We start from the raw sequence: 49,569 nt of genomic DNA, 5'->3' as shown, positions 1-49,569 counted from the left end.
GTGGCATCTCGCGGAGTGTTCCCAGGACGTTTCGAGCGGATGAACTCGGGCGCGTCGAGGGGCACGGGGCGGGCGGATCGTACAAGACTCAGAGTCTCAACTGCGGCGACTCGGGATGCTCCGCCGGTGCGCGGTCCACTCCGCAGGCGCGAGGCTGGCCGCACGGACACCGATCCGGACGAGCACCGCCGAGTGACCGGCCACGGCCGCACGGAACGGACAGGAGCGGACATGTCGATCATCCTCGGGGACCACCAGTACGGAAAGGCCGAGAACCGTGTCGTGCGCATTTACCGCGAGACGCCGCGGCACGAGATCCACGACGTCAACGTCTCAACCGCCCTCCGCGGCGACTTCGAGGCCGCACACCGCGAGGGCGACCAGTCGGCCGTCCTGCCCACCGACACCCAGAAGCAGACCGCCTACTCCTTCGCCAAAGAGAAGGGCCTGCGCTCGATCGAGCCCTACGGCCTCGAGCTGGCCCGCCACTTCGTCGACGGCTACGAGCCGGTCCGCGGCGCCCGCATCGAGATCGAGGAGTTCGCCTGGGAGCGTGTGCTCGTGGACGGGCGGGAGCACGATCACACCTGGGTCCGGACAGGCCAGGAGACGCGGATCGCCTCGGTCACGGTCGAGGGCTCGGCCGATAAGCGACGGATCTGGATTACCGGCGGATTCAAGGACCTCACCATCCTCAAATCCACCGGGAGCGAGTTCCACGGCTTCCTCACCGATCCGTACACCGTCCTCCAGCCCACGAACGACCGGGTCATGGCGACCTCGCTGGTCGCCCGGTGGCGCTTCGCCCTCACGGAGGCGGAGATCGCCGACATGGACTGGGAGGCGGTCTACGCGGGCGTCAAGGCGCTGATGACGAGCCGCTTCGCGACCGTGCACTCCCTCGCCCTCCAGCAGACGCTCTTCGAGATGGGCAAGGCGGTGCTGGAGGAGTACCCGCAGATCGTCGAGATCCGACTCTCGGCTCCGAATAAGCACCACTTCGTCTACGACCTCGCTCCCTTCGGCGTCGAGAACGACAACGAGGTGTTCCACGCCGACGACCGCCCCTACGGGCTGATCCAGGCGAGCGTCACCCGCGATGACGCGCCGCCCGCGGGTCCCGCCTGGACCGCGTACACGGGCCTGGTATGACCGAGGTCCGGGGCGTCCACCGCGGGCACATCCTGCACATCGCCGGGCGCGCAAGACTCGAGACCGCGCGCGAGGCGCTGGTGTCCATCCCGGACGGCGCCCTCGCGGTGGCCGAGGACGGCACCATCGCCTGGGTCGGCCAGCACGGCGAGCTTCCGGAGCGATTCGCCGACTGGCCGGTCTCGGGCGACGCCGCGTCGATCCTGCTGCCCGGGTTCGTCGACACGCACATGCACTTCCCTCAGACGTTCTCGACCGACGGCTTCGGCGGCGGCCAGCTGCTCGAGTGGCTCGACCGGACGGTATTCCCGGCGGAGGCGCGACTCGCCGATCCGGAGTTCGCCGACGTGGTCGCGCGCGCCTTCACCCGGCGGCGGATCGCCGCGGGGACGACCGCAGCGATGGTCATCGGCTCCGCGTTCCCGGCCGCGCAGGACGCCCTCTTCGAGCGCACCCGCGAGGTCGGCTTGCGGGTTGTGTCGGGGCGCGGCATCCAGACCGTGGGCCCCGTATCGGCGGCGCCGCTGATCACCTCGGAGGCGGAGGCGCTGGCGCTCACCGCGGACGAGATCGCCCGCTGGCACGGGAGGGACCCTCTCCTGCAGGTCGCCATCGTCCCGCGGTTCTCGCTCTCCGTCACTCCGCGGACCCTCGGCGCCCTCGGCGACCTGTACGACGACGTGCGCGGGCGCGGCGTCTACGTGCACAGCCACCTCAACGAGAACGATCGGCCCGGCGACGGCGAGATCGCCGCGGTCCTCGGCTCGTACCGCACCCGCAGCTACCTGGACACCTACGACGGGCTCTTCCTGCCCGGCTCCGCACGCGGCGGCTCCTCCCTGCTCGGACCGCGCACGATCCTCGCGCACGCCGTCCACTGCCAGGACAACGAGCTGCACCGGATGGCCGAGACCGGCACCTCGATCGCGCACTGCCCGACCTCGCAGCAGTTCCTCGGCTCCGGTACGATGCCCTGGCGCCGAACCGTCGCCTCGGGTGTCACCGTCGCGTTGGGAAGCGATGTGGGCGCGGGCGACGAGTGGCTGCTCCCGCGCGTGGCGAACGACGCGTTCAAGGTGCACGTGTCGGAGCCGGGCGACGCGGCGGTCGCGCTGCACCCGGCCGAGCTCCTGTTCACGGCGACGCTGGCCGGGGCGCGGGCCCTCGACCAGGAGGACCGCTTCGGCAACTTCGACCTCGGCAAGGACGCGGACCTGGTGCGCATCGAGCCCGACCGCTGGGAGCCGCTCGCCGACGTGCTCGCCCACGGGATCCGAGCCGATGACGCGGCCGAGGCGACCGAGCAGCTGCTCTTCGCGCTGCTGATGACGCTGCGGGAGCCGGCGATCGCGGCGGTGCACGTGCGGGGGCGGCGCGCTGCTCCGTAGTGACGGGGCCGGGCGGGGCGCGGACGTTCGATTTGCAGGGGATCCCGCGCCGAGAGCGCTCTCCTCCGCCTCCGCCGACCTGCGCGAGACGTATCCCCTGCACATCGCACACGGTCCTGCGAATCGGACGGCGGCCCTGCGAATCGCACACGGCCCTGCACATCGGACGGCGGCCCTGCACATCCCACACGGCCCTGCACATCGCGCAGCCCGGCAGCGCACCGCTCGGCTCAGCGCAGTCGCAGCGCCAGGAACAGGTCGGCGCGATCCGCCGTGTCCGACAGGTCGCGCTGCGTGAGCTCCTCCGCCCGCGCGATGCGATACCGGACCGTGTTCAGGTGCAGGTGTGTCTGCTCCGCCGTGCGCACCCACGAGCCGCCGCAGTCGAGGAACGCCGCGAGCGTGGCGACCAGCTGCGAGCTGTAACGCGCGTCGTGCTGAACCAGCTTTCCGAGCACCAGCTCGACGAACACGGAGCGCAGGTGGTCCGGCACCGCGCTCAGCAGCTGCACCGCCGAGGTCACCTCCCCGGAGTCGCTGATCCGCACCGGCGAGTCGTCGCCCGGCACGCCCGGCAGCATCATGCCGTAGCGCGCCGAGCGCAGGGCGCCGCCGAGTGCGGGCAGCGCCGTCGCAGCACTCGTCCCCACCCGCAGCACAGCACCCGGCCACGCGGCCCCCGCGCGCCGCAGCGCCGAGGTGACCACGGCGAGCGGATCCGCACCCGTCGGGATCGCGTCGGTCGCCTCCGCGGGCAGCACCGCGACCGCGCAGCCCTTCGCGTTCCGGCCGACCACGGCCCGGCCCAGATGCGCCGCGGCATCGAGCAGCATGCGGCGCGCCAGATCCGGCGGCGCATCCCCCTCGAACTCTGCCGAGGCCACAATGCAGCGCCCGACTCCGCCGAGTCCGAGCTGGCGGAGGTACACCGCAGCCTCCGGCTGCTCGCTGTCCTCCTCGACCAGCTCGAGCAGGCGGTCGGCGAGAGCGGAATCCGCCAGCAGGGCCGCCTCGTGCTGCAGCCGGTAGACCCCCACCACTCCGACCAGCTCGGTGACGGCGTCGAGCACGGACGCGGGCCAATCGTTCCAGTCGCCGCCGACCACGACCAGCCAGGAGGTGGCACGGTGCTCGCCCGCGCCGGCGACCGCGAGCACGGAGAGAGCGCCGCCGCGCACATCCGGCACCACGACGGGGCCGCGCCGGGCCGTGAGCGCGGCGTGCACGATCCGCTCGATCTCGCCGAGTCCCAGTGGAGCGGCGGAGGCGGCCGTGCGGCCGGTCGCGGTCAGCACGGTCACCGGAAGCCCGAGTTCGCGGGAGGTCCGCGCGATGAGTTCGTCGAGCTGCTGCCCCCGGTAGACCTCGGTCAGTAGCTCCCGCTGACGGGCGAGGGCCGCGGTCAGCCGCGCCACTCGATCCCCCGCGAGAGCGTTCGAGAGGTGCGCCGTGATCGCACCGAACGAGACGTCGGCCGGCACCGCGATCAGCGGGACGTCGTGCTCGCGGCAGGCGACGACGAGGTCGTCCGGCACGAAGCCGAGCAGGCCCTCGCCTGCGAGCAGGGCGCTGGCTCCGGAGTCGGCGACCGCGGCGACGAAGGCCGCGCTGTCCTGCGGTCCCCGGTGCCAGACCAGGCCCGTCAGAACGAGCTGACCACGCGCCAGGTAGCGGCGGGGGTCGAGCAGGTCGGTCGTGAAGATGCCGTCGACCGGCCGCGCGAGCGCCCCGTCGCCGGCGACGAGCACGCGCAGGCGCAGCTGCGGCGCGTCGAGGACGTCCTGCAGCTGCATTAGCTGCCCCGGTAGGTCGAGTAGGCGAACGGACTGAGCAGGAGTGGAATGTGGAGGTGCGCGTCCTCGTCGTCGAGCCGGAATGCGACGACGACCTCCGGGTAGAACGACTCCGTTCCCGAGGCCGCGAACCAGGAGCCGGTGTCGAAGACGACGCGGTAGACCCCGGCGGGCAGCCGTTGCGGCCCGAAGGCTCCGACGCGTCCGTCGTCGTCGGTGCGGGCCTGGGCGAGGCGGTGCCAGCCGGAGCCGCTCCGCGCCTCCAGGGCGACGGGCACATCGCGCGCGGGTCGGCCGCGGACGGCGTCGAGCACGTGCGTCGTGACGTGGCTGGCGTGCCCGCTCATCGCGACGCCTCCTCAGCCACGAGGAGCCCGTGCTCGAGCCCGCGCACGCGCAGCACCGTGATCTCGCGCAGCTGCTCGGTGACGATCCGGGCCTCCGTCTCCGGGTCGAGCCCGAGACGACGCTCCAGCTCAGCGACGACCGCGGCCCGATCGCTTCCCGCCGCGCGGATCAGGAAGACGCGCCCGAACCGCTCCTCATAGGCGCGGTTGCCGACCAGCAGCCGCTCGGTCAGCGCCTCGTCGGCGGTGCGGCTCGCCGCCTGCTCCGCGGCGGAGAAGGCGGAGGAACGCCCAGCGCCCGCGCGCCGCTCGCCGATCCGCGGGTGGTCGGCCAGCGCCGCGTCCACCTCCTCGGCGGTGAGGGTGCGCGCCACACGCTCGGCCGCCTCGGCCAGCGCATCGACGTCGGAGTAGGGGGCGCCGGCGGCGACCTCGTCGGCCCAGCGCGGGACGGCGAGGCAGGCGAGGAGCACGTCGCGCGCGGTCTCGGATCGGGTGTCGGTCATGCGGTCTCCTTCGTCCGGCGAAGCGGCAGGCTCCGCCTGGGGCACGATGGTCGGGTGGATGCGGTCGGGAGTCGTGAGCTCGTCGGGCTGGTGCTCGCCGCGGGCGCAGGGCGCCGCGCGGGCGGCCCGAAGGCGCTGCGGCGAGACGCGGAGGGTGTGCCGTGGGTGGAGCGCGCCGTGCGGCGGCTCGACGCGGCCGGCTGCGGGCGGGTGCTTGTCGTGCTGGGTGCGGGGGCGGAGCGGGCGCGCGACCTGGTGCCGGCGACGGCGACGGTGCTCATCGCGGCCGCATGGCAGGCGGGTCTCTCGGCGTCGCTCCGGGCCGGCCTGGTCGCGGCCGAGGGGGTCGCGTCCCTGATCACCCTGGTCGACCTGCCCGACGAGCCGCCGAGTGTGGGAGCCCGGCTGCTCGCGCAGGCCCCACCGGAGCCCGGAGTGCTCGCGCGCGCTGTCTTCGACGGCCGTCCCGGTCATCCGGTGCTGGTGGGCAGCGACTACTGGCCGACGCTCCGCGAGAGCGTCCACGGCGACTCCGGCGCCCGCCACCTGCTGCTCGCGGAGGGAGTGCGCGGGATCGAGTGCGGCGACCTGTGGTCGGGGGTGGACCGCGACGGGCCGCGCTGATCCGCTCACGCACATCCCGCATCATCCAGGGCAGCGGCCAGAGCGCGCCAGGCGAGCGTGGCGCAGACCGAGCGGACCGGGTTGCCCGCCACCGCGAGCAGCGCCGCCTCCTCGCCGGCGAGCGGACCCTCCCGACGCGCCATCGCCGTAAGGAACGCGTCGATCCGAGCGCGCACCTCGGCCGCCGGTCGTGCGTCGAGGCCGTCGACCAGGAGCGACGCGGAGCCCCGCGAGATCTCGCAGCCCCGCCCGCTCCAGGCGACCCGAATCTGCTCCGCGCTCCCGTCGACGCGCAGCTCGATCCGGTCGCCGCAGGTCGGCGTGATCAGCTCGGCGCGGCCGAGGGACGGAGCGGGGTCCGAGCGCCCCACCGGGTCCTTCGCATGCGCGCGGATCAGCTCCGCCGCCTCGCTCACGTCCGGTCCTCCAGCTCGGCGAGCTCCGCGTACGCCGTGCTGATCCCCGCGATCCGCTCGCGGGACTCCCGTGGGGCCGCGCCGAGCACTCCGGAGGCCAGCAACGCCACCGCGCTCATCGCCGCCGCGTAGCTGTCGAACGCCGTGCCGCTGTCGACAGGGCACTCCAACCAGACCCTCGCCTGCTCCGCGTAGCGCCGAGCGGGCGGATCCGCGAGCAGCACCACCGGCACGGCGCGCGCGGCCAGCGTCTCGACCAGCCCCGCGAACGAGGCCGGACGGCGCCGGAAACCCACCAGTACCACGACGTCCTCGGCTCCCAAGCCGGCCAGTTCCTCGCCGAGCGATTGACCGGGCTGCGGTGCGATCCGCACCCGCCCGCGTGCCTGGGCGAGCTGCTGGCGCAGGTGCAGCGCCACCGGGTAGCTGTTGCGCAGGCCGATCACGACCACCTCGCGCGCGCCGGCGACCAGCCGCACCGCTTCCTCCAGCCGCCCGTCACCGACCGCGCCGGCCAGGCGCGCCAGGTTCGCCCGCTCGCTCTCGAGGTGCGCGATGAGCGGATCGCCGTGCCGCTGCGCGGGCCCGACCGGCACCCCGGAGGAGCGCAGCGCGCGGGCGTGCTCACGCACCTCTTGCGAGTTCGAGAACCCCAGCCGGCGGAACAGCCGCGAGACCGTGGCCTTCGAGACTCCGCTGTGCTGGGCGAGCTCGGTCGCCGTGTAGACGGCCAGGTCGCCGAGGTGGTCGAGGATGAAGTCGGCCGCCCGCTGCTCCTGCCGAGAGAGTGCGGCGTAGGCGGCATCGATGCGGTGGCCGATGCTCGTCGAGGCTGAGGCGATTGCGGAGGCGGAGGTCACGCGGCCGGCGCCCCTTCGGCGAGCGCCAGGACCGCCGCCTCGAACGCGTCCAGGGCTGTTGCGACGTCGGCCTCGGTCACGCTCTCGTCCGGGTGGTGGCTGACGCCGCCCTTGCAGCGGAGGAAGAGCATCGCGTAGTCGGTGAGATCGGCGACCGCCATCGCGTCGTGCCCGGCCTTGGAGAACAGCACCATTGGCTCCGCGTCCCCGGTCGCTCGGATGCCCGCGCGCACGACGTCCTGGAGCCGCGGGGAAGCAACGACCGCGGGGGCCGAGTGGGTCTGCTCCACCGTGAGCGCGAGGCGGCGGCGCGAGGCCGACTCCGACATCGCGTGCTCGATTGCGTCCCACGCCGCGTCGCGCTGTGCGTCGGTCTCGGCGCGCAGGTCGAGGGTGAAGTCGACTCGGCCGGGGATGACGTTGACCGCGCCGGGGAAGGTCTCGAGCCGGCCGACCGTCGCGATCACGCCCTGCTCGCGCGCGATCCGTTCCACCGCGAGCACCGCCTCCGCCGCTCCGGTCAGCGCGTCACGGCGGCGGTCGAGCGGGACTCCGCCCGCGTGCCCGGCCGTGCCGGTGAGAGTGAGCGAGAAGCGACGCGCCCCCGCAATGGAGGAGACGACGGCCAGAGCGCGGTCTGCTTCCTCGAGGTATGGTCCCTGCTCGATGTGGGCCTCGAGGTAGGCGAGCACGTCCTGCGCGTCGCGCGCGGCGGTGTGGATGCGGGAGGGGTCGAGCCCGAAGTCGCGGAACGCCTCGACGAGCGTGGTCCCGTCGGCGTCCTCGAGCTCCCACCAGCGCTCGTCCCAGGTGCCGGCGAGTGCGCGGGAGCCCAGGAGCGCCGTGCCGAAGCGGGTGCCCTCCTCGTCGCCGAACGCGACGACCTCGACCGCGAACGGCAGCCGCCGACCCGCCGAGTGCAGGCGCGAGACCACCGCGATCGCGAGCGTCACACCGAGGATCCCGTCGTACCGGCCGGCGTCGGGCACGGTGTCGAGGTGCGAGCCGAGCAGCAGCGCTGGGAGTCCCGGGGTCGCTCCCTCGTAGCGGCCGCACTGGTTGCCGGCCGCGTCCTGCCACGTGCGCATTCCGGCCTCGGTCATCCAGCGCGCGGCCATCGCGTTCACGCGGACGTGCTCGGGCGAGAGGTAGACCCGCTCGATCCCGTCGCGGCTGGAGGAGACTGCGGCGAGCTCGTCGCAGCGGGCCATGATGGCGATGGCATCGATGGCTGTGGCGTCGCTCATGCTCGTGCCGCCCCGTACACCTCGTACGCTCCCGCAATTCCGCCGCCCACCGGCACAGCGGCGCCCGCGCGGCGCAGCACCGCCTCCAGCGCCGCCAGGGTGGTCAGTACGGCGTCGGTGCGAGCGTTGTAGCCCATCGTGCCGATGCGCCAGACCTTCCCGTGCAGTGGGCCGAAGGAGGTGCCGATCTCGATGCCGAAGTCGGTGAGCATCTCCCCCCGCACCGCGTCCCCGTTCACGCCCTGCGGGATGTGCACCGCGACCACATTGCTCATCTTGTGGGCGACGTCGCCGAACACCTCGAGGCCGAGCCCGCGCACGCCTGCGAGCATCGCCGCGCCGTGCAGCTCGTGGCGCGCGACGGCCGCGTCGATCCCCTCCTCGACGAGGAGGCGAGCGCACTCGCGGGCGCCGTAGAGCATCGTGGTCGCCTCGGTGTGGTGGTTGAGCCGACGCGGTCCCCAGTAGTCGAAGACCATTCCGAGGTCGAAGTAGTTGGAGCGGACCCGGCGCGCGCTGACCGCGTCGCCCTCGTCGCGGATCCCCGCCTCGATGCTCTTGCGCGACTCGATCACCGCGACGGCCTTCTCGGAGAAGGTGACCGGCGCCGATCCGGACGGGCCGCCCAGGCACTTCTGCAGCCCGGCCGACACCGCGTCGAGCCCCAGCTCGTCGGCCGCAAAAGCGTTGCCCGCGAGGGAGGCGGTGACGTCGGTGTAGAAGAGGGCGCCGTGCTTCTCGCAGAGCGCGCCGAGATCCTCCAGCGGCTGCGCCATCGTGGTCGAGGTGTCGCCGTGGACCACGGCGAGAACCTTCGGCTTCACGCGCGCCAGAGCCTCGGCGATCGCGGACACGGGGAAGACCTGCCCCCACTCCGCCTCGATCACGTGCACCTCGGCTCCGCACCGCTCCGCGATCTCGCGCAGGAGGTGCCCGAACCGCCCGAAGATCGGCACCAGCACGCGGTCCCCCGGCTCCAGCATCGAGACCAGCGCCGCCTCGATGCCCGCGCGGCTCGTGCCGTCGATCAGCATCGTCTTGTCGTTGCGGGTGCGGAAGACCTGCCGGTACAGCTCCTGCGTCTCGGTCATCGTCGCCGTCATGAACGGGTCGTACTGCCCGACCAGTTGAGCCGACATCGCACGCAGCACGCGCGGATCGGCGTTGATCGGGCCCGGACCCATCAGCAGACGCGGCGGCGGATCGACGGGGAGGAACGGCGCGGGCGCGGTCATGGTGCCACCTCTTCACGTGCGGGTGCGCGGGGATGCGAGCGTGCGTAGGAGAAACAGGTGTTTCAGCGTCAGAGCCTATGCGACGGACGTTTCGCCCATGTTTCCGAACCCGAGGGCGTCGGCCGCCCCTGCTCCGGCGCGATGCCTCCTCCACAGGCAGTGTCGGGGCGCGAGTTGTCCGGATCGGATGGCTTCGGGGCCCGGATGTCGGTGATCCCTGATTCAATACGAGTATGACGGATGACAGGCAGCAGGGACTCGAGGAGGTCCGCGCCCTCGGCGACCATGCGGCGCGGCTCGCCCGCTCCGCGGCTCCGCTGCACCTCGCCTCCGCCGAGGCTCTGCACGCGGCCTACACGGCAGCGCTGCGCTGCCCGGAGTCGTTCGCCCGTGGCGGCTCGCCCCGGGAATCGCGCGACCTCGTCGAACGGTCGGTCCGGGCCGAGCTCGCCGTGGCGCTGAACGTGTCCGAGCGCGTGGCCACCCGAGAGCTCGAGCACGCCCGGTTGCTGGTCGAGCACCTGCCGTGTACTCGCGCCGCCCTGGCGCAGGCACGCCTGCGGTGGGAGGCGGGTCAGCTCATCTGCGGAGTCGCTGCGACCCTGCCCGCCGCCTCTCTCGCCGCGTTCGATGAGCGCGCCGCGGGACTGGCCGCCGAGATGACCCCGACCCAGCTGCGCCGACGCCTCGCCCGGCTCCGCGATGAGCTGCACGACGTCCCCCTCGCGGATCGGCATGCCCGCGCTCGCGAGGACCGCGCCGTCTGGGTCTCGCCCGAGCACGACGGCATGGCGACACTCTGCGCGACCCTCCCCGCTCCGATCGCCCTCGGCGCGCTCGCACGGCTCGATCGAATCGCGCGGACGCTCCGCGACGGCACCGGCAGCACCGGGAGCACCGGGAGCACCGGCAGCGACCCGGGCGCCCCTGCGGAGGAGCGCACGCTCTCGCAACTGCGGGCCGACGCCCTCGCCGACCTGCTCTGCGACGGCGATGTGTCCGGCACCGCACCGGGCGAGGAGCGTCCGCGCACGTTCGCCACCGGCATCCGCGCCGAGGTGCGCCTGACCCTCGCCGCGAGCACCGCGGCCGGTCGCGATGAGGGTCCGGTCGAGCTGGACGGCTACGGATTCGTCCCCGCCGGCATCGCCCGCGACCTTCTCGGAGCAGACGCCGTGATCACGCCCGTCCTCACTCAGCCCGGCACCGGTGCGATCGTGTCCGTGGGACGCACGTACCGCCTCCCGCCCCCGCGGATGCGCCTCGCCCTACAGCTGCGGGACCGGACCTGCCGCTTTCCCGGCTGCACCCGGCCCGCCGCGAGCGCCGAGGCCGACCACACCCTCGAGTGGCGCCACGGAGGAGCCACCGCCCTGCACAACCTGGCATCGCTCTGCGTCGCGCACCATCACGTCCGTCACGGCGATCGCTGGACCTACACCCTCCATCCCGACGGTGCGGCCGACTGGACCACTCCCACGGGCCGCCGCGTGGTCACCCGGCCGCCCGATCCGCCGGATCCGCCGACGTCCACGCGTAGGCCGAGCTTCGCCGACGCCCCACCGCCGTTCTGAGTCCTCGGCCCTCAGTCCTCAACCCTCAGTCCTCGGCCCTCGCCAACCCCGCGGCCAGCTCCAGCAGCGCGAGATCCGCTCCCCGCGGACCCACGAGGCAGAGCCCCACCGGAGCGCCGTCGACACTCAGTCGCGGCACCGAGAGCGCCGGATATCCGCCGATCCCGGCCACGCAGGTCAGGCCGAGCGTCGCCGTGCGCGCCGCGTCGAGCGCCTCCGCCGAGGCATCAAGGGCCGGCGCGACCGACGACGTCGAGGGCAGGAGCAGCACCCGCCCGTCCAGCGCCGCGTCGAGCGCCTCGCGGAAGCCCGCCACCCGCGCTCGCGCACTCGCCTCTGCCTCCGCGGCCACCTGAGAGGCCGCGTCGAACCGCGCCTGCACGTCGTCGGCCACAACCCCCGGGTGCGCCGCGACCCAGGTACCGCTGGACTGCCACGCCTCCGCCGCCTGCACCACCCGGAACGCCTCGAACATCTCCGCGACTGGCGGCAGCGCCACCTGATCGGCGCCCAGACCCTCGACCGCTGCTTGGAATGCAACGGCCACCACCGCATTCACCCCGCCGAGCAGCGCAGGTGCCACCACGAACCCGCGGGTCGACGGCCCCCGGGGCAGGCAGACCTCCGCCACCCGCTGTAGCGTCCCGAGGTCCCGCGTCAGCCAGCCCACCGTGTCGAAGCTCGGCGCCAGTGGCAGCAGCCCCTCGACGGACACCACACCGTGCGTGGTCCGCAGCCCCCACAGCCCCTGATACGACGCCGGCACCCGAATCGAGCCCGCCGTGTCGGTCGCGAGCCCGATCGCCGCCTGCCCGAGCGACACCGCGGTCGCCGGTCCGCTGGACGAGCCACCCGGGATCGCCCCCAGCACGGCCGGATTCGGCGGCGTCCCGTAGCCGGAGTTTCGGCCGGCGATGCTGTACGCGAACTCGTCGGTCTGCGCGATCCCGCGCACCGTCGCGCCCGCGTGAAGCAGGCGCGCGACGGCCGGAGCGGTCGCCGACTCGATCGGCGCCGCGGCCAGGTAGGCGGGCACTCCCGCACCGATCCGCTGTCCCTCGATCGCGAACAGGTCCTTCACCGCCACGTCGAGTCCGTTCAACGCCCCGGCGCCGGAGGCCGGCACGAGCGGCGCTCCCACCGCCCGCCAGACACGAGCGTCGAGAGCCTGCTCCTGCACCTGCGCCGCGCGCACTCGCCACCTCCCGGCCTCACGAATCCACAGCTGCGCATCCGCGAGGGCCGCGACGTCATCCGCCGCCAGCGCCGCCGCGTACGCCTCGACCGCGTCGACCAGGCCCGTCGGCAGCACGCCCTCCAGCGTCGTCACCCGCAGATCAGGCATCGACGTCCGCCGTCCAGACGCGAGTACGCGGAGGCGGGCACGACGAACTCCTCCGTCTCCCCCATCGGCCGACCGGATCCCGGCCCTGATCCTCTAGCACGCCGCCCTCGCCTGGCTGAACCGTCCACTCCGCCTGCCGCATGGGAGTCCGCCTCTCCGCGGCCCGTCCGCGTCGTCCGACCATAACGACGTCGTGTTTCACGCAGTAGCACCCGTGTGTCACGATTCTCCAGACCCACCCCGACGACAGGACTCCCGTGTTCCGACGCCTGCGCACCCGCACCGAGGGCGCGACCCTCGGCCTGATGCTGGCCCTCACCTTCTCCACCGGCATCATCGACGCCGTCGGCTACCTCGGGCTCGACCGCGTCTTCGCCGGCAACATGACCGGCAACGTCGTCATCCTCGGCATGGCCCTCGCGGGCGCCGCCAATCTGCCCGTGGTCGGACCCCTGATCGCGCTCGGCGCCTTCATGATCGGCGCCGTGATCGGTGGCCGGGTGCTCCGCCCGGTGAAGAAGGGGTGGACCTCCCGCTCGACCTGGCTGTTCGCGGTGGTCGGGATCCTGCTGGGCGCCCTGGCGATCCTGCTCGCCGTGGTGCCCGAGCCCCCGGAACCGCTCGCCCTCACCGTCACCGGGGTTCTCGGCGCAGCGATGGGTCTCCAGGCCGCGACCGCGCGCCACCTCGCGGTGAAGGACGTCACCACCGTCGTCGTCACCTCGACGATCACCGGGCTCGCCGCCGACTCGCGCCTCGCCGGCGGCTCCGGCCAGCCCTGGTTCCGTCGCGCCGCCGCCATCGCCCTCATCGCCTCAGGCGCCGGAGTCGGAGCGCTCGCCCTACTCGTCGGACTCTGGCTCGGCCTCGCCGTCGCCGCCGTGATCACCCTCGTCGCGACACTGCTCGGCGAGCTCGTCGTTCACTCCCGCTACGTCGGCCCCACTCCCACCGACCTGACGGCGTAACGCAACGCGTCAGCGCGGCAGCTGTTGGCAGTGCGGGCAGAGGTGCGAGGAGCGATTCATGAACGGCACCCGTACTATCGCCTCACCACAGCGGGCGCACGGCTTCCCCGTCTGCCCGTACGCGTGCAGGCTGTGCGAGAAGTAGCCGGAGGCGCCGTTCACGTTGACGTATTGCGCGTCGAAGCTGGTGCCGCCCTCGGCCAGGGCACGCTCCAGCACCGAGCGCACCTCGGCGAAGAGGCGGCGGATCCGCGCCTCGCCCAGCGACGAGCCGGGTCGCTCCGGGTGCAGCTCTGCCGCCCAGAGCGACTCGTCCGCGTAGATGTTGCCGATGCCGCTCACCAGCGTCTGATCGAGCAGCGCTCGCTTGATCCCGCTGTTCCGCCGTGCCAGCGAGGCGACGACAGCCCCGAGGTCGAAGGAGGGGTCGAGCGGATCGCGCGCGATGTGCGCGACCTGCGAGGGTACGGCGCGCAGCCAGTCCCCGGCGCGCGCGTCCTCACCCGCGAAACCGCCGGGCGCGCCGTCCGGGGTCGGCACCAGCGCGTCGACCGCCATCGACCCGAAGATCCGCTGATCGACGAAGTGCAGGGCGAGTTCGCCGTGCTCGGGGTGCTCGATCCCGATCCGGATGCGCGCGAGCCGGGGCAGTGCCGCGTCCGCCGTGCGCAGCAGCACCTGGCCGCTCATCCCGAGGTGCACCAGCAGCGCCTCGTCACAGCCCGCGGGCAGCCAGAGGAACTTGCCGCGCCGCACCGCCCCCTCGAGCCGACGCCCGACCAGCAGGCGCTCGAACGTGCCGTGCGGATGCACGTGGCGCTTCAGCGACCGCTCGTCGACGATGTCGACGCCGGTGACCAGTGCTCCGGTGACGGCGGGGGCCAGTCCCGCGCGCACCACCTCGACCTCGGGCAGCTCGGGCACGGTCAATCTCCGGCAGCAGGAGGGACGGCAGCAGGAGGGACGGGCGCAGCGGAACCCGCCAGGCGAGTCCACGCGTCCAGCGCCGCGGCCATCTCCGCCGCCTTCTTACTGGTGCCCTCACCGCGGGCCGTGACGAATCCGCCGACGATCACGGTGGCGACGAACACCTTGTTGTGGTCGGGTCCGGTGGCCACGATCTCATAGCGCGGGGCCGGCGCACCGCGCTCGGCCGCCGCCTCCTGGAGGCTCGTCTTCGGGTCCATCGACACACCAAAACGCAGCGGGTCGGCCCGCAGCGGTGCGATCAGGCGCAACACCAGGTCGCGCGCAGCGTCCGGCCCGATGCCCAGGTACACGGCGCCGATGATCGCCTCGACCGTGTCCGCGAGGATCGACGCCTTATCGCGGCCACCGGTCAGCTCCTCACCACGGCCGAGCCGGAGGAACTCACCGAGACCGATGCCGCGGGCGATCTCGGCGAGCGCCACGGTCGAGACCAGGCTCGCCCGGCGCTTGGCCAGGTCGCCCTCGCTGAGAGCGGGGTACTCGGTGTAGAGCATGACGGTCACCGCCTGCCCGAGGATCGAATCGCCGAGGAACTCGAGGCGTTCGTTGTGCGGAATGCCGCCGTGCTCGAACGCGAACGACCGGTGCGTCAGGGCGAGCTCGAAAAGCTCACCGTCGAGGCTCACGCCGAGCGTGGCCTCCAGACGCGACCGGTCGTCGCTGGAGGGTCGTGCCGAGGTCTGGTTCACCATGACCGCGTGAAAGCGCGGGTGCGGATCAGACGTCGGCGACCTTGCGGCCCTTGTACTCGAGGTACAGCGCGGTGCCCGCGGAGTCCTCGACGACCTTGGCGCGGTGGGGAAGGCTGTAGACGACCTTGCCGTTCTCGACGGTCTTGACCAGGGGCGGAACCTCCGCCTTCCACTGCGAACGACGAGCGTGGGTGTTCGCGCGGGACTTCTTCCTCTTGGGAACAGCCATGATTCTCTCTTCTCTACCTCTAGTCGGATTCGGTGCGGGCGGTCGCGCCCTCACCGCTGTCTGCGGAAGCCGTGGTTTCTGCGGAGGCCGTGGTTTCTGCGGAAGCCGTGGCGTCTGCGGAGGCCCTGGCAGCCAGCACATCCCACCGCGAGTCCCGCGGCGCCTCGGGTTCGGGCGCCGAGGAATCGGCCAGCCGCTCCCCCGTGACGGGATCGAGGCCCGGACAGTCCGGCCGGCAGACCGGCTGGAACGGCAGCGACAGAACCACCGCATCCCTGACCAGAGGTTCAAGATCCACGTGGTCGTCGTGAACCTCATAGTCGAAAGCTTCGTCAGAAGAGTACGCGAAAAGTTCCTGGAACTCGACATCGACAGGCAGGGAGATGTCCCTCAGGCACCGGCTGCACTCGCCGTCGGCCTCGGCCGACACCTCGACACTGGCCAGGATGCCCTCGTGCACGGACTCGAGCCGGACGTCCAGGTCGACGGCCGATCCCTGGCGGACTGCGACGATCCCCTCGCCGAACTGCTCCGGCGCCTCGAGCTCGAGGCGGTGCTCGCGCATCTCGCCCGGTCGCCTCACGAGGTCGCGCACGTTCACGGTGAACGGCGTCTTCTTGAAAGTAGTCACGAGGATCCAGTCTACTCAGGGCTCGTCGGCTCAGGGCTCACCTCACGCGCGGGCCACGATGTGTTCGCGAAGCTCGGGGATGATCCGCTCGCCGTACACGCGCAGGGTCTCCTCCTTGTTGTCGTGCTGAAGGTAGCCCGCGAACTGCGTGACGCCGATATCGGCGAGCGCCCGGAGCTTCTCGATGTGCTCCTCCGCGGTCCCGAGCACGCAGAAGCGCTCGACGATCTCGTCCGGCACGAAGGACGCGTGGCTGTTCCCGGCACGCCCGTGCTCGTTGTAGTCGTAGCCCTCACGCCCGGCGATGTAGTCGGTCAGCGCCTGCGGCACCGCTCCGGAGGCGCCGTAGCGGCCCACGATGTCGGCGACGTGGTTACCGACCATCCCGCCGAACCAGCGGCACTGATCGCGCATGTGCTCGCGATCGGTGCCGATGTACATCGGCGCTGCGACGCAGAACTGCAGCGTCTCGGGATCCCGGCCGGCGTTCGCCGCCGATTCCTTCACCGCGCCGATCATCCAGCGCGCGATGTCCACGTCGGCCAGCTGCAGGATGAATCCGTCGCCGACCTCGCCCGCCAGCTTCAGCGCGAGCGGGCCGTACGCGGCGACCCACACCTCGAGCGACGAGCCCCGACTCCACGGGAACTGCAAGGTCTGCCCGTGGTGCTCGACCGGGCGAGAGTTGGCCAGCTCGCGGATCACGTGGATCGACTCCCGCAGCGTCTTCAGCGTCGTCGGGGCGCCTCCGGTCACCCTCACCGCGGAGTCGCCGCGGCCGATCCCGCAGACGGTGCGGTTGCCGTACATCTCGTTCAGCGTCGCGTGCAGCGAGGCGATCACGGTCCAGTCGCGCGTAGCGGGGTTGGTCACCATCGGGCCGACCGTGATCCGGTGCGTCCGCTCGAGGATCTGCGAGTAGATCACGTAGGGCTCCTGCCAGAGCAGGTGCGAGTCGAAGGTCCACGCGTAGTCGAAGCCGTGCGTCTCGGCGAGCACGGCGAGCGCGACAGTGCGCGAGGCGGGCGGGTTGGTCTGGAGGACGACTCCGAAATCCATGAGGTTCCTTCTCAGATCAGGTACTGGTTCAGATCAGGTACTGGTTCAGATCAGGTACTGCGAGAGGCCGCGGGGGATGTAGCGCCCATCGCCCTTCGCGCCGACGTAGGAGCCGCCGTCGACGACGACCGTGCCCCGGGAGATCACCGTGTCGACGTGCCCGTCAATCTCGAAGCCCTCCCACGCCGAGTAGTCCATGTTCATATGGTGACTGCGTCCCTCGCCGATTCCGATCGAGGTGTGCCCGTGCGGGTCGTAGACGACGACATCGCCGTCGGCGCCGGGCTGGAGGACGCCCTTCTTCCCGTACATGCCGAACATTCGCGCGGGAGTGGTCGAGGTGAGCTCGACCCAGCGCGGCAGGCTGATCTGCCCGGACACCACGCCCTGATACATCAGGTCCATCCGGTGCTCGACCGAGCCGATGCCGTTGGGGATCCTCGAGAAGTCGCCGAGCCCCAGATCCTTCTGGCCCTTCATGCAGAAGGGGCAGTGGTCGGTCGAGACCATCTGGATGTCGTTGGTGCGCAGCGACTGCCACATGTGGTGCTGGTGCCCCTCGGCCCTCGAGCGCAGCGGAGTGGAACATACCCACTTCGCGCCCTCGAAGCTCCCCCACTCCGGAGAGGAAGCGCCGAGCTGCTCCTCGAGCGAGAGGTAGAGATACTGCGGGCAGGTCTCGCCGAAGACATTCATCCCGCGGTCGCGGGCCTGCGCGATCTGCTCCACCGCCTGCTTCGCGGAGACGTGCACCACGTACAGCGGCGCGCCGGTGAGGTCGGCGATCATGATCGCCCGGTGTGTCGCCTCCTCCTCCGCCTGCCACGGCCGCGACGTGCCGTGGAAGTACGGCGAGATGGTCCCCGCGGCGAGGGTCTGCTTCACCAGCTCGTCAATGAGCGCGCCGTTCTCGGCATGCATCATCATCATCGCGCCGATGTCGGCGCCCTTCTGGAAAGCCCGAAGGATCTGCCCATCGTCCGAGAGGAACACGCCCTTGTAGGCCATGAACAGCTTGAAGCTGGTCACTCCCTCGCGCATCAGCTCGTCCATCGCGACGAGCGAGGAGTCCTGCACGTCGGAGAGGATCTGGTGGAAGCCGTAGTCAATCGCGCAATTGCCCGCCGCCTTCTCCTGCCAGGCCTGGAAGCGGTCCACGACACTCTCGCCCGGGTACTGCACCACGAAGTCGACGATCGACGTCGTGCCGCCCCAGGCCGCCGCCCGCGTGCCGGTCTCGAAGGTGTCCGAGGCGAAGGTGCCGCCGAACGGCATCTCCATGTGGGTATGCGCGTCGATTCCGCCCGGAATCACATACTTGCCGCTCGCGTCGATCACCCGATCCACGTTCGCGGCAAGGTCGAAGCCCAGCAGAGTGGAGCCGGGAGCGAGCACCGCGGCGATCGTCTCCCCGTCGATCAGAACATCGGCGGCTCCGGCGCCGGTCGCGTTGACGACGGTCCCGCCCGTGATGAGGGTCTTCATCGGTTTTCCCCGTCTCGAACTGCGGTCACGGCTTCGGGATGCTGGTGTACGACTCCGGCCGGCGGTCCCGGTAGAACTGCCAGTCGTCGCGCATCTGCTGCACCATGTCCATCTCCAGGTCGCGGATCAGGATCTCCTCCGCGTCGCCCGAGCCCCGCTCGCCGACGAAGTTCCCGCGCGGATCGATGACCTGACTGGTGCCGTAGAAGTCGACCGCCAGCTCGCCGTACTCGTTGTCCTCGCGGCCGACCCGGTTGGGCTGAAGCACGAAGTAGCCGTTCGCCACCGCAGCCGCCGGGCCCTCAACCTCCCACAGCCGGTTCGACAGGCCGGGCTTGGTCGCGTTGGGGTTGAAGACCAGGTGCGCGCCGTTCAGCCCCAGCTCGCGCCAGCCTTCCGGGAAGTGACGGTCGTAGCAAATGTGCACGCCGACCTTGCCGACCGCCGTGTCGAAGACCGGGAAGCCGAGATTTCCGGGGCGAAAGTAGAACTTCTCCCAGAACCGGTCGAGGTGAGGAATGTGGTGCTTGCGGTATTTCCCGAGGATCGTGCCGTCCGCGTCCACCACGACCGCGGTGTTGTAGTAGACGCCGGTCTGCTCCTCCTCGTAGATCGGGAGGATCATCACCACTCCGAGCTCCTTCGCCAGGGCCGCGAACCGCTGCACGATCATTCCGTCGGCCGGCTCCGCATAGCGGTAGTACTTCTTGTCCTGCGTGATCCCGAAATAGGGGCCGTAGAACAGCTCTTGGAAGCAGACGATCTGCGCGCCGTCGGCCGCGGCGTCCCGGGCCATCTGCTCGTGCTTGTCGAGCATCGACTCCTTATCGCCGGTCCAGGTCGTCTGGGTGATCGCTGCGCGGACGATGGTCATCAGTACCTCCAGGGGCAGGCCTTCCTTGGCCTGGCCTTCATCTAACAGGTCTTCATCTAACAGGTCTTCATCGTCCACGTCCGAGGTTTCTCCGGTGTTTCCGGCGCGGATCCGCAGCATCACAGCTCAGGCGGAGCGGAATCCATCGGTGCCGCTAGCGTAAGCGGATGCGCATCACGATCCTGGCCGGAGGCGTCGGCGGCGCCCGCTTCACGTCCGCCGTCCGCGAGCACCTCCGCGATCTCGAGGCCGCCGGCGGCGAGGCGAGCGAGATCACCGTTGTTGTCAACACCGGCGACGACCTGTGGCTCACCGGCCTGAAGGTGTGCCCCGACCTCGACTCGCTCACGTACGCGCTCGGCGGCGTCAACGACACCGAGCGCGGCTGGGGCCGGGCCGGCGAGAGCGAGCGCGTCTCGGCCGAGCTCACCGCCTTCGGCGTCGGCTGGCCGTGGTTCACCCTCGGCGACCTCGATCTCGGCACCCACATCGCCCGCAGCGCGATGCTGCGCGACGGGCTGACCCTCTCGGAGGCAACCGCCCGCATCACCGCGCGCTGGCCGCTCGGTGTCCGCCTCCTGCCGATGTCCGATCAGGACGTCGAGACCCACGTCGAGGTCGAGCTGCCCGGCGAGGGCGTGCGCCTGCTGCACTTCGAGGAGTGGTGGGTGCGCCTTCGCGCCGGCGCTCCCGCCCGCCGTTTCGTGCAGCAGGGCGTCGAGAGCGCCCGTCCCGCCCCGGGCGTGCTGGCGGCGATCGCCGACACCGACGCCGTGCTGGTCGCCCCCTCCAACCCCGTCGTCTCGATCGGCACGATCCTCGGTGTCCCCGGGATCGCCGACGCCCTCCGGCGGACGGCCGCCCCGGTTGTGGGCGTCTCCCCCGTCATCGGCGGTGCGGTGGTGCGCGGCATGGCCGACGCGTGCCTTGCCGCGATCGGCGTCGAGACCACGGCCGAGGCGATCGGCCGGCACTACGGCGCGCGGAGCGGAGGCGGGTTGCTCGACGCCTGGCTCGTCGGCGAGGAAGACGCAGGGGCCGTGCCCGCGCTCGAGTTGACCGGACTCCGCGTCCGCTCGGTGCCGCTCTGGCTGAACGAACGCGAAGCCTCCGTCCGTCTCGCCGCCGACGCGCTCGCAGCCGCGAAGAGCTGAGTGGATGTACGGTCGATCCCGCCCGACCATGAACGAAAGGACCTCCTCCATGCCTGGTGCACTCGTCCTCGCCGGCGGCGGCCTCGCCGGAATCGCGTGGGAGCTCGGTGTTCTCCGCGGACTCGCCGACGCCTCCCCCGAGGCGGCACGCCTCCTGCTCGATCCGTCGACCACCTTCATCGGTACCTCCGCCGGCTCGGCCGTCGCCGCACAGCTGAGCACCGGCACCGGGCTCGAGGAGTCCTACGAGGCGCAGCTGCAGGAGGAGTCGGCCGAGATCGGCGCGGACATCGATGGCGAACGTCTCAAGGCCCTCTTCGCCGCCGCCGTCGAGGGTGCCACCTCGCCCCAGGACGCGCGCCGCCGCATCGGCACCCTCGCGCTGGAGGCCGAGACCCTCCCCGAGGACACCCGCCGCGCCGTCATCTCCGCTCGTGTGGGCGATGCCGACTGGCCCGAGCAGCGCCTCCTGATCACCGCCGTCGACACGGCCACGGGCGAGTTGCGTGTGTTCGACCGCGAGAGCGGGGTCGCCCTGGTCGACGCGATCTCCGCGAGCTGCGCGGTCCCCGGAGTCTGGCCGCCGGTCAGCATCGACGGCGCGCGCTACATGGACGGCGGAGTGCGCTCCGGCAGCAACGCCGACCTCGCCGCGGGAGCCGACTGGGTCCTGATCGTCACCCCGCTCCCCGGAGTCGGCACTCCGGGCGCCGGCCTGATCCCCTCCGCCGAGCTCGACGCCCTCGCCGCGTCGCGCGTCGAGGTGCTCTACGCCGACGAGGAGTCGGTGCGCGCCTTCGGACCGAACTCGCTCGACCCGACCGTCCGCGCCGCCTCCGCTCGGGCCGGACGCGCGCAGGGCGCCCGCCTCGCCGATCGCATCACTGCGCTGGTCGGCGCGGAGGAGCCGGGCGGGGTCAGCGCCGCACGCTGTAGCGCGTGAAGACGGTCCCGTCCGTGAAGCAGTGCTCCTCGCGCAGGTCGAGCCGGGCGTGGAACCCGGGTGGGAGGAAGTGAGTGCCACCGCCTACCGCGACCGGAACGGTGTACAGCTGCACCTCGTCGACGATCCCGGCGAGCAGCGCGTGGCGCGCGAGGGTCGGCCCGCCGATCGACACGTCGTGCTTGGCAGCCCGGACCGCCGCGGCGACCACCACCGGATCGAACTCGGCGTGAAGGCGGGTGCGCCGCGTGTCGGTCGACGTCAACGTGGTCGAGTAGACCACCTTGTCCGCCGCGCGCCACATCTCTTGGAAGTCGCGGATGAACGCGAACTCGTCGGCGAGTTCCCACGTCTGCTCCCACGCGCGCATCGTCTCGTACATGCGACGCCCGTAGAGGTAGGTGCCCACCCGCGCCTCCCGCTCTGTGATGAAGCGATGCACCGCGGGCCGCGGCTCCGCCCACGCGAACCCGCCGTCCGCGTCGTTCACATAGCCGTCTAGCGACGCAATGGAGCTGTACATGAGCACGCCCACGTCGGCCTCTCTCCGCAGACGGCTTCGGGACCGCCCACCGGCGTGAGGGTAGGCCCCTCGACCCTGCCCGGCAACGGTCGCACCCCGGCCTGGCGCGAAATGCCTGACCGCTCTCTCAGAGGACGTCGAGCGCGCTGCTCTGGGCCAGCGACCGCCGATGCGCCACGCTCGATCGGGGTACCTGCCCTGACCTTCCCGAGGAGGAACACAAATGGTCGTCTCGAAGCCCGCCAAGCGGACGCTTCGGCTGTCCGTGGACTGGGGGCAGAAGTGGCCACTGAACGACTACATCGGGCCGGGGCCGATCGTCGACTGGGATTCGCGAATCACGCCGGAGCTCAAGAAGCGCCTGCGCGACTGGGCGACATTCTTCCGGGAGAACGCCGACCTCGACACCAGCCTCTTCGGCTCGGAGGAGAAACGGCGCTGGTTCCAGGTCGAGGGCTTCCGCCTCCTCAAAGAGCTGCAGGAGCAGGCCGGCGACGAGTTCGACTTCACTATCGACCTCTGGTTCTGACGAGGGCGGAGGGAGGGCGCGGTCTCTCCCTCCGCCCGGACCGCGTACCGTGGACGTGCCGCAGCGAGCGGCCGTGAAGGGTTCGGGATGAAGATCAGCCAGCTGCGTCACTTCGTGGCGGTCGCCGAGGACCTGCACTTCGTGCGCGCCGCTGAGCGCCTCGGGATCTCGCGGCAGAAACTCGACTCTTCCGTCGCTGCCGTGGAACTCGACCTCGGTAAGCCGCTCTTCGAGCCCGGAGCCGCCGCGACGACGCTCACTGCCGCGGGCCGCCGACGCCTCGTTTCCGCCCGGGAAGAACTCGCGTCGCTCGGCGACGAGCCGGAAGCCGCCCCGAAATCCGGCGGCAAGGCCAAGGCCTCCAAAGGCACCGGCCGAGCCCCCATCGTCAAGGGCCAGCCCAAGCCCTACAAGCGCCGCCAGTCCCGCTGACGCGGACCGTTCCCGTGGGCCCTACCGGGCTCGAACCGATGACATCCACGGTGTAAACGTGGCGCTCTACCAACTGAGCTAAAGGCCCCCGCCGCGGTACACCCGCGGACGATCGCCTCGATCCTACGGCAGTCGGCGTCCCGAGCCGACCGCAGCGCGACTCACACGTGCGCCGGAGCGAGCGCGTCGATCGCGGCGCGGTAGGCCCCGATCGAGCGGGCCTCGCCCGGCGCGGTCATGAAGGTGTCGCGGATGACGCCGGCCTTGTCGATCAGAAAGGTCGCGCGGGTCGCGTAACCCCTCGCCTCCATGAAGACGCCGTACTGCTTGGCGACGTCACCGTGCGGCCAGAAGTCGGAGAGGAGGGTGAAGCCGTACCCCTGCTGCTCCCCCCACGCGCGCAGCGTGTGCTTCGAGTCGACCGACACACCGATCAGCTCCACCTCGGCGTGCTCGAAGAGCGCCAGGTTTTCGCGCAGTGCGCAGAACTCGCCGGTGCAGGTGCCGGAGAAGGCGAGGGGGAAGAACACCAGGGCAACGTTGCGTCGCCCGTGGAAGTCGCCCAACTGGATGCGCTCGCCGTACTGGTTCGCGAGTTCGAAGTCGGGAGCCAGGGTCAGCTTCTCGAGAGCCATCGGTCCGATAGTCCTTCCGTGCGCACGAGAGTCGCGCGAGCACGAGGGGCAATGCTAGACCTGCTGCGCGCAGACTCCAAGGAACCGCCGGTATCCGAGCTAGGCTGACGGAGGTGCCTGCGCGCGGCTCGTCATCCGAGCCTCGGATCCGCGGATCCGCACCGCTTCATGAGAGTGATGTCTCGGGCACGATCTGCCCCCAGAGAGAGGTCGAGGGTGACTGTTAACGATCAGGACCCGTATTCCGTCGGTCACGTGGACTCGGACCCCGAGGAAACGTCGGAGTGGAACGAGTCGCTCGATGCGCTCGTCGAGGAGCGGGGCCGGGGTCGCGGGCGCGACGTCGTGCTCAGCCTCCTCAAGCGCTCCAAGGAACTCCACCTCGGCGTGCCTATGGTGCCCACCACGGACTACATCAACACCATCGCGCCCGAGAACGAGCCCGACTTCCCGGGAGACGAGGACGTCGAGCGCCGCTACCGCGCGTGGATCCGCTGGAACGCGGCCGTCCTCGTGCACCGCGCGCAGCGTCCCGGGATCGGGGTCGGCGGCCACATCTCGACCTACGCGTCGAGCGCGTCGCTGTACGAGGTCGGCTTCAATCACTTCTTCCGCGGCCAGGACCACCCGGGCGGCGGCGACCAGATCTTCATCCAGGGCCACGCCTCCCCCGGCCCCTACGCCCGCGCCTTCCTCGAGGGACGCCTGAGCGAGCACCAGCTCGACGGGTTCCGCCAGGAGAAGTCGCACCGGGGCGGCGGGCTCTCCAGCTACCCGCACCCGCGCCTGATGCCGGAGTTCTGGCAGTTCCCGACCGTATCGATGGGACTGGGCCCGATCAACGCGATCTACCAGGCACAGGCGAACAAGTACCTCACCAACCGCGGCATCAAGGACGCCTCCGACCAGCAGGTCTGGGCGTTCCTCGGCGACGGCGAGATGGACGAGGTCGAGTCGCGCGGTCAGCTCCAGGTCGCCGCGAACGACGGCCTCGACAACCTGAACTTCATCGTCAACTGCAACCTCCAGCGCCTCGACGGACCCGTTCGCGGCAACGGCAAGATCGTGCAGGAGCTCGAGTCGTACTTCCGCGGCGCGGGCTGGAACGTCATCAAGCTCATCTGGGGCCGCGAGTGGGACGACCTGCTCGCCCGCGACACCGAGGGCGCACTCCTGGACCTGATGAACACGACGCCCGACGGCGACTTCCAGACGTACAAGACGGAGGACGGCGCCTACGTCCGCGAGAACTTCTTCGGCCGCGACCCGCGCGCCAAGAAGCTCGTCGAGGGCTACTCCGATGAGCAGATCTGGGGCCTACGCCGCGGCGGCCACGACTACCGCAAGATCTACGCGGCAATGAAGGCCGCGACGGAGCACAAGGGTCAGCCCACCGTCATCCTCGCGCACACCATCAAGGGCTACGGTCTCGGCCGCAGCTTCGAGGGCCGCAACGCGACCCACCAGATGAAGAAGATGACGCTGGACAACCTCAAGTCCTTCCGCGACACCATGCGCATCCCGATCACGGACGCGCAGCTGGAAGAGAACCCGTACCTCCCGCCGTACTACCACCCCGGCCAGAACGACGAGGCGATCGAGTACCTGCACGAGCGCCGTCGCGCGCTCGGCGGCTACCTCCCCGAGCGCCGCTCGAAGTACACGCAGCTGAACCTCCCCGAGGACTCGGCGTACGCGGTCGGCAAGAAGGGCTCCGGGACGCAGGAGATCGCCACCACGATGGCGTTCGTCCGCATCCTCAAGGACATCCTGCGCTCGAAGGACTTCGGCAACCGCGTCGTCCCGATCATTCCGGACGAGGCGCGCACCTTCGGCATGGACGCGTTCTTCCCGAACGCGAAGATCTACAACCCGCGCGGCCAGCACTACACATCGGTCGACCGCGAGCTGCTGCTGGCCTACAAGGAGAGCCCGCAGGGCCAGATCCTCCACGTCGGCATCAACGAGGCGGGCGCGCTCGCCGCGTTCACCGCGATCGGCACGTCGTACTCGACGCAGGGCGAGCCGCTCATCCCGGTCTACGTCTTCTACTCGATGTTCGGATTCCAGCGCACGGGCGACGCGATCTGGGCGGCCGGCGACATGATGTCCCGCGGCTTCATGATCGGGGCCACTGCGGGCCGCACCACGCTGACCGGTGAGGGCCTCCAGCACGCGGACGGGCACTCCCCGATCCTCGCGGCGACCAACCCGGCCGTCGTCAGCTACGACCCGGCCTACGGGTACGAGATCGCGCACATCGTCCAGTCCGGACTCGAGCGCATGTACGGCGGGAAGCACTCCGACCCGAACGTCATGTACTACATCACGGTCTACAACGAGCCGATCGTGCAGCCGAAGGAGCCGGAGGACGTCGACGTCGAGGGCATCGTCCGCGGCATCCACCGCATCTCCTGGGGCCAGTGGGACGGGCCGAAGGCCCAGCTCCTCGCCTCCGGCGTCGCGGTGCCGTGGGCGATCGAGGCGCAGAAGCTCCTCGCTGAGGACTGGGGCGTCTCGGCGGACGTCTGGTCGGTCACCTCGTGGAACGAGTTGCGCCGCGACGGCATCAAGGTGGAGCAGCACAACTTCCTCCACCCCGAGGACGCCGAGCAGGTGCCGTACGTGACGCAGAAGCTGGCCGACGCGAAGGGCCCCTTCGTCGCCGTGTCCGACTTCTCGCACCAGGTCCCCGACCAGCTGCGCCAGTTCATCCCGGGCGACTTCGCGACGCTCGGAGCGGACGACTTCGGCTTCTCGGACACCCGTGCGGCTGCGCGACGCTACTTCCAGATCGACGGCCCCTCGGTCGTGGTGCGGACGCTGCAGTTGCTCGCCAAGCGCGGCGAGGTCGACCCTTCGCTCGCGGTGCAGGCGATCGAGAAGTACCGCCTTCTGGATGTGAACGCCGGCACCACGGGCAACGCGGGCGGCGAGAGCTGACGGCGGAGTCGGTGCGCACGAAGGAGCAGACCCTCGCCTGGCTGCGCACCCTCGCGGGCGAGCTCTCGACGCAGACGATCAAGCGCCTCGAGGACACGCTGCCCTGGTACGGCAGCATGCCCCCCGGCCGGCGCTCTGCCGTCGGCCTCGTGGCTCAGGCCGGCATCACCTCGTTCATCTCCTGGTTCGACGACCCCTCGGCTACACCCTGGATCGCCGCGGACGTCTTCGGCGCCGCGCCGAGGGAACTGCTGCGCTCGGTGTCGCTGACGCAGACGCTGCAGCTGATCAAGGTGACCGTCGAGGTCGTCGAGGACCGGATCAAGAACGGCGGCGAGGACCTGCGCGAGGGGATCCTGCTCTACTCGCGCGAGATCGCCTTCGCCGCCGCCGACGTCTACGCCCGCGCTGCCGAAGCGCGCGGCCTCTGGGACGCGCGCCTGGAGGCGCTGGTCGTCGACTCGATCCTCACGGGCGAGGCCGACGACGAACTGCCGAGCCGCATCGCCGCCCTCGGCTGGCACGGCCACGGCGAGGTCGCCGTCCTGGTGGGCACCGCACCCAAGATGCTCGACGTCGACCAGCTGCGCCGCACCGCCCGACACATGGACGCCGACGTGCTGATCGGCGTGCAGGGCAGTCGGCTCGTCCTGGTCATCGGCCGGGCGGAGCCGAGCGAGAACGCCACGGAGGAGACCGGTCCGCCGGTCGCCTTCCTCGAGATCGCGGAGGCGCTCGAACCCGGATTCGGGGCGGGCCACCTCGTCCTCGGCCACGAAGTGCCGACCCTGGTGGAGGCGTCGCGCAGCGCTCGCGCGGCACTCGCCGGCTTCGCAGTGGCACGCTCGTGGCGGAACGCCCCGCGACCGGTGAACGCAGACGACCTGCTCCCTGAGCGGGCTCTCGCCGGCGATCCGCTTGCCCGGCAGAGCCTCATCACGCAGATCTACCGCCCGCTGCAGACGCACTCGACCGAGCTGCTGAGCACGCTGTGGGCCTACCTCGACAACGGCCGCTCGCTCGAGGCGACCGCGCGGGAGCTGTTCGTGCACCCGAACACGGTGCGCTACCGGCTCAAGCGCGTCGCCGAAGTGATCGGCTGGGACGCGACGGGAGCCCGCGAGGCGCTCATCCTCCAGTCCGCCCTCATCCTCGGCTCGATGAGCGACCCGGACGGCGCCGTCCGCCGCAAGCCCACCCGCCGCTGACATCTTGTAGACCCGCGACAAGCTCTGTCTCCTTTGTCAGTGGCTCCACGCGCCGCACCCGCGAGCGCAGATCGGAAGACTGGACACCGTGATCGTCGTCGTCGCCCCGGGTCAGGGCTCCCAGACCCCCGGATTCCTCGCACCCTGGCTCGGAGTGCCCGCTGTGGCCGAGCAGGTCGCCGCGCACTCGGAGGCGGTCGGCATCGACCTCGCCGCGCACGGCACCGTCTCGGATGCAGACACCATCCGCGACACCGCGATCGCGCAGCCGCTGATCGTCTCCGCCGGTCTCGTCAGCCTCGCCGCACTGCTGCAGGACGGGCGCCGCGAGCGGATAGCGGGAATCGCCGGCCACTCGGTCGGCGAGATTACCGCGGCAGCCGGAGCCGGCGTCCTGACGGAGGCCGACGCTCTCGTGTTCGTCCGCGAGCGCGCCCGCGCGATGGCCGCCGCCGCCGCCGCGACGCCGACCGCGATGAGCGCGGTCCTCGGCGGTGACGAGCAGGCGCTCCTCGCCCGACTCGCTGAACTCGGCCTCGAGCCCGCCAACTACAACGGCGGCGGCCAGATCGTCGTCGCCGGCGCGGTCGACGCGCTCGAGGCGCTCAGGGCCGAGCCGCTGCGCGGGACCCGCGTGATCCCGCTGCAGGTGGCCGGTGCGTTCCACACCCGCTACATGGCGCCTGCGCGCGACTCCCTCGCCGGCGTCGCCGCCGGGCTGACTCCCACCGACCCGACTCTGCGGCTCTGGACGAACCGCGACGGCTCCGTCGTCGACTCCGGCGCAGCGTTCCTCGAGCTGCTGGTCGGCCAGGTCGCCTCCCCCGTGCGCTGGGACCTCTGCATGGCGGCGTTCGCCGAGGCCGGTGTCACCGGGATCATCGAGTTGGCCCCGGCCGGCGCGCTCGTCGGCCTCGCCAAGCGCGGGCTCAAGGGCGTGCCGAGCATTGCCATCACCACCCCCGATGACGTGGACGCCGCCCGCGCCTTCCTCGACGAGCACGCCGCCTAGCAGGAGACAGCCCCATGACGACCCCTTCCCTCACCCAGTCCAGCGGCAGCGCCTACACCCGCATCCTCGGCATCGGCGCGGCGCGCGGCGACCTCGTCGTCTCCAACAACGACCTGATCGAGCCGATCAACTCCTCCGACGAGTGGATCCGCCAGCGCACCGGCATCATCGAGCGCCGCCGCGCCTCCGCCGATATCCACGCGGTCGATCTCGCGACCACCGCCTCTCTGGAGGCGATCGAGAAGGCCGGCATCCGCCCGGAGCAGATCGGCGTCGTTCTCGTCTCCACGATCAGCAATACCGTGCAGACCCCGTCACTGGCCGCTCTGCTCGCCGAGCGCATCGGTGCGAATCCGGCCCCGGCCTACGACATCTCGGCCGCCTGCGCCGGTTACACCTACGGCATCGCCCAGGCCGACTCCTTCATCCGCTCCGGTCTCGCCGAGTACGTGCTCGTCGTCGGAGCCGAGAAGCTGTCCGACCTGGTCAAGTCGACCGACCGCAGCATCTCCTTCCTCCTCGGCGACGGAGCGGGCGCCGCGGTCGTCGGCCCCAGCGACACCGCCGGCATCTCGAAGACCGTCTGGGGATCCGACGGCTCCAAGTGGGACACCGTCGGCATGGACAACCCGCTCGCCGCCTACCGCGACGGTACCGCCGAATGGCCCACGCTGCGCCAGGACGGCCCGTCGGTCTTCCGCTGGGCGGTCTGGGAGATGGCGAAGGTCGCCAAGCAGGCGCTCGCGGAGGCGGGCGTCCAGCCCGAGGACCTCGCCGCGTTCATCCCGCACCAGGCGAACATGCGCATCATCGACGAGCTCGCGAAGCAGCTCAAGCTGCCCGAGACCGTGGCGATCGGCCGCGACATCGAGACCACCGGCAACACCTCCGCGGCGTCGATCCCGCTCGCCACTCACCGCCTGCTCGAGGAGCACCCGGAACTGCACGGCGGACTCGCCCTGCAGATCGGCTTCGGCGCCGGACTGGTGTTCGGTGCCCAGGTCGTGGTGCTCCCCTGACCTGCGCGACCCCACCCCTAAACTGACCTACGGTCACTGACGAACACCCGAAGAAACCCCCCAAGGAGAGAACCATGGCACTGTCCAACGAAGAAGTCCTCGCCGGCCTGGCCGAGCTTGTCAACGACGAGACGGGCATCGCGACCGACTCCGTCGAGATGGACAAGTCGTTCACGGACGACCTCGATATCGACTCCATCTCGATGATGACCATCGTTGTCAACGCCGAGGAGAAGTTCGACGTGAAGATCCCCGACGACGAGGTCAAGAACCTCAAGTCGGTCGGCGACGCGGTCACCTTCATCGTCAAGGCGTCCGAGTAGTCAGCGCCCGTACGCCCCGGCCGGTGATCGCCGGCCGGGGTGTCCGCCATCCACCCCACGAAACAGAGAAGCTCGTCATGACCAAGAAGATCGTCGTCACCGGAATCGGTGCCAGTACTCCCCTCGGCGGGACCGCCCGGGACTCCTGGAACGCACTCCTCGCCGGCGAATCGGGTGCCCGCTCCCTTGAGCAGGACTGGGTCGCTCAGTACGACATCCCGGTCACCTTCGCGGCCCAGGCCAGGGTGCGTCCGGACGAGGTGCTCTCCCGCCCCGAGGCGAAGCGCCTCGACCCCTCCAGCCAGTTCGCCCTCATCTCGGCCCGCGAAGCCTGGGCCGACTCCGGTATCACCGACGTCGACCCGCTGCGCGTCGGCGTCGACTACTCCACCGGCATCGGCGGCCTGTGGACCCTCCTCGATGCGTGGGACACCCTGCGCGAGCGCGGTCCGCGACGAGTATTGCCGATGACCATCCCGATGCTCATGCCCAACGCGGCTGCCGCCGCGATCAGCATGGCCATCCCCTCCCGCGCCTACGCCCGCACCGATGTGTCGGCCTGCGCCTCCAGCACCGAAGCCCTGGCGAACGCCTACGAGCACATGCAGCTCGGGCTCGCCGACGTCGTCATCGCGGGCGGCACGGAGTCGGTCGTTCACCCGCTCCCGATCGCCGCCTTCGCGTCGATGCAAGCCCTCTCCCGCCGCAACGACGACCCGGCGACCGCCTCGCGCCCCTACGACGTCTCCCGTGACGGCTTCGTCCTCGGCGAAGGCGCCGGAACGCTCATCCTCGAGACCGAAGAGCACGCGCACGCACGCGGGGCCCGTATCTACGCGGAACTCGCCGGCGGCGCCGTCACCAGCGACTCCTACCACATCACGGCCCCGGACCCGGAAGGCTCCGCCGCCGCCCGCGCCATGATCGGCGCCCTCGAACAGGCCGGAGCGGCGCTCACCGACGTCACGCATGTCAACGCGCACGCGACCAGTACCCCCGTCGGCGACATCGCCGAATACCGCGCCCTGCTCCGCGTCTTCGGTGACCACCTCCCGAACATCGCCGTCTCCGCGACCAAGGCGGCGACCGGCCACCTTCTCGGCGGCACCGGCGCCATCGAAGCGATCTTCACCGTGCTCGCCCTCCACGAGCGCACCGCGCCGCCCACCATCAACCTCCTCGACCAGGACCCCCAGATCCCCCTGGACGTCGTCACCAGCCCCCGCGCTCTCGGCGACGGACCGCTGGTCGCCCTCTCGAACTCGTTCGGGTTCGGTGGGCACAATGCTGTAGTCGCGTTCCGGACCGTGTAGCGGGGCAGAGCCGACGATCCACGTGCCAGCCGATCGGCGACGCCGCGCGGGAGCGGCGTCGAGGCGAGCACCGCTCAGCCGACCCCGTGCATCCAGACGACCGGCGCGAAGTCGCCGCCGTAGCGGAAGGGCTCGAGTTCGTCCTCCCAGGCCTGGCCGAGGGCCAGGCGGAGCTCACGGTGCAGCTCGATGGGGTCGGCGCCGGCGAGCTCCATTGCAGAGCGGATGCGGTCCTCCGGAACGACCGTGTTGCCTGCGCTGTCGGTCTGCGCATAAAAGATGCCCAGCTCAGGCGTGTGCATCCAACGGCCTCCGTCGACCCCGGGAGAGGGCTCCTCGGTGACCTCGTAGCGCACGTCCGCCCAGCCGCGCAGTGCGGAGGCGATGACCGCTCCCGTGCCGACCGGACCATCCCACACGAACTCGGCGCGCTGGGCACCGCGGAGGACGGGTTGCTCGATCCAGGCGAAGTTCACGGCACGACCAAGAGCGCGGCCTGTCCCCCACTCGAGGTGGGGGCAGAGCGCGCGGGGGGCGGAGTGCACGAAGAGCACACCCCGAGTTTGTTGCGCCACCATGCTGTCCTCCGTTCGTCCCGGTGCGTCTTCCCCAACGACCCGGACCACGGAACACCTGCGGTGCGCCTTCTTCAGTTTGACGGTGGACATGCCACCACGCCCGATCATGCAGGAGCCGTGCACCTGCGTCAAGGCGGCTCGCCGCGTGCCTATACTCGGGTCGTCTGCGCCGCCGGACACCGCACACCCTCAAACGACCGCCGGGAGGAGCACCGTGTCCATCCGCGACGGCCTGCTGGCCCTGCTCACGCTCGGCCCCGCCTACGGCCTGCAGCTGCACGCCGAGCTGCTCGACCGCGCCGCGCACCGGCGCCGGGTGAATGTCGGTCAGATCTACTCGACGCTCGAGCGCCTGCGCGAGCGCGGCCTCGTCACCTCAGCGGGCTCCACCGACGACGGCCTCCCCCTGCACACCCTCACCGACGACGGCCTGACGGAGGCGAGCGCGTGGCTGCGAGGGGACGGAGCGTCCCCGGAGGAGGACTGGGACGACGTTCTGGACCGGGTGCTGCTGGCGTCGAGCCTGTCCGGCGCCGACCTGGCCGCCGTGCTCGATGCCTACGAGCCTTCCCCGCCCGGGAGCGGCCCGGAGCACACGGAGGACGGCGCCGCCGCCGCGCACCCGCAGCGACGCCTTGCTGCGATCGCCGACCAGGTGCGAAAGGAGGCGCTGGGCCGACTGCTCCAGGCCGCCCGGGACGAGCTCACCGGCGAGGGTCCGGCACGCGGGGTGCGCGGCTACGCTCAGGAGCGTCCGCGCCGCGGGCGTCGCGCCGTCAGTCGGGACGAGAGAGGCACGGGTGAGACACGCACAGGTGCTGTCGCCTAAGGTGGTTCGCATGCCTCGCACCCCCCTCGGCCTCCGCGTCCCCTCTCGGGCGCGTCGGCGCCTCGTCGCCACGGGAGCGGGCACGGTCCTCGTTCTCTGCGCCGCCCTGGCCGCTCCGCTCTCGGCGTCCGCCGCGTACAACCCGTCCGACTACCCGTCGTGGTCCGATGTCGAGGCTGCGAAGTCGAGCGAAAGCGCCACCGCCGCCGAGGTCGACCGCATCACCGCCTTCCTCGCCGACCTGCGCGATCAGGCCGCAGCGCTCACCGACGCGGCTATCAGCCGTGCCGCCGAGGCGGACGCCGCGCAGAGCGCCCTCGACGAGGCGACCCAGCGGGTGAGCGCCCTCGAGGAGCGCGCCTCCGCCGCCCGCTCCGATGCCGACTCCGCGAAGGAGCAGGCCGGCCGCCTCGCCGCGCAGCTCTACCGCAACGGCGGCACCGATGCCACGCTCAATCTCCTCATCGGCGGCGAGCAGTCGAGCCAGCTCCTTTACCGCCTTGGCACGATGACCCAGCTCACGCAGCAGACCAGTCGCCTACAGACCGCGGCGCAGTCGACCGAGAACCAGGCCGTCTCCCTCGCCGCCCAGGCCGAAAAGGCCCGGAGCGAGCGGGTCTCACTGGCCACGGCCGCAGCCGATGCACTGTCGGCCGCCCGGTCCGCCCAGGCCGACGCGGACGCGAAGGTCGCCGAGCAGGAGAAGTACAGCCAGGAGCTCTACATCCAGCTCGCCTCGTTGAAGAACACCACCGCCGAGGTCGAGAAGGAGTACGCCGACGGCCAGGACGCGAAGTCGGCTTTCGAGGAGCAGCAGCGCCTCTCCCGCCTCGCGGCGGAAGCCGAGGCTGCCCGCCAGCTCGCCGCGTCCGCTCCGGCAGCGGGAACTGCTCCGGCGGCACCCTCCGGCGGCGGAGGCGGAGGCGCCGTCGAACTCGGCGACGACGACCCGACAGGCGCGCGCAACAGCTCCGCCAAGACCATCGGTGCTCTCGGCAGTTACACGGGGCGATCGGATGGCCTCTCTCCTGCTGAGGCTCAGGCCTACGCCCGCACGGCCGTCGGCCGCTTCGGCTGGGGATCCGACCAGGTCGATCGCTGCCTCATCCCGCTGTGGAACGGCGAATCCGGATGGCGTTGGAACGCGCTGAACGTCTCTTCCGGCGCCTACGGCATCCCGCAGGCACTGCCTGCGAGCAAGATGGCCAACTCCGGAGCCGACTACCAGACGAACGCCGCGACGCAGATCGACTGGGGCCTGTCCTACATCAAGAATTCCTACGGCTCACCGTGCAACGCCTGGTCGAGTTGGAACAGCCGCTCTCCTCACTGGTACTGAGCGGGCACTGGTACTGAGCGGGCACTGGTACTGAGCGGGCACTGGTGCTGAGCGGGCACTGGTGCTGAGCGGGGAGGCCTGCCTCACTTCGCTCGGTCGTAGGAGTCGACGACGGCGACGGTGACCGGGAAGTCGACCTCGCCCGCGCCGAACAGCGAGCGTCCGGCACGCACCGCCGCCTCGCGGAGGATCCCGGCAACTCGCTCCGCCACCTCCGTGGGAGCATGCACGATCACCTCGTCGTGCAGGAAGTAGACCAGGTGCGCCCGGCCGAGCGCGCCGCCCTCAGCGCGCAGTCGCGCCCGCAGCTCGCCCATCCAGCACAGCGCCCACTCGGCCGCCGTGCCCTGCACTACGAAGTTGCGGGTGAAGCGGCCCCACTCGCGCGCTCGCGCCGCATCGGACGCCAGACCCTCCGGCCCGGGCGGCGAACTGCGCCCGAGCCACGTCGAGACGCTCTCGCCGCGCTCCCCCGCCCGCGCCGCCGCCTCGACGTGCGCGACTGAGCGCGGGTAGGCATGCGCGAGCCGCGGGAGTAGCCGCCCCGCCTCTCCGCTCGTCGCTCCGTACATCGCGCCCAGCATCGCGACTTTGGCGCGGGGCCGATCGGGGATCACGCCCGCGTCGACGATGCCCTGGTAGAGATCGCGACCCCGCCCCGCGGCAGCCATTGCGGAGTCGCCCGAGAGTGCGGCGAGGATGCGCGGCTCGAGCTGCGCCGCGTCCGCCACCACGAGGCTCCAGCCGGGATCGGCGGTCACCGCCGCACGAATCTGCCGCGGCAGCTGCAACGCGCCTCCGCCCGATGTCGCCCAGCGGCCGGTGACGACGCCACCGACCACGTACTCGGGACGGAACCGCCCCTTGCGCACCCACGCGTCGAGCCAGGCCCAGCCGTTGGCGGTCAGCAGGCGCGAGAGCTTCTTGTACTCCAGCAGCGGCGGGACCGCGGGGTGCTCGATCGCCTGCAGCTCCCAGGAGCGCGTCGATTCGACCGGCAGCCCCGCGCGTCGAAGCGCCTTCAGGAGCTCGGCCGGCGAGTCGGGGTTGAGCTCGGGCGCGCCGAGCTCGTCGCGCAGTTGAACGGCCAGCGCCTCCAGCCGCGCCGGACGCCCACCGAAGAGCGGGCGAGGGCCGAGCAGCTCGGTGAGCAGACGGTCGTGCACGTCGGCGCGCCACGGCAACCCCGCGTCGGCGATCTCGCGCGCGATCAGGGCGCCGACCGATTCGGCGGCCAGCAACAAGCGGAGGCGGCGGCCGGCCTCCGCGGCTCCCGCGAGCGCCTCCTCCTGCCGGGCCAGCTCAAGGACGGGGTCGAGCTCGTCGGAGCCGCCCGCCGCCTCCTCGAAGCCGATCAGCGTGTCGAGGGCGGCGGGAGCGACGGCTCCCGCGTCCCACGCATCCAGGGGCGACCGCGCGAGGGCCGAACCGGCGACGGCCGAGGATCGGCGGAGGATCGCACGGGCCAACCGGAGGTCGTGGCACCGCGCGACGAGCACCCCCGCCGCCAGCAGCGCGGGGTACCAGCGCGCGGTGTCGTCCCACACCCAGCGCGGACGCTCCGTCTCCCACTCGCGGACGAATGCCGCCAGTTCGGCGGGACCACGACCGCTCCCCACCTCGGCGCCGCTGGCGGGGTCGACCGCTCGCCACGCCCCGGTGGGGCCGCCGACGAGTGCGAGGAGCATCGGGCCATTCTCCCCCTGTGCTTTGTTCCCCTGTGCTCTGTTCCCCTGTGCTCTCTTTCCCTGTGCTGAGGCGCCACTCGTCGACGTCACGGCGACGGCCGCGACGGCGGGTAGCCCGGGAACGCCTTCTCCTGCGCGGTCGGCGGCTGATGCTTCCAGAGCGCTGCCGCGATCGTGTCCATCGAGCGGGAGTAACCGACGAGCGTGCGTTTCTCGGGCTCAGCGGCCCAGGTCACCGCCCGGAACCAGGTCTCGCGGTACGGGCCGGTCTCGATCCGGCGGACCAGGCCGATCCTGCCGGTGCGCAGCGCGTCGACCATCACCCACTCGTCCTGCCCGCTGCTGCGCAGCATCTGGAGCGGACTCCACTCGATCATCGCGTCTCCGGTCTCTCGGCCACCGTGGCGAGTACGGTCGCCGCGGCGTACACTCACAGACTATCGAACACATGTTCGAACAGCCAGAGGGTCCGGCGAGTGAACAAAAGCACGAGTAACGCCGGGACAGACCAGGCGCGGAGGCGGCGCGGAGTGGATTACTTATCGGCCGACCACGGGGCCCTCGTCATGGCGATCAGAGCCGCGACTCCGGAAACGATGCCCACACCGGCGATGGCGGACACGACGAGCCAGAGAACGAGTTCCATGAGTGCAGTCTATCCAGGCGCGGAGGGGATCCTTTCCGCCCGGCTTTGACCCCCCGACGAGGGGATAGCCTGGGCAGAGTGACCGACGCCCCCACCCGTGCAAGTGTCGGACTGCGCTCAGAGCGCGGCCCGATCCTTCTGTCCCTGATGATCTCGACCGCTCTGGTCGCCCTCGACGCCACGATCCTCTCGACGGCCGTCCCGTCCATTGTCGCCGACCTCGGCGGCTTCGAGCAGTTCCCCTGGCTGTTCTCGATCTACCTGCTGGCCCAGGCCGTCTCGGTTCCCCTCTACGGAAAGCTCGCAGACGTCATCGGGCGAAAGCCCATCATGCTGATCGGCATCGCCCTGTTCCTGGTCGGCTCGCTCCTGTGCGGCCTCGCCTGGAGCATGCCCGCCCTCATCGCGTTCCGAGCGTTGCAAGGCCTGGGGGCCGGAGCGATCCAGCCGATGGGGATCACCATCGCAGGTGACATCTACACCGTCGCCGAGCGGGCGAAGACCCAGGGCTATCTCGCGAGCGTGTGGGGCATCTCCTCCGTCGTCGGGCCGACCCTCGGCGGCGTGCTCTCGGACCTCGGCGCGTGGCGCGGCATCTTCCTCGTCAATATCCCCCTCTGCCTGCTCGCGGCGTTCCTTCTGATGCGCAGCTTCCACGAGACCGCGCGCGGCGAGAAGCAGCGAATCGACGTGGCGGGCGCCTGCGTGCTCGCCGTCGGCACCGCACTGCTGATCCTCGGGCTGCTCGAGGGCGGCAGCGCCTGGCCGTGGCTCTCCCCCGCCGGTGTCGGCGTCTTCGTCGTCGCGGCCCTCGCGTTCGTCGGCTTCGTCGCGATCGAGCGGCGGGCTGCCGCGCCCGTGCTCCCCCTGTGGGTCCTCACTCGGCGGGTGCTGATCTCGACCAGCCTGGTCTCGGTGACGGTCGGCGCGATCACGCTCGGCATCACCTCCTACTTCCCCACTTTCGCGCAGGGCGTGCTGGGCAGCTCCGCCCTCGGCGCGGGCTTCGCGGTCGCCGCCATGACCCTCGGCTGGCCTGTTGCGGCGAGCCTGTCGGGGCGGCTCTACCTGCGGATCGGTTTCCGCAACACGGGTTTTCTCGGAGCGGGACTGGTCGTGATCGGCACAGCACTGACCATCCTGCTCGGCGCCTCCTCGACGCTCTGGGAGATCGCGGGCTTCTGCGTGCTGATCGGCGCAGGGATGGGCCTCGTCGCGACGCCGACGCTGATCAGGGCGCAGTCGAGCGTCGACTGGAACGAGCGCGGAGTGGTCTCCTCGACCAACTTCTTCGCCCGGAACATCGGCAGTGCCGTCGCCGTGGCGGTGTTCGGCGCGATCGTCAACGCGTCGGCGGGCGTCGGCGTGCCCGCGCCGGCCGACCTCGCCGAGGGCACCCGCTTCGTCTGCATCGCGCTGACGGTGCTCGCCGTGGGCATGCTCCTCGCCGTGTGGGCGATGCCGAAGGAGCACCGGCCCGAGCCCGACACGGCCTAGCCGGATCTGCGCGAATCGGCGCGGCCTCAGCCGGAGCGGCGCGCCGCGGCCGTCGCGCGCAGACGATCGCGGTGACGGCGGCGCACACGGTGCGTCCAGCGCTGCAGCGACGACCCCATGCCCGGGTGCCGCGCCAGCGTGTGCAGTGCGCGATCGAAGCGGCGGAGCATGTCGGCGAAAGCGCCGAAGGGACGCGCCGAGATGCCCACCTCGAGGTGACGGTCGAGGACGATCCGGTGCCGCAACCCCAGGTGCACGCTGATTTCGACGTCGTCGTGCACGTAGGCGTCGTGCCGGTGCATCTCCTCCGCAATCTCCTCCCATGCCGAGCGCCGGACGGCGCAGTTCGAGCCGAAGAGCGGCCAGTTGGCCAGCGCCGAGCCCATCAGGACGAAATACGCATCCATGTAGGCGACCCGCGCGAGCACCCGGGCAACGGGGCCGAGTTCGTCGAAGCGGCCGGGACCGGTGACCGCTCCGACCTCCGGATCCGCGAAGTGGCCGGCCAGGCGCGCCAGCCAGTCCGGTCCCGGGCGGGAGTCCGCGTCGAGGCGTGCAAGCACGTCGCCGCGGGCCTCGTCGAAGCCGTGCGCTGTGCTCGCCGGGATCCCGGCTCCGTCGTGCCGCACCACCCGGGCGCCCGACGCGCGGGCGACCGCGGCGCTGTCATCTGTACTCCCGTCGTCCACGACGACGATCTCGAACGGGGCGAGCGTCTGCTCGCGGAGGAGCTCGAGCAGCTGCTCGAGGTGACGGGCATCGTCCTTCACGGGGACGACGACCGAGATGCGCCGGTAATCCATCCACCCAGTCAACGCGATACCTGCCCTCAGCGGAGATACCGCCACACCTGTCGGCCGCCCGCTACTCCTCCCCGCCGGGTACTCTCGAGGGGGTGCTTCGGCGGTCGGGGCGCCTGCTCCGGGATGGAGGTGACGCGCGTGTGGTTCCGGCGTCGACGCAGGTTCAAGATGGAACCGTACGACCCCGACGAGAACCCGTCGCGTGAGCCCGCCTCCGTCGAGGAGGCCGCCGAGGAGGGCCTGATGCTCGCGCAGTACGCGAGCCGGATGGCCGTGAAGAACCGCGTGCTGATGGACGGCCTGCGCGCCGACGTGCCCTTCGACGTCGACCGCTATTCCGTTATCGCTGCGGAGGAGCTCGAGAAGCTGGCGCGCGAATCGGAGGCGGCCGCCGAGCGCCTGCGCACCATCACCGCCGACGTGACGTCGGTGGGCGGCCGCTCCGACCACGTGCACGACTACCGCTCGGCGGACGTGGACAACCTCGATCACCGCGAGCAACTCTCGCTCCTGGTCGCCGACTCCCTGCACCAGCGCGCCCGAGACCGCGAGTACCTCACCACGCTCGTCGACGACGCGCGTCAGGACGCCTGGCGCGAGTTGGCCCAGTCGATCGAGGAGACTCTCGACCGCACGACGCGCCTGGACCCAGAGGCGGAGGAGTACCGCCGCGACCGCTCGGTGCGGATGGCACTCGTGATCGTGGACGACCTGGCCAAGCTGGCGGAGGAGCGCGGCGTCAGCCTCGAGGGCTGATGGGACTTCGAATTTATGCCCAGCCGGCCCGGAACGATTCAGTTGCCTCGGTCGAGCGCTCACGCACCGACTCCAGCAACTCCTCCATCGTCGCGCTGCGGAGGAACGCCAGCCGGTCGAACTCGGTGACCGGAGCGACGCCCGCGAGCTGCCAGGCGTGGGCGGCCGGATCCTCGGCCAGTTCGACGACGGCTCCGTAGCGCTGCTCGACGAACTCACTCGCCACGGCCAGCGCCGTGCGGACCGCCGACTCCGCCGCCGCCAGCGCGGGAGCGTGCTTCTCGTCCCACTCCAGATCGGGCAGAGGGCGGACCTCTGCGCGAGGGTACGGGTCGTCCTCGTGCCAACGGACAACCTCGAACCGTTCCTCGCCAACCGAGTCGAGCGTGACGAACGACTCGGCACCGTCGATATTCAGGATGCGCGCCCGGGCTCCGACCGCGAACCGCTGGTCGCCGCCGCCCACCTCCTGGCCGCGCTCGATGAGGACGACGCCGAACGCGAGGGTCTCGTCCTCGAGGACGTCGCCGAGCATCCGCAGGTACCGCGGCTCGAAGAGCCGGAGCGGAAGCGGCATGTGCGGCAGGAGCACGGAGCCGAGCGGGAACATCGGGAGATCAGGCACGGGATCAGGCAACCACGTCGAACGGGGAGCAGCCAGTACGGGCGCGGCGGGGCGGGACGTGCTAGCGGTTCGGCGGGGGCGACGTGCGGGGCCTGCCGAGTTCCGACGAACCTGACGTCGCCTTCGTGACGAGAGCACGATAATCGAAGTTGCCGGAGACCTCGCTGTGAAGTGGTGGCTTAACAGACTTGTGAAGAATCGAGAAAAGAAAGACGTCAGCGAGAGACAAGAGTTAAACTACTTATTCTCTACGGTCGCCGGACTGCAACACTTATCGAATGACACAGCACCCCCCTTCCCAGTACCCACAACCGAGGTCGGCCCGGAGCCCGCGCCCGTTCGCCCTCGCAGTGCTCTGGCCCTCACCGCACTCATCCTCGGCATCGTCGCGATCATCCTTTCGATCATTCCCCTCATTTGGGGACTCGCAATTCCGGTCGGCGTTGGAGCCGTCATCGTCGGCGCGATCGCCCTCATCAAGCGCGGACACCCGAAGTGGCTCAGCATCACCGGCCTCGCCCTCGGTTCCATCCAGGAATCGCCTGCCTCCGATCCGTCCTTTGCTCCCGATGCTCCCGAACCCGCGCCGGTGGCCGATCTGAACTCTGCATTCGGAGCGGCCGTCACCTACACCGACGGCGTTGCCATCAGCGTGTCCGCTCCGGGCGAGTACATTCCGGGCGAGTAAGCATCGGGAGCAACACAAGCGGCGAACATCGCGTTCACTCTGACTATCACCAACAATTCAGACGTGAACCTGGACCCGTCCACTTATTCCCGGGTAGCGTCCGGCGGCGTCGAAGCGTCGCGCATCTTCGACGCAGGGAACGAGACGGTCGACGTAAACACCACGCCCAACACGGTCATCCTGCCCGGCGGTACGGTGACATGGACCGAGGCCTATTCCGTTGCAGACCCCGCGAAGGTCATCGTCCAGATCGCTCCGTCGTTCGACTACGAAGACTCGGTGTTCACGAACGTCCCCTAGCATTGATGGTCAGGCTGTCTTCTCGCCGTCGAAGACGCGGCGCACACGAGGCCCCTATCGTCCGCCGTCGCCCCGTCCCCTGACCCGATTGATGGCACTCATCAACAGATACAGGGCGGAGATGATCACCAGACATCCGGCCGCAACTCCCGCCGTTTCCGCCAGCGAGAGCCCATTCTTCACTGCGAAGACCGGAACGGCCACCGCGGCGACGATGATACCCGCCGTGACGCCTTATCTTATCTGCAATGGCGGCTTGACGATGACACACACTCCGGATACCCGAGTTCTGGCACATGAATACGCAATTCAGCCTCGCACATGCCGTTGCTCGCGATGTAGGCTGCCGCCATGCCTGCTGCACCGCCCGACGCAGCCACCCCTTGGTCAACCCTGTTCATATCCAAGGATGGCCCGCTCACGTCCCACCCTCCGCCAAGTAGAGACACTCCGACGATCGACGACGTAGCAGACGGTTCGACGGCTTCCGTGGTGATCGTGAGCCCATCGCCCAGGTCGTAGTGTGTGACGGTCATTCCTCCTTCGCGATGCGTCCTTCGGGGAAGAGAAGAACCAGGGAGAGAGGAGATTGCGGCATCAAGGGCGGCGCGATCGGGCTGGCCGGGCAAAGCCGACGAACGAGGAGGCGACATCTCTGCTGCACCTACTGACGGCGAAATGGCGCCGACGGAAAGCACAAGCGCCGCCGACCCAGCAACCACCTGACAAAAGAACGCCTTCGTTGTCTGTTTCTTCTTCATTGTTCCGAACCTCACCGCGTAATCGTGAGTCCGCTCAGTTTCGTGGAACCACTAGTGGTAGACCGATGTCTACTCCGATCTGCGAACGATCGCCAATCGAGTCGAGTCGTGCGCAGTCGAAGCAAGCGCTCTCATCCCAGCCGTCGCAGTGATCTCCGCATCTCCTCTCAATATTCTCGTGAGAACCGCAGCAAGTTTGACTCTGTGCTGCGGTGCACCATTCTTGCTTGGTTGCATCCCCGCAATCACCAGACATCGCCGACGAATTGTTCTGCGAGTGAACGAATCGACGAATCAGATGCTTCGCGGGCGGACGGGCTGGAAGCCATGGCGACGAAGCAGGTCCTTCACGGGGTCGTGCTCGTCGTGCAGGTAGGCGCGCGCCAGCAGGTCATTGAAGCGGCGCGCCGAGTCCGGGGCCCGCTCGTCGACGGGGACAGTGAGCAGCTCGGGCGGATCCTGACGCAGGAGCAGGCTGTTCGCGGTAAAGATCGCGGTGCGCTTGTTACCGTCCATGAAGGGCTGAGCTTTCGCGATCTTCACGAAGAGATCGAGGGCCTGCTCGCGAGGACCAAAGGCCGCGCACGCCGCAACGAGGATTCGCTGGAGGCCTGCCTCGTCGACCGCCTCCGGCTCGTGCCGACCGAATCGGGTGGACACACCGATGCGATCGGTCGTGCTGCGGAGCCGACCGGGGTGCAGAGAGCCGCTGCGGGTGAGGGTGCCGTTGATCTCGCGCACATAGTCCGCGTCGATCGGGCGCGTCCGGTTCTCGATGATGAAACGGGAGGCGTCCCTCAGATCCTCCAGAAGCGCCAGATCGGCGCGGGAGGTCACCCCGGAGAGATCGCCGGAGCGAAGAAAGCTCTCGGTGTCGAACCGCCCCGTGGCTAATCCGTCGAAGACACGGCCCGAGGTGTAGACGACGGCAGCGAGATCTGCGACGACGAGATCCATCACGATCTGACTCTTTCTCGGATGCCAGCCGCGTGTCGATCCTTCGGCTGATCGGGACTGTGCAGTAGGGCGTACGGGACTTGAACCCGTGACCGACGGATTATGAGTCCGCTGCTCTGACCAGCTGAGCTAACGCCCCGCGGCGACCGACCGTGCGCCCGTCAGGAGGCGGCTGGTGCGGACGCTGCGTCGGGGGCCGGATCGGCCACCGGTTCCCCACGATACAGGCTCTCGAAGGTGCTGATCGTGCGGTTGATGTCGTGCGCCGCGACGATGCGGAGGGAGGCACGCTTCATCGCCTCGAAGTCGTCCTCGTCGGCGGTGAGCACCGCGGTCAGGCGCTCGGCGAGGGCCTCGGCGCTGCCCGGAGCGAACAGGTAGCCGTTCTCGCCGTTGTGCACGAGGTGCGGGAGAGCCATTGCGTCGGCGGCGACGACGGGCAGGGCCGAGGCCATCGCCTCCATCGTCGCGATGCTCTGCAGCTCGGCGATCGACGGCATGGCGAACACGGTGGCGCGGGAGTACGCCTCCTTCAGCTCGGCGTCTGCGACATAACCGGTGAAGTGGACACGATCGGCGATGCCGAGGGTCGAGGCGAGCTGCTGGAGAGTGCGCATCTGATCGCCGCCACCGACGATCTCGAGCTTCGCGTCGAGCGCCGGGTCGAGCAGGGCGACGGCCCGCAGCAGGACGTCGATGTTCTTCTCGCCCGTCACACGGCCGACGAAGAGGATGGTGTTGCCGGAGCGCGGGGTGAAGTCAGGCGTGTAGTTGTCGGCGTCGATGCCGCAGGAGATGGAGCGCACGCCCCGCAGGCCCGTGTACTTCTCGAGGAACTGCGCGGCCTTACGGGTCGGCGTGGTGACCGCTTCGGCCCGGCCGAAGGTGCGGCGCGCGGCCCGCCACGCCATCGTGACGGCCTTGGCCTGGACGGCCTTGGGCAACAGGGTGAACTCGAGCATGTTCTCCGGCATGAAATGGTTCGTGCCGACGATGCGGATGCCGCGCTTGGCCGCCTCGATGCCGAGTCCTCGGCCGACGATGATGTGCGACTGGAAATGCACGACGTCGGGCTTCACCTCGTCGAGAATGCGCGCACTGTTCTGGCGGATCCGCCACGGCATCGCGAAGCGCAGCCAGTCGTGCGGATACCACCGCCAGCTGTAGAGGCGGTGCACGATGATCCGCCGGCCTTCGTGGGTCTCCACCCGGGTGCCGCTCCAGCCATCGGCCGAAGGGGCAACGACGTGAACCTCGTGGCCGCGCTGCTCGAGACCGGCGGCGAGACGCTCGGCGAACTTCGCGGCACCGTTCACGTCGGGGGCGAACGTGTCGCAACCGATCACGACCGTCAACGGTCGGGATTCGGGCGACACCGGTCGGGACGCGTCGCGGGGATCTGACACGGGCGGGGTCCTATCGGTGTCGTGCCGCTCGAGGAGAGAAGGGAGCGATCGGCGGAGGTCGTTCGGTTTCGGGGCTCTCGGCGCGGACCCATTGTAGGGAGGGCAGTCCTGCCAACCCGGGATCCCGCGCCGTCAGCGCGCCTGCGGGTGGTGCTTAGCGAGGAGGAAGACTCCGGAGATGGCGATACCGCCGGCCACCACGAAGAGCGGCACCGCCCACGGAGCCGCGTACTCCGCCTCCCCCAGCACGATGATGCCGATCGCCACGGCGACCAGCGGATCGATGACGGTGAGGCCTGCGACGACGAGGTCCGGCGGACCGGAGGAGTAGGCGTTCTGCACGAAGTAGCCGCCGAGCGCGGTCGCCGCGAGGAGCGCCACGATGCACACCGTGGTCAGCGGATCGAACTCGCCGTACTTGATGCGGTTGAGCACGACCTTCGCAAGCGTCGCGACGAAGCCGTACACCACTCCCGCCCCGACAATGTAGAAGATCGCCTTCGCCCCGCGGCGGAAGACGCGGAAGGCGATCACGAACACCGTGAGGACCACTCCGAGGATCACCAGGATCGTGATGAGCTCGGGCGTCTTGATCGACTTGTCGACAGCATTGAAGGCAGCGACGAGGACGAAGATGCCCACGCCGGCAACGCAGAGCACGACGGCCCGGATCGACGCCGGATTGAGTCGCACATGGCTGACCCGCGCGTTGACGATCGTCGTGATCACAAGCGCGACGGCTCCGAGCGGCTGCACCACGATGAGTGGCGCGAAACCCAGGCTGGTCAGCTGGAAGACGATCGCGAGGCCCAGGAGCAGCGTGCCGATCACCCACGACGGCCGCGAGAGCAGCGCGACCAGCTGGCCCCCGCTGAGCCCGGAAGAGCCGGACCGCTTCGAAAAGCGTTCGACTTTCGCGACTCCGCGGTGCTGGAACTGCGCGCCCAGAGCGAGGAACACCGCACCGACGAGGGCGATCGGGATGCCGATGAATTTCCCCGGGTCGTTGAGGAGTTCGGCGAGGTCGGCGGGCATAGGTTCGACCCTACCCAGATCGCTCCCAGGAGTCTTCCGACTCACGGGCGACCCGACGACCGGGCGACCCGGCGACCGCGCGACTCGGCGATACCCTGTCCCTCATGGCCGTCCTCCCCATCCGCATCGTCGGCGACCCCGTCCTGCACTCGCCCGCCTCTCCCGTCACGGAGTTCGACGACACCCTCCGCACACTCGTCGCCGACATGTTCGAGACGATGGACACCGCGCCCGGAGTCGGCCTCGCCGGCCCGCAGGTCGGTATCCCCCTGCGCCTGTTCGTCTACGACTACGCCGACGACGACGGTTCCCCCCGCCGGGGTGTCGCGATCAACCCGGAGCTGTTCGTCACGCCGACTCCGCTCGGCGAGGCCGACGACGACACGGAGTCGGAGGGATGCCTGTCCTTCCCCGGCGAGCGCTTCCCGCTGCGCCGCTCCGAGCGCGCGATCCTCCGCGCCGTCGACCTGGAGCAGAAGCCCTTCGAGATCGTCGCCGACGGCTGGTTCGCCCGCGTCTTCCAACACGAGTTCGACCACCTCGACGGCGTCCTGTACGTCGACCGCCTTGAGCACGACTACCAGAAGTCGGTCGCGAAGATCACCCGCAAGCGCGGTTGGGGCGGCCCCGCCGTCTCCTGGCTGCCCGGCGAAGAGCACCTCGAGGACTGACGCGGGCCCGAGGACTGACGCGGGCTCGAGAACCTCCTCAGGCCAGGTCGACCCCGTGCACGCCGTTATGGTGGCGGATCGCGGGGAAGGAAGCGGTGACGCTGCGGCCGACGCCCGGCGTCCGCTTCTCCGTCACATCGCCGCCGAAGAGGGCGGCGCGCTCTCGCAGCTCGGCGAGGGCGGGACTGTCGATCCGCTCGGTGAGCGAGCGCAGATCGGCGTCGAGGGCGCTCGCGTCCTGCTCCGCCGCTGCGTGCTGCTCGCGATCGTCGTCCACCTCGACGCGCAGGCCCGTGGTGGTCCAGCGCGAGCTGATGCGCACCTCGGTGCCCGGGCCTCCGGCGGCCAGCGCCGAGTCGAACGCGTACTCGAGCACGCGGAGCACGGCCACCTCGGCACCGTCCCGCAGCATAAACGGCTCGCCGAACGACTCCTCGCGCACCCTGAGCCCGCGCTCGCGGGCGTCGTCGATCAGCGGGACGGAGCCGCCGGTGCGCGGCAGGTCCCCCGGATCGACCGAGGCGACGGTCGCGATGCGGCGCAACTGGGCCAGCGAAGCCTCGGCGGCCCGCACGGCCCGCTGCGCCGAGCGGGCAGCGGCGGCGGGGTCGCGGTCGATGGTGAGGCTGACGCTCTCGGCCTCCTCGACGACACGCGCGGCACTGCGGACGGCGATCTGCTCGAGCTCGCCGACGATGCGCAGTCGCGCCTCCTGCTCTCCGACGGCTAGCTCAAGGCGCACGACCCGCGCCGACGACTCGGCCCGGCTCTCGAGGGCACGACGTGTGTCGCCGACCGCGCGGCGCCAGAGAACAACGGCCGCCACGACGGCGATCAGGGTGATGGCGAGGACGACTTCGAGCACGACGGCCTCCGGGGAACGGGACGGGTTCGGCGCGGGGGCGCCGGTGAGAGATCGTACCCGCGCGCCGGATCCGGGACCTGAGCCCGCGGAGGGGGTTGCGGAGGCGTCAGCTCCCGGAGCGCACGGACCGCGTCACGGTGAAGCGCCGGTCGCGTGCCACGACCGTGGTCGGTCCGACCGCGCGCCGCAGCTCCACCGGATGGGCGAGGTGGGAGTTGAAGACTGTCCACAGCACGCCCCCGGGTCGCAGCACACGACCGGCCGCGCGGAGCATCCGCCGGGCGACGAGGTCGGTGACGGCTCCGTCGGAGTGGAACGGCGGGTTGCAGAGCACGATGTCGACCGAGGACGGCTCCAGAGTGGAGGCGTTGTCGTCTCGGAGGACGCGGACGGCGACTCCGTTGGCCGCAGCGGTCGCCCGGGCGGACTCGACGGCGGCGCGGGAGCTGTCGGTCGCCGTCACCGTGACATCGGGTCGCGCGCGGGCGAGCACGGCGGCGAGCACGCCGGTGCCGCAGCCGAGGTCGAGGGCGGCGCCGACGGGAAGGGAGTCGAGGTCGAGCGCGGCGACCAGGGCCCGGGTGCCGAGGTCCAGGCGTGCGCCGGCGAAAACACCGGGCAGGGCGACAACCTCGAGGTCGAACTCGTCGAGGCGGCGGCGCTCAGGCTCCGGAGCTGGCGGCTGGTCGTGGTGCGCCTCGCTCGCGAGCAGGGCACGGGACTTCTGTCGGGCGAGCGAGACGTCGATCCGGCCGTAGCGCCTGGCGAGCACGTCGTTCATCGTGCGAGTCATGTGCTTGATGCGGCCGGCGCTGATCAGCGTCGCGGCCGGATTCGCGAGTGCTGTCTCGGCGGCGAGGGCAGCCAGGGCGTCGAGCGAGCGCGGCAGGCGGACGAGCACCGTGTCGGCATCGCTGACGGCCGCGGCGACGGAGTCGACGATGTCGATCGGCGCGGGATCGACTCCGGAAGCGCGCACCGCCTCGAGGTTCTGGGCGAGAGCGCGCTCGGCCGTGATCGAGTCCTGCACGACGCGCACGGGTCGGCCGTCGGCGGCGAGAGCGAGGCTCAGTGCGCCGTAAGCGTCGCCTACGACGGCGATGCGGCCTCGCTCGGGGGCGAGGCCGAGGAGCAGGCGGTCGCTCGCATCGACGGCGACCAGATCCGGCGCCTCGATATCGGGCAGGCGGCGGAGGAGGGCGAGCACGTCCTCGCGCATCGCGCCTCCGATCTGTGGTCTGCGCCAGCGGCGGTGTCTCGGAGGCGGACCGCCCGCAGGCAGAGAAAAAGGGCCTGAGAGTGGAGTCCCGGACCCTTCGCTCCCCCACTTGGACTCGAACCAAGAACCTACCGGTTTGTAGGTCCTCGTGCCGCCGCCACCGAGGTTGACTCAGAATCACCGAGACTCCGCTGCTGCGCACCGATCTGGTGGTTCCACCCTAAGGGCCGTTGCAGGCAGGTACTGCCTCCAACTGGCCAATCAGACCCACTGCGGCCATGAACATGGACACGCTTCTCGACCGGGTTTGAAACCTCCGGTGGGACACGCTACGGTCGTTGAAGAAGGCCCGGGGACTCCACTCCTCGGGTCTTCTTCGCGCAGTCGCCACCGACTGGCTGCCCAGCATCTGCTGCGCCTCGCCGGCAGGAGGGCCGAAGCGACCGGCCGAGCTGCCTCACAGATGGGCGAGCACTGGTCACGACGAACGAGCGCCAGCCGCCAGTCCGGCCTACCTGAGCGGGATCACGAACACGTTGTGCTCCTCGCCGTAGCCGAACTCCGTGAAGTGCTGGCGGACGCCGTCGCCGTCGTCGAGCCGGTCCGAGTACTCGGACATGTCGTAGCGGACGTCGGCGCCAGGCAGGCCGTTGTCCTGGGCGAAGTCGGCGAGGACCCCGTCGTCACCGATGACAGCGAGGACCTGCGGCCCGGCGACGTCCCATGCTTGTGCGAGGAGGGCCTGCGTCCCGTAGGGAGCGGGCAGCGCCGCCAGGATGATATCGGTCATGGTTCCTCGTCAGCGCGACGCCCGTCGAGCGTCAGCGTGAATACACGCCAATGACCGTCGCGAGATACGCCCACCCGTTCCAGGTCGTGATAGAGGTGATATCGCCGACCCAGCGACCGCGAGGAGAGCCTCGTCCGTCACAGCGCGCGCACTCGTCACTCGACCAAGCCAGGCGTAGTAGCCGGACTTCGAGACACCCCATTCGATGCACATGAACGCGACGGGATATTCAGCCGATGCAGCCCAGTCAGCGATGCCAGCGCAGAGTACCGCTGGCCGTTCGCGAACCAGGTCGACACTTTTTTGCGAAGTTGATCTGCCTTTCCCTATGTGCGCGCTCGCGTCGAAGGCGTTTCACCTCGGCACGCTCGGGTTCCGTCAAGGGCGTGTCGCCAACATCGGCCGCGTCGCACAGCGGGGTGGGCGCGGCTTTCGCCATCCATTTTCTGACACTTGTCTCACTGACGTTGAGTTGCTTCGACACTTCCGCGACGGAATATCCGCCGTCGATGATCAACGCGATCGCGTCGCGCTTGTCTTCCGTCGCGCTTGTCTTCCTCGGTAAAGCGGCTCATCGTAATTGAGGGTGTAGTCGGGGTCTGAAGCCGCCAGTTTCGAGCAGGCTGCGGGCGATGTAGTTGGTGAGGTTGCGGAAGCCGAGGGCGGA

51 protein-coding genes, 2 tRNA genes and 1 pseudogene are annotated in these 49,569 nt (G+C 70.3%); 22 read left to right on the top strand and 32 right to left on the bottom strand.

Annotated elements, in window-relative coordinates:
* Window positions 1-231 precede the first annotated feature (231 nt).
* Together pucL and C5D07_RS10080 are read left to right on the top strand one after the other, a co-directional pair.
* Window positions 232-1,152: a factor-independent urate hydroxylase gene (pucL, locus tag C5D07_RS10085; protein ID WP_068253506.1), complete on the top strand. Its 921-nt coding sequence runs from the start codon at window positions 232-234 to the stop codon at window positions 1,150-1,152.
* Window positions 1,149-2,540 (top strand): amidohydrolase family protein, encoded by a 1,392-nt coding sequence (locus C5D07_RS10080; protein WP_068253508.1) that lies wholly within the window; start codon window positions 1,149-1,151, stop codon window positions 2,538-2,540. The genes pucL and C5D07_RS10080 overlap by 4 nt, the downstream gene beginning before the upstream one ends.
* A 230-nt stretch (window positions 2,541-2,770) precedes the next feature.
* Here the strand turns inward: C5D07_RS10080 and C5D07_RS10075 are convergent, their stop codons facing one another.
* From C5D07_RS10075 to uraD, 3 genes are read right to left on the bottom strand one after another with little or no spacing between them, the layout of a single operon-like run.
* On the bottom strand, window positions 2,771-4,333 hold the full coding sequence (locus C5D07_RS10075) for a PucR family transcriptional regulator (RefSeq protein WP_104259289.1): 1,563 nt from the start codon (window positions 4,331-4,333) through the stop codon (window positions 2,771-2,773).
* Window positions 4,333-4,680, bottom strand: a complete 348-nt coding sequence (gene uraH / locus C5D07_RS10070; protein WP_104259288.1) for a hydroxyisourate hydrolase — start codon at window positions 4,678-4,680, stop codon at window positions 4,333-4,335. Before uraH ends, C5D07_RS10075 begins: the two co-directional genes overlap by 1 nt.
* The gene (uraD, locus tag C5D07_RS10065; RefSeq protein ID WP_104259287.1) at window positions 4,677-5,186 is read right to left on the bottom strand and encodes a 2-oxo-4-hydroxy-4-carboxy-5-ureidoimidazoline decarboxylase; all 510 of its coding nucleotides are present in this window, start codon (window positions 5,184-5,186) and stop codon (window positions 4,677-4,679) included. Before uraD ends, uraH begins: the two co-directional genes overlap by 4 nt.
* Window positions 5,187-5,240: 54 nt before the next feature.
* On the opposite strand from uraD, the gene C5D07_RS10060 reads away from it, so the two are divergent.
* Complete coding sequence (locus tag C5D07_RS10060; RefSeq protein ID WP_211286374.1) at window positions 5,241-5,810, top strand: nucleotidyltransferase family protein; 570 nt, start codon at window positions 5,241-5,243, stop codon at window positions 5,808-5,810.
* A gap of 5 nt (window positions 5,811-5,815) precedes the next feature.
* On the opposite strand, the gene C5D07_RS10055 is transcribed toward C5D07_RS10060, so the two are convergent.
* From C5D07_RS10055 to C5D07_RS10040, 4 genes are read right to left on the bottom strand one after another with little or no spacing between them, the layout of a single operon-like run.
* Entirely contained in the window at window positions 5,816-6,226 is a 411-nt protein-coding gene (locus C5D07_RS10055) for an iron-sulfur cluster assembly scaffold protein (protein ID WP_068253517.1), read from the bottom strand.
* Entirely contained in the window at window positions 6,223-7,086 is an 864-nt protein-coding gene (locus tag C5D07_RS10050) for a MurR/RpiR family transcriptional regulator (RefSeq protein ID WP_249028220.1), read from the bottom strand. Before C5D07_RS10050 ends, C5D07_RS10055 begins: the two co-directional genes overlap by 4 nt.
* Entirely contained in the window at window positions 7,083-8,333 is a 1,251-nt protein-coding gene (locus C5D07_RS10045; protein WP_068253520.1) for an allantoate amidohydrolase, read from the bottom strand. The genes C5D07_RS10050 and C5D07_RS10045 overlap by 4 nt, the downstream gene beginning before the upstream one ends.
* Window positions 8,330-9,568: a pyridoxal-phosphate-dependent aminotransferase family protein gene (locus C5D07_RS10040; protein ID WP_068253523.1), complete on the bottom strand. Its 1,239-nt coding sequence runs from the start codon at window positions 9,566-9,568 to the stop codon at window positions 8,330-8,332. Before C5D07_RS10040 ends, C5D07_RS10045 begins: the two co-directional genes overlap by 4 nt.
* A gap of 233 nt (window positions 9,569-9,801) precedes the next feature.
* Here C5D07_RS10040 and C5D07_RS10035 point away from each other — a divergent pair, with 233 nt between their 5' ends.
* A complete protein-coding gene (locus C5D07_RS10035) occupies window positions 9,802-11,142 on the top strand; it encodes an HNH endonuclease signature motif containing protein (RefSeq protein WP_104259286.1) in 1,341 nt (446 codons plus the stop codon).
* A 25-nt stretch (window positions 11,143-11,167) separates the two neighbouring features.
* On the opposite strand, the gene C5D07_RS10030 is transcribed toward C5D07_RS10035, so the two are convergent.
* Window positions 11,168-12,487, bottom strand: a complete 1,320-nt coding sequence (locus tag C5D07_RS10030; RefSeq protein WP_104259285.1) for an amidase family protein — start codon at window positions 12,485-12,487, stop codon at window positions 11,168-11,170.
* Window positions 12,488-12,744: 257 nt separating this feature from the next.
* Between C5D07_RS10030 and C5D07_RS10025 the strand changes: the two genes are divergently transcribed.
* Window positions 12,745-13,455 (top strand): YoaK family protein, encoded by a 711-nt coding sequence (locus C5D07_RS10025; protein ID WP_308470756.1) that lies wholly within the window; start codon window positions 12,745-12,747, stop codon window positions 13,453-13,455.
* 9 nt (window positions 13,456-13,464) lie between these two features.
* On the opposite strand, the gene mutM is transcribed toward C5D07_RS10025, so the two are convergent.
* The 7 genes from mutM to C5D07_RS09990 all read right to left on the bottom strand — a co-directional run bounded on the left by mutM (window position 13,465) and on the right by C5D07_RS09990 (window position 19,415).
* Window positions 13,465-14,379, bottom strand: a complete 915-nt coding sequence (mutM, locus tag C5D07_RS10020; protein WP_068253525.1) for a bifunctional DNA-formamidopyrimidine glycosylase/DNA-(apurinic or apyrimidinic site) lyase — start codon at window positions 14,377-14,379, stop codon at window positions 13,465-13,467.
* Window positions 14,380-14,381: 2 nt separating this feature from the next.
* Window positions 14,382-15,137 carry a ribonuclease III gene (rnc, locus tag C5D07_RS10015; protein ID WP_104259284.1) on the bottom strand — a complete coding sequence of 252 codons (756 nt, stop codon included), beginning with the start codon at window positions 15,135-15,137 and terminating at the stop codon, window positions 14,382-14,384.
* Between the two features lie 25 nt (window positions 15,138-15,162).
* Window positions 15,163-15,366, bottom strand: coding sequence for a 50S ribosomal protein L32 (rpmF, locus tag C5D07_RS10010; RefSeq protein WP_104259283.1), 204 nt, complete (start codon window positions 15,364-15,366; stop codon window positions 15,163-15,165).
* A 19-nt stretch (window positions 15,367-15,385) separates the two neighbouring features.
* Window positions 15,386-15,931: a YceD family protein gene (locus C5D07_RS10005; RefSeq protein ID WP_104259291.1), complete on the bottom strand. Its 546-nt coding sequence runs from the start codon at window positions 15,929-15,931 to the stop codon at window positions 15,386-15,388.
* A gap of 108 nt (window positions 15,932-16,039) precedes the next feature.
* A complete protein-coding gene (locus tag C5D07_RS10000) occupies window positions 16,040-17,056 on the bottom strand; it encodes a TIGR03842 family LLM class F420-dependent oxidoreductase (RefSeq protein ID WP_068253536.1) in 1,017 nt (338 codons plus the stop codon).
* A gap of 45 nt (window positions 17,057-17,101) precedes the next feature.
* Window positions 17,102-18,541 (bottom strand): dihydropyrimidinase, encoded by a 1,440-nt coding sequence (hydA, locus tag C5D07_RS09995; protein WP_068253541.1) that lies wholly within the window; start codon window positions 18,539-18,541, stop codon window positions 17,102-17,104.
* 25 nt (window positions 18,542-18,566) lie between these two features.
* On the bottom strand, window positions 18,567-19,415 hold the full coding sequence (locus C5D07_RS09990) for a nitrilase-related carbon-nitrogen hydrolase (protein ID WP_068253543.1): 849 nt from the start codon (window positions 19,413-19,415) through the stop codon (window positions 18,567-18,569).
* 167 nt (window positions 19,416-19,582) lie between these two features.
* On the opposite strand from C5D07_RS09990, the gene cofD reads away from it, so the two are divergent.
* Window positions 19,583-20,569, top strand: coding sequence for a 2-phospho-L-lactate transferase (gene cofD / locus C5D07_RS09985; protein WP_068253546.1), 987 nt, complete (start codon window positions 19,583-19,585; stop codon window positions 20,567-20,569).
* A gap of 49 nt (window positions 20,570-20,618) precedes the next feature.
* Window positions 20,619-21,512, top strand: coding sequence for a patatin-like phospholipase family protein (locus C5D07_RS09980; RefSeq protein ID WP_104259282.1), 894 nt, complete (start codon window positions 20,619-20,621; stop codon window positions 21,510-21,512).
* Here C5D07_RS09980 and C5D07_RS09975 read toward each other — a convergent pair.
* On the bottom strand, window positions 21,487-22,035 hold the full coding sequence (locus tag C5D07_RS09975; protein ID WP_249028219.1) for a dihydrofolate reductase family protein: 549 nt from the start codon (window positions 22,033-22,035) through the stop codon (window positions 21,487-21,489). The genes C5D07_RS09980 and C5D07_RS09975 overlap by 26 nt on opposite strands.
* A gap of 223 nt (window positions 22,036-22,258) precedes the next feature.
* Here C5D07_RS09975 and C5D07_RS09970 point away from each other — a divergent pair, with 223 nt between their 5' ends.
* Entirely contained in the window at window positions 22,259-22,564 is a 306-nt protein-coding gene (locus tag C5D07_RS09970; RefSeq protein ID WP_104259280.1) for a hypothetical protein, read from the top strand.
* Window positions 22,565-22,651: 87 nt separating this feature from the next.
* Window positions 22,652-22,996 carry a LysR family transcriptional regulator gene (locus C5D07_RS09965; RefSeq protein WP_104259279.1) on the top strand — a complete coding sequence of 115 codons (345 nt, stop codon included), beginning with the start codon at window positions 22,652-22,654 and terminating at the stop codon, window positions 22,994-22,996.
* Between the two features lie 15 nt (window positions 22,997-23,011).
* Here the strand turns inward: C5D07_RS09965 and C5D07_RS09960 are convergent.
* Window positions 23,012-23,084 (bottom strand) — tRNA-Val (locus tag C5D07_RS09960).
* A gap of 73 nt (window positions 23,085-23,157) precedes the next feature.
* A complete protein-coding gene (locus tag C5D07_RS09955) occupies window positions 23,158-23,631 on the bottom strand; it encodes a peroxiredoxin (RefSeq protein WP_068253570.1) in 474 nt (157 codons plus the stop codon).
* Between the two features lie 216 nt (window positions 23,632-23,847).
* On the opposite strand from C5D07_RS09955, the gene aceE reads away from it, so the two are divergent.
* The 6 genes from aceE (at window position 23,848) to C5D07_RS09925 (ending at window position 31,449) form a co-directional block, all read left to right on the top strand.
* On the top strand, window positions 23,848-26,574 hold the full coding sequence (gene aceE / locus C5D07_RS09950; protein WP_104259278.1) for a pyruvate dehydrogenase (acetyl-transferring), homodimeric type: 2,727 nt from the start codon (window positions 23,848-23,850) through the stop codon (window positions 26,572-26,574).
* Window positions 26,575-26,585: 11 nt separating this feature from the next.
* Window positions 26,586-27,782, top strand: a complete 1,197-nt coding sequence (locus C5D07_RS09945) for a PucR family transcriptional regulator (RefSeq protein ID WP_237358145.1) — start codon at window positions 26,586-26,588, stop codon at window positions 27,780-27,782.
* 88 nt (window positions 27,783-27,870) lie between these two features.
* Window positions 27,871-28,794, top strand: coding sequence for an ACP S-malonyltransferase (locus C5D07_RS09940; protein ID WP_068253574.1), 924 nt, complete (start codon window positions 27,871-27,873; stop codon window positions 28,792-28,794).
* Between the two features lie 14 nt (window positions 28,795-28,808).
* Complete coding sequence (locus tag C5D07_RS09935) at window positions 28,809-29,813, top strand: beta-ketoacyl-ACP synthase III (RefSeq protein ID WP_068253577.1); 1,005 nt, start codon at window positions 28,809-28,811, stop codon at window positions 29,811-29,813.
* Between the two features lie 74 nt (window positions 29,814-29,887).
* A complete protein-coding gene (locus tag C5D07_RS09930; RefSeq protein ID WP_068253578.1) occupies window positions 29,888-30,136 on the top strand; it encodes an acyl carrier protein in 249 nt (82 codons plus the stop codon).
* Between the two features lie 77 nt (window positions 30,137-30,213).
* Entirely contained in the window at window positions 30,214-31,449 is a 1,236-nt protein-coding gene (locus C5D07_RS09925; protein WP_068253580.1) for a beta-ketoacyl-[acyl-carrier-protein] synthase family protein, read from the top strand.
* A 74-nt stretch (window positions 31,450-31,523) separates the two neighbouring features.
* On the opposite strand, the gene C5D07_RS09920 is transcribed toward C5D07_RS09925, so the two are convergent.
* Window positions 31,524-32,027, bottom strand: a complete 504-nt coding sequence (locus tag C5D07_RS09920; RefSeq protein ID WP_068253582.1) for a DUF3145 domain-containing protein — start codon at window positions 32,025-32,027, stop codon at window positions 31,524-31,526.
* 214 nt (window positions 32,028-32,241) lie between these two features.
* Here C5D07_RS09920 and C5D07_RS09915 point away from each other — a divergent pair, with 214 nt between their 5' ends.
* The gene (locus C5D07_RS09915) at window positions 32,242-32,856 is read left to right on the top strand and encodes a PadR family transcriptional regulator (protein WP_167542356.1); all 615 of its coding nucleotides are present in this window, start codon (window positions 32,242-32,244) and stop codon (window positions 32,854-32,856) included.
* Window positions 32,857-32,866: 10 nt separating this feature from the next.
* Window positions 32,867-34,195 (top strand): coiled-coil domain-containing protein, encoded by a 1,329-nt coding sequence (locus C5D07_RS09910; protein WP_084415891.1) that lies wholly within the window; start codon window positions 32,867-32,869, stop codon window positions 34,193-34,195.
* Window positions 34,196-34,278: 83 nt separating this feature from the next.
* On the opposite strand, the gene C5D07_RS09905 is transcribed toward C5D07_RS09910, so the two are convergent.
* The gene (locus tag C5D07_RS09905) at window positions 34,279-35,883 is read right to left on the bottom strand and encodes a bifunctional 3'-5' exonuclease/DNA polymerase (RefSeq protein ID WP_104259277.1); all 1,605 of its coding nucleotides are present in this window, start codon (window positions 35,881-35,883) and stop codon (window positions 34,279-34,281) included.
* Window positions 35,884-35,969: 86 nt separating this feature from the next.
* Entirely contained in the window at window positions 35,970-36,260 is a 291-nt protein-coding gene (locus C5D07_RS09900; protein WP_068253588.1) for a hypothetical protein, read from the bottom strand.
* Window positions 36,261-36,676: 416 nt separating this feature from the next.
* On the opposite strand from C5D07_RS09900, the gene C5D07_RS09895 reads away from it, so the two are divergent.
* Window positions 36,677-38,026, top strand: coding sequence for an MFS transporter (locus C5D07_RS09895; protein ID WP_084416178.1), 1,350 nt, complete (start codon window positions 36,677-36,679; stop codon window positions 38,024-38,026).
* 26 nt (window positions 38,027-38,052) lie between these two features.
* On the opposite strand, the gene C5D07_RS09890 is transcribed toward C5D07_RS09895, so the two are convergent.
* Window positions 38,053-38,829, bottom strand: a complete 777-nt coding sequence (locus C5D07_RS09890) for a glycosyltransferase family 2 protein (protein ID WP_068253594.1) — start codon at window positions 38,827-38,829, stop codon at window positions 38,053-38,055.
* A gap of 168 nt (window positions 38,830-38,997) precedes the next feature.
* On the opposite strand from C5D07_RS09890, the gene C5D07_RS09885 reads away from it, so the two are divergent.
* Complete coding sequence (locus tag C5D07_RS09885) at window positions 38,998-39,585, top strand: hypothetical protein (RefSeq protein WP_104261896.1); 588 nt, start codon at window positions 38,998-39,000, stop codon at window positions 39,583-39,585.
* Window positions 39,586-39,598: 13 nt separating this feature from the next.
* Here C5D07_RS09885 and C5D07_RS09880 read toward each other — a convergent pair whose 3' ends face one another.
* The gene (locus C5D07_RS09880) at window positions 39,599-40,210 is read right to left on the bottom strand and encodes an LON peptidase substrate-binding domain-containing protein (RefSeq protein WP_237358146.1); all 612 of its coding nucleotides are present in this window, start codon (window positions 40,208-40,210) and stop codon (window positions 39,599-39,601) included.
* A gap of 166 nt (window positions 40,211-40,376) precedes the next feature.
* Here C5D07_RS09880 and C5D07_RS09875 point away from each other — a divergent pair, with 166 nt between their 5' ends.
* Both C5D07_RS09875 and C5D07_RS09870 read left to right on the top strand, forming a co-directional pair.
* On the top strand, window positions 40,377-40,898 hold the full coding sequence (locus C5D07_RS09875; protein ID WP_146076719.1) for a hypothetical protein: 522 nt from the start codon (window positions 40,377-40,379) through the stop codon (window positions 40,896-40,898).
* Between the two features lie 63 nt (window positions 40,899-40,961).
* Entirely contained in the window at window positions 40,962-41,198 is a 237-nt protein-coding gene (locus C5D07_RS09870; protein ID WP_068253603.1) for a hypothetical protein, read from the top strand.
* Between the two features lie 239 nt (window positions 41,199-41,437).
* Here the strand turns inward: C5D07_RS09870 and C5D07_RS15405 are convergent, their stop codons facing one another.
* The 5 genes from C5D07_RS15405 to C5D07_RS09850 all read right to left on the bottom strand — a co-directional run bounded on the left by C5D07_RS15405 (window position 41,438) and on the right by C5D07_RS09850 (window position 45,357).
* Entirely contained in the window at window positions 41,438-41,959 is a 522-nt protein-coding gene (locus C5D07_RS15405) for a hypothetical protein (RefSeq protein ID WP_146076720.1), read from the bottom strand.
* Window positions 41,960-42,253: 294 nt separating this feature from the next.
* A complete protein-coding gene (locus C5D07_RS09865; RefSeq protein ID WP_104259276.1) occupies window positions 42,254-42,916 on the bottom strand; it encodes a Fic family protein in 663 nt (220 codons plus the stop codon).
* Window positions 42,917-42,981: 65 nt separating this feature from the next.
* Window positions 42,982-43,055 (bottom strand) — tRNA-Ile (locus tag C5D07_RS09860).
* Between the two features lie 22 nt (window positions 43,056-43,077).
* Complete coding sequence (locus C5D07_RS09855; protein WP_249028218.1) at window positions 43,078-44,322, bottom strand: glycosyltransferase; 1,245 nt, start codon at window positions 44,320-44,322, stop codon at window positions 43,078-43,080.
* 132 nt (window positions 44,323-44,454) lie between these two features.
* Window positions 44,455-45,357 (bottom strand): DMT family transporter, encoded by a 903-nt coding sequence (locus tag C5D07_RS09850; RefSeq protein WP_068253611.1) that lies wholly within the window; start codon window positions 45,355-45,357, stop codon window positions 44,455-44,457.
* A 104-nt stretch (window positions 45,358-45,461) separates the two neighbouring features.
* Between C5D07_RS09850 and def the strand changes: the two genes are divergently transcribed.
* A complete protein-coding gene (gene def / locus C5D07_RS09845; protein ID WP_104259275.1) occupies window positions 45,462-46,028 on the top strand; it encodes a peptide deformylase in 567 nt (188 codons plus the stop codon).
* A gap of 37 nt (window positions 46,029-46,065) precedes the next feature.
* On the opposite strand, the gene C5D07_RS09840 is transcribed toward def, so the two are convergent.
* The 4 genes and pseudogenes from C5D07_RS09840 to C5D07_RS16450 all read right to left on the bottom strand — a co-directional run.
* The gene (locus C5D07_RS09840) at window positions 46,066-46,893 is read right to left on the bottom strand and encodes a sensor histidine kinase (protein ID WP_104259274.1); all 828 of its coding nucleotides are present in this window, start codon (window positions 46,891-46,893) and stop codon (window positions 46,066-46,068) included.
* A gap of 106 nt (window positions 46,894-46,999) precedes the next feature.
* Window positions 47,000-48,112: a class I SAM-dependent methyltransferase gene (locus tag C5D07_RS09835; RefSeq protein ID WP_104259273.1), complete on the bottom strand. Its 1,113-nt coding sequence runs from the start codon at window positions 48,110-48,112 to the stop codon at window positions 47,000-47,002.
* Between the two features lie 511 nt (window positions 48,113-48,623).
* A complete protein-coding gene (locus C5D07_RS09830; RefSeq protein WP_104259272.1) occupies window positions 48,624-48,902 on the bottom strand; it encodes a hypothetical protein in 279 nt (92 codons plus the stop codon).
* A 247-nt stretch (window positions 48,903-49,149) separates the two neighbouring features.
* Window positions 49,150-49,434 (bottom strand): annotated as a pseudogene (locus tag C5D07_RS16450) (transposase); the annotation flags it as partial.
* Window positions 49,435-49,569: the final 135 nt, after the last annotated feature.

The sequence above is a fragment of the Rathayibacter tritici genome (assembly GCF_002932875.1).
Lineage (GTDB): Bacteria > Actinomycetota > Actinomycetes > Actinomycetales > Microbacteriaceae > Rathayibacter > Rathayibacter tritici.
Note: the sequence above shows the minus strand (reverse complement) of the source record. Positions and strands in the feature narration are given on the sequence as shown.

Coding starts and splice junctions, on each gene's coding strand:
- pucL (WP_068253506.1), top strand. CDS start 232: ATGTCGATCATCCTCGGGGACCACCAGTACGGAAAGGCCGAGAACCGT.
- C5D07_RS10080 (WP_068253508.1), top strand. CDS start 1,149: ATGACCGAGGTCCGGGGCGTCCACCGCGGGCACATCCTGCACATCGCC.
- C5D07_RS10075 (WP_104259289.1), bottom strand. CDS start 4,333: ATGCAGCTGCAGGACGTCCTCGACGCGCCGCAGCTGCGCCTGCGCGTG.
- uraH (WP_104259288.1), bottom strand. CDS start 4,680: ATGAGCGGGCACGCCAGCCACGTCACGACGCACGTGCTCGACGCCGTC.
- uraD (WP_104259287.1), bottom strand. CDS start 5,186: ATGACCGACACCCGATCCGAGACCGCGCGCGACGTGCTCCTCGCCTGC.
- C5D07_RS10045 (WP_068253520.1), bottom strand. CDS start 8,333: ATGAGCGACGCCACAGCCATCGATGCCATCGCCATCATGGCCCGCTGC.
- C5D07_RS10040 (WP_068253523.1), bottom strand. CDS start 9,568: ATGACCGCGCCCGCGCCGTTCCTCCCCGTCGATCCGCCGCCGCGTCTG.
- C5D07_RS10035 (WP_104259286.1), top strand. CDS start 9,802: ATGACGGATGACAGGCAGCAGGGACTCGAGGAGGTCCGCGCCCTCGGC.
- C5D07_RS10030 (WP_104259285.1), bottom strand. CDS start 12,487: ATGCCTGATCTGCGGGTGACGACGCTGGAGGGCGTGCTGCCGACGGGC.
- rnc (WP_104259284.1), bottom strand. CDS start 15,137: ATGGTGAACCAGACCTCGGCACGACCCTCCAGCGACGACCGGTCGCGT.
- rpmF (WP_104259283.1), bottom strand. CDS start 15,366: ATGGCTGTTCCCAAGAGGAAGAAGTCCCGCGCGAACACCCACGCTCGT.
- C5D07_RS10005 (WP_104259291.1), bottom strand. CDS start 15,931: ATGCGCGAGCACCGCCTCGAGCTCGAGGCGCCGGAGCAGTTCGGCGAG.
- C5D07_RS10000 (WP_068253536.1), bottom strand. CDS start 17,056: ATGGATTTCGGAGTCGTCCTCCAGACCAACCCGCCCGCCTCGCGCACT.
- hydA (WP_068253541.1), bottom strand. CDS start 18,541: ATGAAGACCCTCATCACGGGCGGGACCGTCGTCAACGCGACCGGCGCC.
- C5D07_RS09990 (WP_068253543.1), bottom strand. CDS start 19,415: ATGACCATCGTCCGCGCAGCGATCACCCAGACGACCTGGACCGGCGAT.
- cofD (WP_068253546.1), top strand. CDS start 19,583: ATGCGCATCACGATCCTGGCCGGAGGCGTCGGCGGCGCCCGCTTCACG.
- C5D07_RS09980 (WP_104259282.1), top strand. CDS start 20,619: ATGCCTGGTGCACTCGTCCTCGCCGGCGGCGGCCTCGCCGGAATCGCG.
- C5D07_RS09975 (WP_249028219.1), bottom strand. CDS start 22,035: ATGTACAGCTCCATTGCGTCGCTAGACGGCTATGTGAACGACGCGGAC.
- C5D07_RS09970 (WP_104259280.1), top strand. CDS start 22,259: ATGGTCGTCTCGAAGCCCGCCAAGCGGACGCTTCGGCTGTCCGTGGAC.
- C5D07_RS09965 (WP_104259279.1), top strand. CDS start 22,652: ATGAAGATCAGCCAGCTGCGTCACTTCGTGGCGGTCGCCGAGGACCTG.
- C5D07_RS09955 (WP_068253570.1), bottom strand. CDS start 23,631: ATGGCTCTCGAGAAGCTGACCCTGGCTCCCGACTTCGAACTCGCGAAC.
- C5D07_RS09935 (WP_068253577.1), top strand. CDS start 28,809: ATGACGACCCCTTCCCTCACCCAGTCCAGCGGCAGCGCCTACACCCGC.
- C5D07_RS09930 (WP_068253578.1), top strand. CDS start 29,888: ATGGCACTGTCCAACGAAGAAGTCCTCGCCGGCCTGGCCGAGCTTGTC.
- C5D07_RS09925 (WP_068253580.1), top strand. CDS start 30,214: ATGACCAAGAAGATCGTCGTCACCGGAATCGGTGCCAGTACTCCCCTC.
- C5D07_RS09920 (WP_068253582.1), bottom strand. CDS start 32,027: ATGGTGGCGCAACAAACTCGGGGTGTGCTCTTCGTGCACTCCGCCCCC.
- C5D07_RS09910 (WP_084415891.1), top strand. CDS start 32,867: ATGCCTCGCACCCCCCTCGGCCTCCGCGTCCCCTCTCGGGCGCGTCGG.
- C5D07_RS09905 (WP_104259277.1), bottom strand. CDS start 35,883: ATGCTCCTCGCACTCGTCGGCGGCCCCACCGGGGCGTGGCGAGCGGTC.
- C5D07_RS09900 (WP_068253588.1), bottom strand. CDS start 36,260: ATGATCGAGTGGAGTCCGCTCCAGATGCTGCGCAGCAGCGGGCAGGAC.
- C5D07_RS09895 (WP_084416178.1), top strand. CDS start 36,677: ATGATCTCGACCGCTCTGGTCGCCCTCGACGCCACGATCCTCTCGACG.
- C5D07_RS09890 (WP_068253594.1), bottom strand. CDS start 38,829: ATGGATTACCGGCGCATCTCGGTCGTCGTCCCCGTGAAGGACGATGCC.
- C5D07_RS09885 (WP_104261896.1), top strand. CDS start 38,998: ATGGAACCGTACGACCCCGACGAGAACCCGTCGCGTGAGCCCGCCTCC.
- C5D07_RS15405 (WP_146076720.1), bottom strand. CDS start 41,959: ATGAAGAAGAAACAGACAACGAAGGCGTTCTTTTGTCAGGTGGTTGCT.
- C5D07_RS09865 (WP_104259276.1), bottom strand. CDS start 42,916: ATGGATCTCGTCGTCGCAGATCTCGCTGCCGTCGTCTACACCTCGGGC.
- C5D07_RS09850 (WP_068253611.1), bottom strand. CDS start 45,357: ATGCCCGCCGACCTCGCCGAACTCCTCAACGACCCGGGGAAATTCATC.
- def (WP_104259275.1), top strand. CDS start 45,462: ATGGCCGTCCTCCCCATCCGCATCGTCGGCGACCCCGTCCTGCACTCG.
- C5D07_RS09835 (WP_104259273.1), bottom strand. CDS start 48,112: ATGCGCGAGGACGTGCTCGCCCTCCTCCGCCGCCTGCCCGATATCGAG.
- C5D07_RS09830 (WP_104259272.1), bottom strand. CDS start 48,902: ATGACCGATATCATCCTGGCGGCGCTGCCCGCTCCCTACGGGACGCAG.